The sequence below is a fragment of the Gellertiella hungarica genome, from assembly GCF_014197145.1.
In the GTDB taxonomy this organism is placed as follows: Bacteria; Pseudomonadota; Alphaproteobacteria; order Rhizobiales; family Rhizobiaceae; genus Gellertiella; species Gellertiella hungarica.
The window spans coordinates 1-57,671 of the sequence record NZ_JACIEZ010000012.1 but is presented as its reverse complement, the minus strand read 5'-3'; the positions used below and the strand labels follow the sequence as shown (position 1 = coordinate 57,671).

Sequence of the window (57,671 nt, the reverse complement as noted above, 5' to 3'; positions counted from 1 at the left end):
TCTTCCTGCCGCATGTCGAACTGGCCGGCTTGGAACCGGATCACCAGTTTCCCTTCGAGACGCGTCTGGGTTAGGTAGATCCGTCCGTCATTGTTGATCGCGTCCAGAAAGCGCTGCACGTATGCTTCCTCGTCCTGGCCCGCCGGAACCACCGGACGGAAGCTGAAGAGCGAGAGGAACGGCTCCGACGTGATCTCGAAGCGCTCGTCCGTCTTCAGCCTGCGATAAAGTTCCTCCGCCCAGGCAATGTGGTTGCGGATCATCTGCCGCAGTCCTTCGAGGCCATGGTGTCGCAGCAGGAACCACAGCTTGAGGGCCCGGAAGCGGCGCCCAAGGGGAACCGACCATTCCGAATAATTGATGAAACCGTCCTTGCCCGAGGTCTTCAGATATTCCGGCTGGATCGCGAGCGTGCGTACCAGCGAGTCCGGATCGCGGATGAACTGCACCGAGCAATCGAACTGCGCGCCCAGCCACTTGTGGGGATTGAAGACGACGGAATCGGCCGTTTCGACCCCTCTCCAGAACGACCGCAGCTCCGGGCAGATCATTGCCGCACCCGCCCAGGCCGCATCGACGTGGACATAGAGGCCATGGCCGTGGGCGACCCTGACCACCGCCTCGGTGTCATCATGGGCACCGATGCTCGTGCCGCCCGTGCAGGCAATCACCCCAGCCGGCAAATAGCCGGATTCCAGATCCTTGCGGATTGCCGCATCCAGCGCTACCGGATCCATGCCGCGGCTCTTTCCCGTCACCGGTATGCGCACGAGATTGGCTTCGCCGACACCCGATACCCAGATGGCGCGGTCGATGGAGGTGTGGACATGGCTGGAGGCATAGATCCGGATCCGCGGCTGGCCGGAGAGCCCCTCGCGGTTTCCTGCCCAGCCAAGGGCTCTTTCCCGCATGACGAGAACCGCATTCAGCGTGGCGGAGGAGGCAGAATCCTGAATGGAACCGGTGAATTCGGCGGGAAGTCCGAGCGCGTCGCGGAGCCAGCCGATCATCGCGGTTTCCAGCTCGGTCGCTGCCGGCGAGGTCTGCCAGAGCATGCATTGCGCCGCCATCGCCGTGACCAGATATTCCGCCACCACGGAGGCCGGTGCGGCATTGGCCGGGAAATAGGCGAAGAAGCGCGGATGCTGCCAGTGCGTCATGCCCGGCAGGATGATCCTTTCGAAGTCGGCAAAGATAGCCTCCATCGCCTCGCCAGCCTCGGGCGCATGCGGAGCGATCTGTGCGGCAATCTCGCCAGGCGATGTCTGCGCCCGGACAGGAAGATCACGCAGCTTCTCGCGATATTCCACCCCCCAGCGCGCCGCCTTTTCCGACCATTCCAGAAATTCCCGAGAATCCACGATCTTGCTCCCATAATGCCGATTCACGGGCGGCACCCTAGCCGATCTCGTGACGCAGGGGTATTGCGGGCGACCGCTTTGTCGCATGGAAGACGCCAGCGAAGCGGGCCTTTACTTGCAATGGGCCCGGGACGGCCTATCTGCCTTGCCAGACGCCATCAGGAGAAAGACCCATGACCGAAACCAATCATCGCGAGACGGGCGAGCCCATCGATCCGATCTTCCTCGAGCGCTGGTCTCCCCGTGCCTATTCGGGCGAGACGTTGCCGACGGCGGATCTGATGACCATCCTCGATGCGGCCCGCTGGGCGCCCTCGGCCTCCAACAACCAGCCATGGCGTTTCGTCTACGGCGTGAGGGGCACGGCCGCTTTCGACCGGCTGGCGGGGCTTCTCGTCGATGCGAACCGTCGCTGGGCGGAAAAGGCCGGCGCTCTGGTCTTCGTGGTTTCGGTTAACCGCACCGGCGCGCCCGGCGACGAAAATCGTCGGCCGATCCCGACCCACTCCTTCGATGCCGGGGCGGCATGGATGGCACTCGCCCTTCAGGCCCGGATGCTGGGCTACTTTGCCCATGGCATGGCGGGCGTGAAGCAGGAGGAGATTCCGGCGGAGCTGAATTTCACCGAGGACATGAAGATGGAGGCCGCTATTGCCATCGGTCGCATGGGCGATGTGGATGCGCTTCCCGAGGATCTGAAGGCGCGGGAAAAGCCGAGCCACCGGCGCGCGCTTGCAGAACTGGCCTTCGAGGGCCAGTTCTGAGCGGCGCCCGGTACGCCGGGATCAGATGTCCAGGTTTGCGACGCTGAGCGCGTTTTCCTGAATGAATTCGCGGCGAGGCTCCACCTCGTCGCCCATCAGGCGGGCAAACAGCCCGTCGGCATCGGTTGCATCCGATACCTTGACCTGCAGCAGCGAGCGCACGTTCGGATCGAGCGTCGTTTCCCAGAGCTGTTCGGCATTCATCTCGCCGAGACCCTTGTAGCGCTGCATCGAGATGCCCTTGCGCCCGCTGGCGAAGACCGCATCGAGAAGCGCGCGGGGGCCGGAGATTTCCGTCTGGCCTTCCTTGCGCACCAGAACCGGGGGCGCTGCATAGATTTCCTTGAGCCGCGATGTCATCTGGTCGATGTAGCGCGCATCGGAGGAGCCGATGAGCGCCATGTCCAGATAGGCGACTTCCTTCACGCCGCGCACCATGCGGGAGAAGCGGAGCCCGCCTTCTTCGGTGACTTCACCCTCCCAGCCGCGCTCGGTTTCCTCGGCGATCAGGTCCAGACGCGTCGCGACCTCGGCCGCGGTTTCGGCTGCACGCTCGCGGTTGCTGGTGAGCTCGGCGTTGAGGGCGCCGCAGATGGCTGCCTGCTCGATGATCGGCCGGCTGTAGCGGGAATGGAGCCCGTCGATCAGCGCACGAAGCCTCAAGGCATCGTTGATGACCTCGCGGAGGTCCTGGCCGGTGCGAACCTCGCCGGAACCGAGCTTCAGGGCCGCATCCTCGAGACCCTGGCTGATCAGATATTCCTCGAAGGCCTTCTCGTCCTTGAGGTACTGTACGGACTTGCCGCGGGTTACCTTGTAGAGCGGCGGCTGGGCGATGTAGAGGTGGCCTGCCTCGATCAGCTGCGGCATCTGCCGGAAGAAGAAGGTGAGCAGAAGCGTTCGGATATGGGCACCGTCCACGTCGGCATCGGTCATGATGATGATCTTGTGGTAGCGCAGCTTCTCGATGTTGAACTCGTCCTTGCCGATCGAGGTGCCGAGCGCCGTGATCAGCGTGCCGATTTCCTGGCTCGAGAGCATCTTGTCGAAGCGGGCCCGCTCCACGTTGAGGATCTTGCCGCGCAGCGGCAGGATGGCCTGGCTTTCCCGCGAGCGGCCCTGCTTTGCCGAGCCGCCTGCCGAGTCGCCCTCGACCAGGAAGAGCTCGGATTTCGACGGATCGCGTTCGGAGCAGTCGGCGAGCTTGCCGGGCAGCGAGGCGATGTCGAGAGCGCCCTTGCGGCGGGTGAGCTCGCGGGCCTTGCGCGCGGCCTCGCGTGCCGCTGCCGCCTCGACCACCTTGCCGACCAGGATCTTCGCTTCGGAGGGATGTTCTTCAAGCCAGGTGCTGAGCGCCTCGTTCACCAGGCTTTCCACAACGGGGCGGACTTCCGAGGAGACGAGCTTGTCCTTGGTCTGGGACGAGAACTTGGGATCGGGAACCTTGACCGAGAGAACGGCCGTGAGGCCCTCACGGCAGTCTTCGCCCGTCAGCGAGACCTTCTCCTTCTTGGTCAGGCCTGAGCTTTCGCCGTAGGAAACGATCTGGCGGGTCAGCGCGGCCCGGAAGCCTGCCATGTGCGTGCCGCCATCCCGCTGGGGAATGTTGTTGGTGAAGCAGAGCACGTTCTCGTGGTAGCTGTCGTTCCACCACATGGATACTTCGACGGCTATGCCATCCTTTTCTCCGCGGATCGAGACCGGCTTGTCGACGAGCGGTTTCTTGGCGCGGTCGAGATAGGCGACGAAGGCGTCGAGACCGCCATCATAGAGCAGTTCGGTCTGGCGGATGTCGGAATGACGCTTGTCGGTCAGGACGATCCGCACTCCTGAATTCAGGAAGGCAAGCTCGCGCAGGCGATGCTCGAGGGTGGAGAAATCGAATTCCGTCTTGGTGAAGGTTTCGGAGCTGGGCAGGAAGGTCACCTCGGTACCCGTATAGCTGCCGGCCTCCCCCGTCACGGCCAGAGGCGCGTCGGCGACGCCATGAGTAAAGCTGATTTCATGCCAGTTGCCGTCGCGGGCGATCTTCAGCTTCAGCATGACCGAGAGGGCGTTCACCACCGACACGCCCACGCCGTGGAGACCACCCGAAACCTTGTAGGAGTTCTGGTCGAACTTGCCGCCCGCGTGGAGCTGGGTCATGATCACTTCGGCCGCCGACACGCCCTCGGTCGGATGCAGGCCCACGGGAATGCCGCGGCCATTGTCGGTCACCGTGCAGGAGCCGTCCGCATTCAGCGTCACCGTTACCAGGTCCGCATGACCGGCAAGCGCCTCGTCGATCGCGTTGTCGACCACCTCGTAGACCATGTGGTGCAGACCCGAACCGTCATCCGTATCGCCGATATACATGCCGGGACGCTTGCGGACGGCATCAAGTCCCTTGAGAACCTTGATGGAGTCTGCGCCATATTCGGCTGCGGCCGGGTTGTTTTCCGTTGCGTCGGTCATTCCAGGTCTTTCCAAATTGAAGGGAAAACGCGCCCGAATCAGCGCGAATAGTCCGCCCTGAATATAGGGATTTTGGCGGCCCTTCCCAAGCTTATGGCTTCGAAATGCGGCATAAAACCGGGGATTAACGGTGGTTTTCCGCCGCTTCAGGCCCGTTTCTCGAGGATGGCCTCGAGCCGGGCGATGTCTTCCGGCGAAAGCGTGCGCAAACGGGCGGACAGGCGGTTGGCAAAGGCCGTGTATTCCGGCGGAAGACCCGACGTATCGAGCACCACGCGCGGGTCGGACGAGCGGGCAAGCGAGAACAGCGCCTCGGCCTCGTCCCAGATGATGTTGAAGTAACCGGCGACCCGCTGGAGAAAGTCGAAGCTCGGCGTTCCCTTGTGGCCGTGTTCGAGGGCGGAGAGATAGGCGGGAGAGACGCCGATGGCGCGCGCCATCTCCTTCTGGGAAACCCCCTTGCGGCGGCGAAGCGACCGCATGGCCTCGCCGAAGGGCGTCACGACCGCTCTCCCCGGGCACGCGAGAGACGCACATAGAGCGCGCCCTCCCCGCCGTGATGCTGGGCGGCCGGTTCGTGGGAGGAAATGAGGTAGCGGAACTCCGGCTTGGAGAACCAGAGCGGGACCGCTCGTTTCAAGGCGCCTTCGCTGCCCATCGAGCGCCCCTTGCCCGTAATCACGAGCACATGGCGCAGGCCCCGTTCATGCGCATGCACGAGGAAATCGAGCAGCAGCCCGTGCGCTTCGCTCTGGATCATGCCGTGAAGGTCGATCCTGGCCTCGAGCGGCAGACGACCGCGGACGAGCTTGCGCTTCACGGGTTTTTCCAGCGGATGATGGGCGCGCGAGACCGGTGTTTTCGGCTGTTCCTGCGCATCGGCGGCGAAGGCTGCGGTGGAGACGGGGGCCGTCACCGGTATTGCCGGTTCCGGCATTTCCAGATCAGCAAAGGCAAGAAGGTCTTCCATGCGGCCCGGCATGGGACGGGTGGTCTTTGCCACCTTGCCCCAGAGGATCCGCTCCTCCGTCTTGAGCTCCCGGTCGCGCGGCATCAGGCAAACCTTTCCGCTGCGGCTCGGGGAACGAGCAGATGAAAATGCGCCTGATTGCGCACCGTTCCCGCCTGTTCGCCGGCTTCGGGACCCCATCCGGTGAAGATGTCTCCGCGGGCGGGACCGACGATGGCGGTGCCCGTGTCGAGGGCCAGCATCAGACGCGCGAAAGGTTTGCCGCCATCGAGATGGGTGAGCGCAGGGGCATGCACGAAGAAGGGAAAACCGAAAGTGTGGATCAGCCGGTCGACGGCCAGCGAACGGCCGGCCACCAGCGGGACCTTGGCGGCTGCAATCGGCCCGAGATCCGGATCGGCAAGATCGGATTCGCGGAAAAAGATGTAGGAGCGGTTATGCCAGTAGACTTCGTCCGCCCGATCGGGGTTGTCCGCAAGCCATGCCCTGATGGCCTGCATGGAAATGGCTTCGGGCGCGATTTCGCCCCGGTCGAGGAGCAGCTTGCCGATGGGCGAGAACGGATGCCCGGCCTTTGCCGCATAGGTGATCCGGCGCATGGAACCATCCGGATAGCACAGGCGTGCCGCACCCTGAACATGGGCGAAGAAGACATCCGCCTTCGACCGCGCCCAGGCAATCTCCAGGCCACGACCGTCGAGATGGCCCTCGTCGATGGCTCTTCTGTCCGCATAGGCGGAGATGCTGCCATCCGGGTTTCGCAGCCCGAAGGCGTAGGAGGGGTCGAGAGACGCGGGCCTGCTGGTGTCGTCGAGATCGACGAGATCCTCCGGCCGCCGGTAGAAGGGAAAGCGATAGATCTCGTCGGGGCTTGCCGCGACCGCAACCTCCGGCTCGTAAAAGGCGGTGACGAACCCCTCGGGCCTGCCTCCCGGCAGGATGGCGAAGGGAACGAAATGCCGTTCGAAGAAGGCCCGGGCTTCGGCTGCCGTTTCACGGGGCGCGGGCCGTGCGGCCTCCAGGGCAGGCAGAAGATCGGCGCTGGTCAATCCGAGAGAACCCGTCCGGTAGGGTTTCACCTCCGTCACATGGCGCAGGCAATCCTGAAGCGCCGGAAACAGGGGCCGTGGATCGTCGCTCTCCCAGCCCGGAAGGTCGCGGAAGGCAACCGGCCTGAATTCGAAACCCTCCGCCATCGGCTCAATGCTCGGATTCGGTGGCGATCACGGTCCAGTTCGGATCGCGCGAGCGCATGTCACGCGAGAGCGTCCAGATGTCGCTGACTTCCGCCACCTGTTCCTCGTCGCCATCGATGACCTGGCCGCTGCGATCGAGTGTCGCGGAGATGAACTGACCCCCTATCGACAGGGTGATCTGCACATCGCTGCCCTTGATGTCGATGCGCGAGAGATCCATGCGGGAAATTCCCACGAAGGTGAACTTCACCTTCTCGCCGCGCGACTCCCGGTCGGCTATGGCGCTCTGGAAGCTTTCGAAGACCTCCGGCGAGAGAAGGCCGCGCAGCGTCTTGCGGTCACCTTCCGCAAAGGCGGTGACGATCATTTCATAGGCCATGCGCGCACCCTGGAAGAAGCCCTTCGGATCGAAGGCCGGATCCACCTTCATGAGCTCGCGCAGGTCGTTGTTCGCCTCCGTGCCGGGCTTGGCATACAGATCCGCCTGGTTGAGCCGGTCTTCATTGTCGGAAAACTCGCGGCGCGGCAGCGTGATCACCTTGCCGGTATCCACCGGCTCGGGCCGCGCCTGCTCGCGCGGGCTCATGGGTTCGAAGGGCGGTTTTTCGTGACCCGTCCGCCGACCCAGCACGCTACGGAGCTGCAGAAAGATGAGGACTGCAGCTACAAGGAAAAACAGAGTGATGAAATCGTTCGAGCCCATTTTAACCGTGATGTCGTTGTTCTCTTCGGGTTGCAATTCCCATATAGTCCGCATTGGGCAATCATTCAAATGGCAAGGGCATCACGCCGGCTCCGGCAAAGGCGGCGCCACGGCCCGTCGGAGATATTTCAAATGCGTATTTTTCCTCTATTGCTGATCGGTGCGCCTCTGGCGGAAATCGTGACCTTCGGTCTCGTGGTTCAAAGCATCGGTTTCTGGAAGGCATTTCTGCTCGTCCTCCTCACTTCCGCAGCCGGTCTCCTCATCGTGCGGCAGCAGGGCTTCGGCCTGGTTTCGAAAATCTCCGGCATGGCGCGGGACGGACGCATTCCGGCAACCGGTCTCAGCGCGGATCTGATGACGCTCGTCGCCGGCCTGCTTCTGCTGATTCCGGGCTTCCTCACCGATATTCTCGGCTTGCTGCTGCTCATCCCCTTCGTGCGCGCCGCGCTTGCGCGGATGACCGGCGTGCGAAGCCGCGTCTATACCGGGCCCGGCGAGACCTATACCGAAACCTATGATTTCCGCGGCGACGCCCGGACAGGCCGAACCGTCGACCTGGACGAAGGAGAGTTCAGGCGGGACGGTCAGCCGCGGGAAGACGGAGAAACCCAGGGGCGCCTGCCGCGGGATTAGGCGCGATCCGCCCCGCCTGCGCCAGGGTTGTAAGCCCCCGGGCGAAATGCTAATGGGCGCTACTCCGAACACGTGACAGGAACATTCTTTCATGGCCAACGAAACTTCCAATGGCGCAAGCCCGAGCCTGACGATCCTCGCCCAGTACATGAAGGACCTGTCTTTCGAGGTTCCCGGTGCTCCGCGCTCGCTTCAGGCACGCGACCGCGCGCCCGACATCAACATCAATGTGAACGTCAACGCCAATCCGCTCTCCGAGTCGGACTTCGACGTCGTCCTGTCGCTCAATGCCGAAGCCAAGGATGGCGACAAGATCCTGTTCCATTGCGAGCTGGTCTATGGTGGCGTTTTCCGCATCACCGGCTTCCCGCAGGAGCACATGCTGCCGATCCTGTTCATCGAATGCCCGCGCCTGATTTTCCCCTTCGCGCGGCAGATCATCGCCGATGCAACCCGCAACGGCGGCTTCCCGCCGCTGATGATCGACCCGATCGACTTTGCGCAGATGTTTACCCAGCGCATGGCCGAGGAACAGCAGCGTTCGCAGACCGCAAACTGACGACGCCCCGCAGGCTCGACAAAAAGAAAGCCCGGTTCTTGGCCGGGCTTTTTCGTATCTGCAGATCCGCTCATTCCGCCGCGTATTTGCTCCAGATGGCCTTGGCGCCCATCTTGGCCACCATGGCCTCATGGGCGGCGGCCTCCTCGGGCGTCAGCCGCGGCGCAAGCGGACGCGGCCGGACCAGAACGTCGAGGGTGACGGTCGTGTCCTCCTCGACGACCACAGCCGAAGCCTCTTCCACGCTGCCAAGCACGAGTGCCGTCTGCCGGCCCCCGATCATCTCGATATAGACTTCCGCCAGAAGCTCGGAATCGAGCAGCGCCCCGTGCTTCGTGCGATGGGAATTGTCGATACCATAGCGCCGGCAGAGCGCGTCGAGCGAATTCGGACCCATCGGGTTCTTGCGTCGGGCAAGCTGCAGCGTGTCGATCACCCGATCGTTCTCGACCGGCGGCAGGCCGAGGCGGGCAAATTCCGCGTTGATGAAGCCCATGTCGAAATTCGCGTTGTGGGCGACCCACATGGCGCCGTCGAAGAAGGAGACAATTTCCTGCACCACATCCCGGAAAACGGGCTTGTCCAGCAGGAACTCGTCGGAAATCCCGTGGACCGCGAGCGCGTCCGGATGAACCTTGGTTCCTTCCGGATTGATGTAGATGTGGATGGTGCGCCCGGTCGGGAAATGGTTGACCAGCTCTACCCCGCCGATTTCGATGATGCGGTCCGTCTTGTTGTCGAGGCCCGTGGTTTCCGTATCGAAGATGATTTCCCGCATGTCAGGCACTCCCTGTCTTCAGTTCCGCGATGATGTCGAGCACCTGGCGGCGGGCATGCTCGATGCCTTCTCCGGTATCTATCACATAATCGGCTCTCTTACGTTTTTCCGCATCGGGCATCTGCCGCGACAGGATTAGCTCGAACTTCTCCGGTGTCATGCCGGGCCGGGCAAGAACACGGCGGCGCTGCTCGTCGGCGCTGCAGGATACGACGGCAATCCGGTCGACGCGCCCTTCCCCGCCGACTTCGAAGAGAAGCGGGATGTCGAGGACGACGAGCGCCGCCCCTGCCTTCCGGTTCTCTTCGACGAAACGACGCTCCCTTTCCTGGACGAGCGGATGGACGATGGCCTCGAGCGTCCGGAAGTGAGCCGGATTCTCCGCCAGCATCCGCGAAAGGATCTGCCGGTCCACGGCACCATCCTGTACCGATCCCGGGAATGCTGCCTCCACCGGTCGAACCGCCTCCCCCCGATAGAGCTCGTGAACCACCTGATCCGCGTCGTTGACCGGAACACCCGCTTCCGCGAACAGTCTGGCCGTGGTGGATTTGCCCATGCCGATGGAGCCAGTGAGACCGAGCAGGATCATGAATGCGCTTCCATGTCGGCGATGATCAGATTACGCAGCGTCTCGTCCACCTCGGGACGACGGCCGAACCAGATCTCGAAACCGGGAACGGCCTGGTGCAGCAGCATGCCGAGCCCATCCACGACGGGCCGTCCCTGGCGCATCGCCTGGCGCAGGATGGGCGTCACGAGCGGGACATAGACGATGTCGGTCACGATGCCGCCTGATGCAAGGGGCGAGAAGTCGATGTCGGGCGCCGGCTCTCCGTCCATGCCCAGAGAGGTCGTGTTGACGAAAAGGGAGGCCTCGTCCATCACCTCGCGGAGGGCATCCATCGGATGGGCGTGGACCCGCTCGCCGAAGCGGTCACGCATTTCCTGGGCCCGTGCCAGCGTCCGGTTGACCACATGCACCTCGTCGAAGCCGCGGTCGCGCAAAGCCTGGATGACGGCCCTGGCCGCCCCCCCGGCACCGAGGATAACCGCCCGGCGGGCGGTGCCCGCGGCGGGCGCATCCCAGCCCGGGTGTCTCTGGTCGAGATTGGCGATGAAGCCGCGGCCGTCTGTATTCGTTGCATGCACCCGGCCGCCCTCCACCCAGAGCGTGTTGGCCGCGCCAAGTTCTTCGGCGAGCGCATCCGGTGCGTCGCTCAGCCGGTAGGCGGCTTCCTTGTGGGGAATCGTGACATTGCCGCCCACATAGCCGGATTCTCCAGACCGGAGCGATTGCAGGAAAGCGAGGAAATTCTCTGGTTCCACCGGATGGGCGCTGTAGGTTCCGTCGATGCCGAACTGCTTCAGCCAGTAGCCGTGAATCATGGGCGACCGCGAATGCTTCACGGGGAAGCCGGTGACGAAGGCTTTCTTGGTTAATGTTTCACGTGAATCACGCATCGATTTCCCCGAGTTCGCGCAATTTGTTAAGAAGCGGCAGCATCGGCAGGCCGAGGATCGTGAAGTAATCGCCCTGGATCCCGGAAAAGAGCTGTATACCCTCTCCCTCGAGCTGATAGGCGCCGACACTGGAAAGGGCGCGTTCCCCGACCCGTGACAGATGCCTGGCGATGAAATCATCCGTCAGCACCCGCACGCCCAGTTCCGCATGGGCGACATCGTACCAGAGAAGATTGCCATCGCGCACCAGGCAGACCGCACTGTTCAGCCGGTGAGTGCGGCCGGAGAAGGACTTGAGGTGCTCGGCGGCCTCCGCCATGTCGCGCGGCTTGTGATAGACCCGGCTTCCGAGAGACAGCGTCTGGTCTGACCCGATCACGAGGGCGCCCGGATGGCGGGACGAAACATCCGTCGCCTTTGCGATTGCCAGCGCCACCGCGACTTCATCCGGGCTGCGGCCGGCCGCTTCCAGCGGTGCCTCGATTGCGCGTTCGTCGATGCGGGCGGCCTCATGGCTGAAGGCAAGTCCCGCATTCTGCATCAGCTGCCGGCGGAAGGGGCTGGCCGAGGCCAGTATCAGGGTGCTCGTCATGGCGTCATCCTCTCCAGTACCGCAGGCGTTAACGCAACTTCGGCCGCAGGGCAACGATGGCTGCCGCCGTCTCCTCGATGGAACGGCGGGTGACGTCGATCATCGGCCAGTTGTTTCTCGCGCAGATGGAGCGGGCATATTTCAGCTCCTCGGTTATGGTGGCACGGTCTGTATACTGCCCGCCATGAAAATCGCCGGTGGTTCCGAGAACCCGGTTTTCGCGAACCTGGGAGATCCGGTCCGACGTGGCCGTGAGACAGACGATCAGCGGCTTCGTCGCCTTCACGAGCGCCTCCGGCAGGGGCACGCCCGGGACAAGCGGCAGGTTGGCGGTCCGGATGCCGCGATTGGCAAGATAGATGCTCGTCGGCGTCTTCGAGGTACGGCTGATGCCGACGATCACCACGTCCGCCTCGTCATAATCGTCGGGCAACTGGCCGTCGTCGTGATCCATGGTGAAGTTGAGGGCTTCGATCCGGGCGAAGTAATCCGCGTTCATGCGGTGCTGGGCCCCCACCCGGCGCCTGGAGGGTGCGCCGAGATAGGCCTGGAAGATATCCATGACCGGCTCGATGACATTCACCGAGGGCACGCCCATTTCCCGGCATGTCTTGTCGATTACGCCGGCGAGCTCCCTGTCCACAACGGTGTAGAGGACGATCCCCGGTGTCTGGTCGATGGCGGCGAGTACCGGGAGCAGCTGCTTGCGATTCCGAATCAGCGGATAGACATGCTCGATGGCGTGACTGCCCGGAAATTGCGCTGATGCAGCGCGTCCGGCGGAGATCAGCGTCTCTCCCGTCGAGTCAGAAATCAGGTGCAGATGAAAGAAGTTTTTTCTGTTCTCCACGCTATCTTCCGGCCTCTGTTGATAGAACGGGAGAGACAGAGGTAATGCGCCGGCTCCGGTCGAGGCAAGTGGAAAACCTCCGTCTTTTCCACATCGGGCCTCGCCGGGAAGCATTCACGGAGGGCCTGTGGGCTTTGGGGACAAGCTTTGACCGGGTTGCTGATATGCAGTGTCGAGTCACAGGTTTTCCACAGAACACCTTATACGTTAGCCTCTGGAATCCTTGAGAATTCCGACTGCTCAACAACGGACTTCTTTCGTTCGCGTTTCATTCTTTCACAGCTCGTTTTCGTGTCTGCGGCAAATGGCATCGACGGTGTATTGTTTTTAATCCTTGATACCCACCGACTCTAAGAAATAGAAACAATTCAATATCTCTTTGTTTTTTTATGGGAGTTCCCCCTTGTCTGTCACCGAACGGAAAATCCTCCAGGTCCTGGAAGGAAAGACGCTGACGCCTCCTCCCCTCTGGCTGATGCGGCAGGCAGGACGGTATCTCCCGGAGTATCGGGCGACACGGGCAAAGGCAGGCTCCTTCCTCGATCTCTGCTATAGCCCCGAGCATGCGGTGGAAGTGACGCTGCAGCCGATCCGCCGCTATGGTTTCGACGCGGCCATCCTCTTTTCCGATATTCTCGTCATTCCCGACGCGCTGAAGCGCAATGTGCGCTTTACCGAGGGACATGGCCCGGAGATGGACCCGATCGACGAGGCAGGCATTGCAGCCCTGAAGGAAGACGGGATGTGGGGTCATCTCGCCCCGGTCTTCGAGACTGTGCGGCGGCTGAGGGCCGAACTTCCTGCCGAAACGACACTGCTCGGCTTCTGTGGTGCGCCCTGGACGGTGGCGACCTACATGATCGCGGGGCATGGAACGCCAGACCAGGCCCCTGCCCGGCTCTTCGCCTACCGGCATCCCGAGGCCTTCCGCCAGTTGCTCGGCTTCCTCGCCGATGTCTCGTCGGAATATCTCATCCGGCAGATCGATGCGGGCGCGGATGCCGTGCAGATCTTCGACAGCTGGGCGGGCGTGCTCGGCGAAGCGGAATTCGAAGCCTTTGCCGTCGAGCCGGTGAAGCGGATGATCGACAATGTACGGGCGGCCCGGCCGGGCGCCAGGATCATCGCCTTTGCCAAGGGTGCGGGCTACATGCTCAAGTCCTACCGCCAGAAGACCGGCGCGGATGCCATCGGCCTCGACTGGTCGGTCCCGCTTTCCTTCGCAGCCGAACTGCAGAAGGATGGCCCGGTGCAGGGAAATCTCGATCCCATGCGGGTGGTTGCCGGCGGCGAGGCGCTGGAAACGGGCATTGCCGCCATCCTCGACAGGCTCGGGCACGGTCCCCTGATCTTCAATCTCGGACACGGCATCACGCCGCAGGCCAATCCGGACACCGTCACGCGTCTCGTCGAGCAGGTGCGCCGGTTCAGGGGGTGATGGCATGGAGAAGCAGACCGATGCGAGACCGGGGCGCAGTGCACAGCTGAGGGCGGGTGTCGCTCTTGTCTTCTTTGCCGGGATCGGGGCGTTGCTGCTTCTCGGCGATCCTGCCCGGGTCTATCTCTGGGTGAAGGCGCTGCATGTCATTGCCGTGATCTCATGGATGGCCGGGATGCTCTACCTGCCCCGGCTCTTCATCTACCACACGGATGCACCGGTCGGATCCGTCCAGTCCGAGACCTTCAAGGTCATGGAGCAGCGGCTTCTGAAGGTCATCATGGGTCCCGCCATGGCGCTGTCCTGGATCTTCGGGCTCTACCTCGCCTGGACGGTCCATCATTTCGAGGGCGGATGGCTGCATGCGAAATTGCTGGCCGTGGTCGGGCTCAGCGCCGCGCATGGCTTCTTTGCCCGTTCGGCGCAGGCATTCGCCCGGGACGAAAACCGGCGGACCGCGCGCTTCTGGCGCCTCATTAACGAGGTTCCGACGGTGCTGATGATCCTGATCGTCATTCTGGTGATCGTTCAGCCGTTCTGAAACCGGCATGAGAAAGCGCGCTGGCGGTGTTTCGCGCTTTCTCGCCGCACCCCCTTGCGGTGGCGGAAGCTTGTCGCTATTTTCCCGCCATCTCTTCTTCGCGGCATGTATGCATTCCGTCGTCTGAGGCCTTTGATCCACAGACCGAATTCGTGAAACACGCCTTCCCCCACATTACCCAATCTATGGTCTGTTCATGGCTGAAATGAAGCTACAGGAACTCAAGAACAAGACTCCGACCGATCTCCTGGCCTTTGCCGAATCGCTTGAAGTCGAGAATGCGAGCACCATGCGCAAGCAGGAGCTGATGTTCGCAATTCTGAAAATGCTGGCGAGCCAGGATGTCGAAATCATCGGCGAAGGCGTCGTGGAAGTCCTCCAGGACGGTTTCGGCTTCCTGCGTTCCGCCAATGCCAACTACCTGCCGGGCCCAGACGACATCTACATTTCCCCCTCCCAGATCCGCCGCTTCTCGCTGAAGACCGGCGATACCGTGGAAGGCCCCATTCGCGGGCCGAAGGAAGGCGAGCGCTATTTCGCGCTTCTCAAGGTCAACACCATCAATTTCGACGATCCCGAGAAGATCCGGCACAAGGTCCATTTCGACAACCTGACGCCGCTCTATCCCAACGAGCGCTTCAAGATGGAACTGGACGTGCCCACGTCCAAGGATCTCTCATCCCGCGTGATCGATCTCGTGGCACCGCTCGGCAAGGGCCAGCGCGGCCTGATCGTGGCACCGCCCCGCACGGGTAAGACCGTTCTGCTGCAGAACATCGCCCATTCGATCACGGCCAACCATCCCGAATGCTACCTGATCGTTCTGCTGATCGACGAACGCCCGGAGGAAGTCACCGACATGCAGCGCTCGGTGCGCGGCGAAGTGGTGTCCTCCACCTTCGACGAACCAGCGGTGCGCCACGTGCAGGTGGCCGAAATGGTCATCGAAAAGGCGAAGCGTCTCGTGGAACATGGCCGCGACGTGGTCATTCTGCTGGATTCGATCACCCGCCTCGGCCGCGCCTACAACACCGTGGTTCCCTCTTCCGGCAAGGTGCTGACCGGCGGTGTGGATGCGAACGCGCTGCAGCGCCCGAAACGCTTCTTCGGTGCCGCCCGAAACATCGAGGAAGGCGGATCCCTGACGATCATCGCGACCGCGCTGATTGATACCGGAAGCCGCATGGACGAAGTTATCTTCGAAGAATTCAAGGGCACCGGCAACTCCGAAATCGTGCTTGACCGCAAGGTGGCAGACAAGCGCATCTTCCCGGCCATGGACATTCTCAAGTCCGGCACGCGAAAGGAGGATCTCCTCGTTCCACGCCAGGACCTGCAGAAGATTTTCGTTCTTCGCCGCATCCTTGCGCCGATGGGCACCACGGATGCGATCGAGTTTCTCATCGACAAGCTCAAGCAGACGAAGAACAATGCAGACTTCTTCGACTCGATGAACACCTGACCTTTAGCCGGATTCAGGAACATCAGCGGGCCCTCAGGGGCCCGTTTGCATTCCGGCAGCCTGGAGAGCATCCATGGAGAAAACCATCTACGCCCTCTCGAGCGGCTCGGTTCCGTCAGGAGTCGCGGTCGTCCGTGTATCGGGGCCTGCAACCCGGGATATCCTGAAAAGTCTTGTCGGTTCCGTACCTCCTCCCCGGCAGGCGGCGCTCAGAACGATTCGGGACCGAAACCGACAGGTGATTGACCGGGGGCTCGTGCTCTTCTTTGCCGCGCCGGCGTCCTTTACCGGTGCCGATTGCGCGGAGTTTCAGGTACATGGCGGCAAGGCGGTCGTGTCCCGCCTTCTCGCAGTGCTCGAAGAGTTTCCGGAGACACGCGCCGCCGAGGCGGGCGAGTTTACCCGGATGGCCCTTTCCAATGGAAAGCTCGATCTTCTGGAAGTGGAAGGTCTCTCCGACCTGCTGGTGGCAGAGACCGAGATGCAGCGCCGCCTCGCCCTCGAACAGGCACAGGGCCATCTGACGTCGATGTATGACAGCTGGGCCAGGCGTCTTACTCACGCACGGGCGATGATCGAGGCAGAGCTCGATTTTGCGGATGAGGATGATGTTCCCGGCTCGGTGTCGTCCACCGTATGGGTCGACATGGAGCATCTCTGCCAGGAGATCCGCCATCATCTTGATGGGGCACGGGTCGGCGAGATCATCCGCAATGGCCTGAAGGTGGTGCTGATCGGCGAGCCGAATGCCGGCAAGTCTAGTCTGCTCAACCACCTGGCGGGTCGGGATGTCGCGATCGTCACCCCCGTCCCCGGCACAACGCGCGACATCCTCTCTGTCGACCTGGATATCGGCGGTTTTGCCGTTACTGTCCTCGATACGGCGGGGATGCGCGAGACGGGTGACGAGATAGAACAGGAAGGCATAAGGCGAGCCCGCGCAGCGGCGAGAGATGCCGACGTGGTTCTTCACCTGTCACCCATGGATGGGAGTGCACAGCCGGGAGAAATACCCGAAGCACGCCGGATTATCCGCGTCGGGACGAAGGCCGACCTTGCGGCCGACGCGGCTTCAGGCGGCCACGACCTCTGCATATCGGTGAAGACGGGGTCCGGCATCGAGGCGCTTCTCGATCATCTTGTGAAGGATCTGAGCACGATGTCGGAGGCCTTTTCCCTTGCTATTCCATCGAGAATCCGGCATGTGAGCCTCCTGAGGGAGACCCTGGAAGCGATAGAGCTGGCGCTCGCCACTCCGGACTCCCATCTCGATCTGCGTGCAGAGTATCTGCGCGTTGCCGGCGTATCGCTCGGGCGGATTACCGGCCATGTGGATACGGAAGGGCTTCTGGACATCATTTTCTCGAGCTTCTGCATCGGAAAGTGATGATTCACGTGAAACACTTCCGATTCGATTCCGAAACAAGCGTTTCACGTGAAACAATCTTCGGTGAAGGTTAATGAATCGATTCGATGTCATCGTCATTGGAGGCGGTCACGCCGGCTGTGAGGCGGCTGCGGCTGCCGCGCGTCTGGGCGCCCGGACTGCCCTCGTTACACACCGTGCCGACACGATCGGCGTGATGTCCTGCAATCCCGCCATTGGCGGATTGGGAAAGGGGCATCTTGTCCGGGAGGTCGATGCCTTTGACGGTCTGATGGGACGTGTCGCCGATGAATCCGGGATCCAGTTCCGGATGCTCAATCGGCGGAAGGGTCATGCCGTGCGCGGACCGCGCACGCAGGCGGACCGGAAACTGTATCGCGAGGCCATGCAGAGGGCGATCTCGGCCGTTGAGGGCCTTGAAGTGGTCGAGGGCGATGCTCACGACCTCATCATGGACGAACACCTGGTGTCCGGCCTGCGGTTGTCCGATGGACGGCAGCTTTCTGCCCCGGCCGTGGTTGTTACCACCGGGACATTCCTCAATGGATTGATTCACATTGGAAACGAACGACAGGCCGCCGGGCGCATGGGCGAGCCGCCCTCTACCGGGCTATCGGGAAGCTTGCGCGCTCTGGGGCTGGCGCTCGGCCGCCTGAAGACCGGGACTCCGGCCCGTCTCGACGGCAATACCATCAACTGGTCCGCGCTCGACATGCAGGATGCGGACGAGGATCCGGTCCCCTTCTCCTTCATGACCGACAGGATCACCGTATCGCAGATCAAGTGCGGCATCACCCGGACCAACCCGGCAACTCATCAGATCATCCAGGACAACATTCATCGGTCCGCCATGTATTCCGGGCAGATCGAAGGGGTGGGCCCGCGTTACTGCCCCTCCATCGAAGACAAGATCGTGCGCTTCGGCGAGCGCGACGGCCATCAGATCTTTCTGGAGCCTGAGGGACTTGATGACCCGACCGTCTATCCCAACGGCATCTCCACATCCCTTCCGGCCGATGTGCAGGAAGCCTTCATCAGAACCATTCCCGGGCTCGAAAACGTGCGCATCCTGCAGCCGGGCTATGCGATCGAATATGATCATGTGGATCCGCGCGAACTCGATCAGACCCTGGCCGTGAAGAAGGCCAGCGGACTCTATCTGGCAGGTCAGATCAACGGGACTACGGGTTACGAGGAAGCGGCAGCGCAGGGCCTGGTGGCCGGTCTCAACGCCGCATGCCACGCCCAGGGACGCGCGCCCTTCATCTTCAGCCGTACGCAGTCCTATATCGGCGTCATGATCGATGATCTGACGAGCCGGGGGATTACCGAACCTTATCGCATGTTTACATCCCGCGCGGAGTACCGGCTCTCGTTGCGGGCCGATAACGCCGATCAGCGCCTGACGCCGCTTGCAATCGCGCTCGGTTGCGTCGGGGCCGAAAGAAGACAGCGGTTTGAGGCCTATCAGGCCGATCTCGATTACGCGCGCATCCTGCTCAAAGCGCATGACATCACGCCCAACGAAGCCCGCAAGCATGGGATAGCGCTGAATCTCGACGGCCAGCGACGTTCGGCTTACGACCTGCTCGCGCACCCCGGCCAGAGTTTCGAGACACTCGCCGCCGCCTTCCCCTTCATGGATGCGATACCCGCCAATGTTCGGAAAGCGATGGAGATCGAGGCGGGATACGCCGTCTACCTGCACCGCCAGGAGGCGGATATCCAGATGGTGCGTCGGGAAGAGGCTGCTGTCATCCCGCCGGATTTCGATTTCGAAACCGTGTCCGGTCTGTCGAATGAGCTCAAGCTCAAGCTCTCGCGCGAACGGCCGGCCAACATCGCGCAAGCCGCGCGCATCGATGGAATGACCCCTGCCGCTCTCTCGCTCCTGCTTGCACTCATCCGGCGCGCGCATATGTCCGCGGCCTGATTCAATCGAAAAGAGTCTTTTGATGCAACTAAACGGTCAACGTGTTTCACGTGAAACACAGGAGCGCCTGCAGCTGTTCGAGCAGCTGTTCCGCAAATGGGCAAGGACAATCAACCTTGTTGCGCCCTCCACCAAGGAGCAGTTCTGGGAGAGGCATATCGCCGATAGTGCGCAGATCTTCCAGCTCGCGCCCCGCCCGCTCACATGGGCGGATCTCGGAAGCGGCGGCGGCTTTCCGGGCATCATCACCGCAATCTTTCTCGCAGAGCTCGGCGATGGCTGGGTGCATCTCGTGGAAAGCAACCAGAAAAAGGCGGCATTTCTGCGCACGGCCCTGCTGGAGACGGGGGCTCGCGGCACGATCCATCCCAAGCGGATCGAAGATGTCTGGGCTGAGTTCCCGCGGGTCGACGCCATCAGCGCCCGCGCCATTGCGGAACTCGACCTGTTATGCAGCTTCAGCGCTCCCTGGATGGCCGCGAATCCCGATACCGTTGCCTATTTCCATAAAGGACGGGATTACCGGGCCGAAATCGCGAAAGCGCGTGGCAGATGGGAATTTGATCTGGTAGAACACAAGAGCAGCGTTGAAGCGGATTCCGTCATTCTCGAGCTGCATTCTGTTCGGAGCAAGTCATAGAAACACGGGTGGCTTTATGCGCACGGAAAAGAACCGGATCATCACCATTGCCAATCAGAAGGGCGGCGTCGGGAAAACCACGACAGCCATCAATCTGGCAACGGCGCTGGCGGCCATTGGCGAGAAGGTCCTGATCATCGATCTCGATCCGCAGGGAAATGCGAGCACCGGGCTGGGCATCGACCGGCGCAATCGTGTGCACTCGTCCTATGACGTGCTGATCGGAGCATCCACGGTTGGCGAAACGGCCGTTCAGACCGCCGTTCCGAACCTCTTCATCATCCCCTCCACCATGGACCTGCTCGGTCTCGAGATGGAAATCGCCAGCCAGCCCGATCGTGTCTTCCGGCTGAAGCGTTCGCTTCAGGGGGCTGAAGCGCAGGCCTTCAGCTACATCCTGGTGGATTGCCCGCCCTCCTTTAACCTGCTGACCATGAATGCCATGGCTGCCGCCCACTCGGTGCTAGTTCCCCTTCAGTGCGAATTCTTTGCGCTCGAGGGGCTCAGCCAACTGCTCGAAACGGTCGATCAGGTCCGGCGTACCGTCAATCCGACGCTCGACATCCAGGGCATCGTGCTGACCATGTTCGACTCACGCAACAATCTGGCGCAGCAGGTCGTCAGCGATGTGCGTACCCATCTCGGAGACAAGGTATATCATACGCTGATCCCCCGGAACGTCCGGGTCTCCGAGGCGCCTTCCTACGGAAAGCCAGCCATTCTCTACGATCTGAAATGTGCAGGCAGCCAGGCCTATCTCCAGCTCGCTTCGGAAGTCATTCAGCGCGAGCGCCAGCGGAAAGCCGCTTAAGCTATTGAATAGTAAGGAGTAATTCGATGAACGACGATCTCTCGAAGCGCCGCCTGGGACGAGGTCTGGCCGCTCTCATCGGCGAGATGGATCAGCCGCTGCAGGCGGATACGGCCCGGCCCGGCGTGAATCCTGATCGTCTCGTTCCCATCGAGTATATCTCGCGCAACCCGCGCAACCCGCGCCGCTATTTCGATGAGGCGGAGCTGCAGGACCTCGCCTCCTCGATCCGGCAGCACGGAATTGTCCAGCCCGTGGTCGTACGCACGCTTGGGCCGAACCAGTACGAAATCATCGCGGGCGAGCGGCGCTGGCGGGCGGCCCAGCTTGCCGGTTTCGTCGAGGTCCCTGTCATCGTCCGTGACGTCGATGATCGAACCGCTCTCGAGATTGCCATCGTCGAGAACGTCCAGCGTGCCGATCTCAATCCTCTGGAAGAGGCCCTGGGCTATGAGCAGCTGATTTCGGAACATGGCTATACGCAGAACGATCTGGGAGAGATCATCGGCAAGAGCCGCAGCCATGTGGCCAACAGCCTGCGTCTTCTGAAACTGCCGGAACCGGTCAAGGATATGCTGGCCGATGGCTCGCTTTCCGCAGGCCATGCGCGCGCACTCGTTTCGACATCCGATCCGGCCGCGCTTGCCCGGACCATCGTTCACAAGGGTCTTTCGGTTCGCGATGCGGAAAAGCTTGCCCAGAACGACATCAAGGGCCTGTCTTCGCCCGCAGCCAAGAGCGGGAAGACCGAAAAGGATTCCGACACGCTCGCGCTCGAACGTACGCTCACCGATGCGCTCGGGCTCGAAGTCAGCATCGCCCACAAGGGCAATGCCGGCAGCATCAAGATTTCCTACCGCACGCTGGAACAGCTCGAAGACATCTGCCGGCTTCTGGAACGCCGCTGATTCGATTCGCGGCCGTTACGATCGGGCCGGCGCGCGGGCGGACTGGAGGGTGATCGACAGCAGGATCTGCAGCGCGATGCTTTCTTCCAGCTGAGGGCGCTGCCGGCATTGCAGCACGGCCATGTGCAGGCGATTCATTTCACGGGCAAGAGCCGGCGCGGACCAGGTCCGCAAGGCCCGTTCGATGATCGGTTTGCGCTTGAAATGCACGCCGCGGCCGAGCGTCTGCATCACCTGTGCGGGCTGAAGGCGCTTCTCGTCCATCTCCATCCGCATCTGGTCGAGCAGTTGAAACTGGCGCAGGCAGCCCTGCAGCACCAAGAAGATCGGCGTCTTGGACTGGGCGATCTTCTCTGCAGCATGTAGAAACTGGTCGCGGTCGCCGCTGAGCACCGCATCCACGGCCTCGTCCGTCGAGATGGCACTGGCATCGCCGATGATATCCCGCACATGCTGTTCGTCGATGGCATCCTCGCCCTTGCAGTAGAGGGCGAGCTTGCGGATCTCGTTGCGTGAGGCAATCCGGTCCCCGCCCAGGCTTTCAAGAAGCAGTCCCCGCGCATCCGGCGTGATGCGCAGGCCGCTCGATGACAACTCGCTGTCGATGAGGGCATTGAGCGCCTTGGTATCGTCCGCGTAGCAGGCTATGCTTCCGACCCGCGGGCTGGCATCGGCAATCTTGCGCAATCCCGTGCCCTTCTTGAGGTCGCCGGCTTCGACGATCAGCATGCTGTCCGCCGGCGGCTCTTCCGACAGGATCGACAGGGCGTCGACCAGCCCCTTCTCGTTGCCGCCTCCCCTCACCCACACCAGCCGGCTGCCGCCGAAGAGGCCGAGAGAATTCATCTCTTCTACGATGCGTCCGGGCTGGGCGGAAAGATCCGAGGCGTCGAGACGCACGACCGAGAAATCATCCTTGAGATCGACGCCGGACAGCGCTGCGAGTTCCGCGGCCCGCTCGGAAACAAGCCCCCGGTCCGGTCCGAAGATCACGAACAGCCGGTAAGGCAGGGGCTTCCGCCTGAGAAGCCCCTCGAATTCGTGGTTCTTGATTTCGGCCATGGCTCAGCGCGAGAGGGCGGTGGCGATGTCCGCCCGCACCAGCTCGGCCAGTTCCTTTGCCGCACGGTCCTCTGCGTCCAGAACCGCCCGCGTATTGGCAAATTCCTGGATGGAATAATCCACCAGAGCCACGGCGGACCGCCTGCCCGACTTGAGTATCTGGCTGTCGCTGTTGCGGGTAATGCTGTAGGTGGCCGAAACGGTCACCTTGGCCGCCCTTGCGGTATCGGAGGAATCGATCAGCAGCAGCTTCGAAACGCTGCTCGAAACCTTGAGGTCCACGTCGTAATCCGCCGTTGCAGGCTCGCCCGCCCCGCCAGATGTCAGGAAGATCAGGCGGTTCCTGACCTCCTGCCCCACGCGCGTGCTGGCTTCGGAGAAGGAAATGGAGCCGAGCCGGGCTGCGGTTGCGCCTTCGCTGTCATAGAGAGGGCGCACCTGGCAGGCGGAAAGCAGGCTTGCACCGGCCAGGGCCAGGGCGACCAGCGCCGCGCGCCGGAGGGGCTTTTTCGGTTCAGACGACAATGTTCACGATCCTTTGCGGAACGACGATGACTTTCTTCGGTGCCTTGCCCTCGAGGGCCTGCTGCACCGGTGCGAGCGCCAGAACGGCCGAAGTGACGGCATTCTGGTCAGCGTCGCGGGCAATTGTCAATTCGGCCCTTTTCTTGCCGTTGATCTGCACCGGAAGCGTGATCTCGTTTTCGGAGACCAGGGCTTCCAGGTAGGCAGGCCATCCGGTGGTGGCGACAAGGCCTTCATTGCCGAGGATCGACCAGCATTCCTCCGCAAGATGGGGCGTCATCGGCGCGACGAGCTGGACGAGGATATTGGCTGCCTCCCGCAGCGCGGCGCGGGTGGCTTCATCGGCCTTGCCCGCAGCGGCTGCCGTCAGCGGAGCGGCGAGGCTGTTCACCAGCTCGTAGATCCGCGCCACGGCCTTGTTGAAGGCCAGCTTGTCATAATCGTTCTGCACCGCCTTCAGCGTCTTGTGCGCGGCCTGCGAGATCGCCATCGCCTCGCCGTCCAGAGCGGGCTTCGCGGCCACGCCCGACAGCTGGGGGGCAGCCTCGGAGATCAGGCGCCAGACGCGCTGAACGAAGCGGTGCGCCCCTTCGACGCCGGCTTCCGACCAGATCACGTCGCGGTCCGGCGGGCTGTCGGACAGCACGAAGAAGCGGGCCGTGTCTGCCCCGTAGGAGCCGATGATGTCATCCGGATCCACCACGTTCTTCTTCGACTTCGACATCTTCTCGATGGAGCCGATCTTCACTTCTTCGCCGGATTCGAGCAGGAAGGCGCGGCGCTGGCCGTCCGTTTCCTCGATCCTGAGGTCGGCAGGGGCGATCCACTCGCGGCTCAGGCCCTCCCCGCGGCTATAGGTCTCATGCACCACCATGCCCTGGGTGAAGAGGCCCTTGAAGGGTTCCTTCAGGTCCAGATGGCCGGTCGCCTGCATGGCGCGGGTGAAGAAGCGCGAATAGAGGAGATGCAGGATCGCGTGTTCGATGCCGCCGATATACTGGTCGACCGGCAGCCAGCTGTTGGCGGCTGAAGGATCGGTCGGGTTCTTCTCCCAGGGTGCCGTGAAGCGGGCGAAGTACCAGCTGGAATCGACGAAGGTGTCCATCGTGTCGGTTTCGCGCCGCGCGTCCTTGCCGCAGCAGGGGCAGGATACATGCCGCCACGTGGGGTGACGGTCGAGCGGGTTGCCCGGCTTGTCGAAATCGATGTCGTCAGGCAGCTTGACCGGCAGGTCCTTCTTCGGAACCGGAACCACGCCACAGACCTCGCAATGGATGACCGGGATCGGGCAGCCCCAGTAGCGCTGGCGCGAGATGCCCCAGTCGCGCAGGCGGAAGTTCACCTTGCGCTCGCCCTGCGGTGCGCCGCGCAGCGTCTGTGCGGAAATGCGCCTTGCCACCTCCTCGAAGGCTTCTTCGGTGGAGAGGCCGTCGAGATAGCGGGAATTGATCATCACCCCATCGCCGTCATAGGCCACGTCGCCCACCGCAAAGCTTGCGGCATCGCCGTCGCGCGGCATCACGACCGGCACCACCGGCAGGTCGTACTTGCGGGCGAAATCGAGATCGCGCTGGTCGCCCGAGGGGCAGCCGAAGATGGCGCCGGTGCCATAGTCCATCAGCACGAAGTTCGCGACATAGACCGGCAGTTCCCATGCGGGATCCAGTGGATGGCGCACCTTGACGCCGGTGTCGATACCCTTCTTCTCGGCGGTTTCCAGCGCGGCAAGCGAGGTTCCGGCGCGGCGGCACTCCTCGCAGAACTGGCGAACGGCCTCGTTCTTTTCCGATACGGCCTTCGCCAGCGGATGATCGGCGGCGATCGCCAGGAAGGAGGCGCCGAAGAGGGTGTCCGGGCGGGTCGTGTAGACCGTCACCTCGTCATGGCCGGAGGCGGCGGCGTCAGCCACCACGTCCCAGCGGATGGTCATGCCTTCCGAGCGGCCGATCCAGTTCCTCTGCATCAGCCGGACCTTTTCCGGCCACTGGTCGAGCGTTTCGAGCGAATCCAGCAGATCCTGGCTGAAATCGGTGATCTTGAAGAACCACTGGGTCAGCTCGCGCTGTTCCACGAGCGCGCCGGAACGCCAGCCGCGGCCGTCGATGACCTGTTCGTTGGCCAGAACCGTCATGTCTTCCGGGTCCCAGTTGACCTTGGAGTTCTTGCGGTAGACGAGGCCCTTCTCCAGGAAGTCCAGGAACAGGTGCTGCTGGCGATGGTAGTAATCCACGTCGCAGGTGGCGAACTCGCGCGACCAGTCCAGCGAAAGGCCCATGCTCTTCAGCTGGCCGCGCATGGTGGCGATGTTCTCGTAGGTCCAGGCCTTGGGGTGAACCTTGTTCTTCATCGCCGCGTTTTCGGCCGGCATGCCGAAGGCGTCCCAGCCCATCGGATGCAGCACGTTATAGCCGCGGGCGCGCTTGTAGCGTGCCACCACATCGCCCATGGCGTAGTTGCGCACATGGCCCATGTGGATGCGCCCCGACGGATAGGGGAACATCTCGAGCACGTAATATTTCTCGCGCGGATCGTTGTTGTCGGTTTCGAAGACCTTGTTCTCGGTCCATTTCGCCTGCCACCGGGGCTCGGCGTCGCGCGGATTGTAACGTTCGTTGGCCATGTCGAGAAAATTCCAGAAAATCAGGGAAGAATTGGCGCTGACCTTCACCATGAAACCGTTCGAGCGTCAAGTTTCTGGCGGCCAAGAGCGGCAAAGTTTGGGCCGGGGCAGAGGGGCCGGCAGAATGCAGCCTTGGCAAGGCGGCCCGGGCGGTTTACTTCAGTCGCGTTGTTCAATCAGCCAATGGGGCCCGGGATGACCATCGAGCAGAGACTGGAAGACGTCAGGCAGAAGATCGCGGCGGCGGAAAAGGCCGCAGGCCGGGCGCCGGGATCGGTGTCGCTCGTGGCCGTCTCCAAGACCTTCGAGGCCGACGACATCCGCCCCGTGATCGCCGCCGGCCAGCGGGTCTTCGGCGAGAACCGCGTTCAGGAAAGTCAGGGCAAGTGGCCGGCGCTCAAGGCGGAAACTCCGGGCATCGAGCTTCATCTCATCGGTCCCTTGCAATCGAACAAGGCGGCCGATGCGGTCGCGCTCTTCGACGTGATCGAGACCGTGGACCGGGAAAAGATCGCCCGGGCGCTGGCCGCGGAGATGAAGGCACAGGGCCGGAACGTCCCCGTCTATGTGCAGGTCAACACCGGGCTGGAACCGCAAAAAGCCGGCATCGCACCGGACGACGCCGTTTCCTTTGCCGGATTCTGCCGTGACGAGCTGGGGCTCCATGTCCTCGGCTTCATGTGCATTCCCCCCGCAGAGGAAAACCCCGGGCCGCATTTCGCGCTGCTCGCCAGGCTTGCGGCTGAGGCCGGGCTGGCGAAGCTCTCCATGGGCATGTCCGGCGATTTCGAAACGGCGGTCGCCTTCGGTGCGACGAGCGTGCGCGTGGGATCGGCGATCTTCGGCGCCCGCTGACCTCAGGGGCTCGTGCGGGTCCGCAGCACGACCACCAGGAAGAGCAGCATGGAGATCACCCCGAGCACGGCGCCGGCTTTTGCCAATGCATCGCCGGTGCCATTGATCGCCATGATGACACCCGGGAACATCAGGATGGTGGCGAGATGCATGGCCCCGACCTGCAGTACCGGGAGCAGTCCCCGGGCTGCCTGCGGGAAAAGCTGGTAATAGGCGCCGAAGAGCGCGATGGATACCCAGCCGAGCAGATTGAGATGGGCATGCGCCGGTGCATAGAGGTGATTGCCGCTGGCGGACATCCAGATGCCGAAGCCCATGCCGACCAGCGCATAGATGGCTGCACCCGCCCAGGATGTGCGTACGATACTCGTCATGATTTTCCCTCCCCCGCGCCAGACGAGGCGCGCCGTGGCCGACGTTCGGCGCCTGGCTGTCTTTTGTCAAACCGGGAAGATTCGGGAGGCTTTGCCACCTGCGACTGCGCTCCCGCGCACCTTATCGTGCTTTAGTATGGGTTTTCCTGCGCTTCGTTTCCCCGATAAATTCCGCGCGGACTGAGGGGGGGACGGGCTGCCTGTCGCGCCTTCGGCCGGGAGGCCGGCCACCCCCGCAAACGACAACCGGTCGCAGCCATCGGGAGGAAACAATGCAAAGCCGTTACCACGAGACCTACGCTCAATGGAGCGCCGATCCGGAAGCCTTCTGGCGGAAGGAGGCGGAAAAGATCCGCTGGTTCCGCAAGCCGGACGCGATCTTCGACGGTTCCGCCGGCGTTTACGGGCGGTGGTTTCCCGATGCCGAGACCAATACCTGCTACAACTGTCTCGACCGCCACGTGGAAGCCGGACGCGGCGACCAGAAGGCGGTGATCTACGACAGCCCGATGACCGGCGCGAAGCAGTCCTTCACCTATGCGGAGGTGCTGAAGGAGGTGGAGGCCGTGGCCACCGCCATCGCCGCGCTCGGGATCGGCAAGGGCGACCGCGTCATCATCTACATGCCGATGATCCCCCAGGCCGTCTTCTCCATGCTGGCCTGTTCCCGCCTCGGCGCGGTGCATTCGGTGGTCTTCGGCGGCTTTGCCGCCCACGAGCTTGCCACCCGCATCGACGATTGCGCGGCCAAGCTCGTGATTACCGCCAGCTGCGGTCTCGAGCCCGGCCGCACGGTCGCCTACAAGCCGCTGCTCGACCACGCGATCGACATGGCGCAGCACAAGCCGGCCCATTGCCTCGTCTACCAGCGCGACCAGCTGCACGCGCCGCTCCACGCCGGACGCGACGTGGATTTCGAAACGGCGGTCGATGCCGAGCGGCAGAAGGGCACCCGCGTGCCCTGCGTTCCCGTTCTCGCCACCGATCCGCTCTATGTGCTCTATACCTCCGGTACCACGGGCCAGCCGAAAGGCGTCGTCCGTGACAATGGCGGCCACATGGTCGCCCTCCAGTGGACGATGAGGAACCTCTACGGCGTCAATCCCGGCGAGGTGTTCTGGGCCGCTTCCGACATCGGCTGGGTGGTCGGCCACTCCTACATCGTCTACGGCCCGCTTCTCACGGGCAACACGACCATCATCTTCGAAGGCAAGCCCGTCGGCACCCCGGATGCGGGCACCTTCTGGCGCGTGGTTTCCGAACACGACGTCAAGGCGCTGTTCACCGCACCCACCGCCTTCCGCGCCATCCGCCGCGACGATCCGGACGGCGAATTCGTCGCGAAATACGATCTGTCCCGCTTCCGCACCCTCTTCCTCGCCGGCGAGCGTGCCGATCCGGAGACGATCAAATGGGCGGAAAGGATGCTGAACGTCCCCGTGATCGATCACTGGTGGCAGACGGAAACCGGCTGGCCCATGGCCTGCAACCCCATCGGCCTCGGCCAGCTGCCGGTGAAATACGGCTCGCCCTCCGTTGCCGTTCCGGGTTACAAGATCGAGGTGCTGGACGACGAGGGCCATCCGGTCGGGCCGGATACGCTCGGCAACGTGGTTGTCAAGCTGCCGCTTCCGCCGGGCTGCCTCGTCTCCTTCTGGAATGCCGACGAGCGCTTCCGCTCCTCCTGCCTTGCCGAGTTCCCCGGCTATTACAAGACGGCGGATGCCGGCTACATGGACAAGGACGGCTATCTCTTCATCATGGCGCGCACGGATGACATCATCAATTGCGCCGGCCATCGCCTCTCGACGGGCGCCATGGAAGAGGTCTGCGCCATGCATCCCGATGTCGCCGAATGCGCCGTCATCGGCATTGCGGACGAGCTCAAGGGGCAGATCCCCTGCGGCTTCCTGGTGCTGAAGAACAAGGTCACGCGCGATGCGGCGCTGATCAAGAAGGAAATCGTCAACCTGGTGCGCGACGAGATCGGCCCGGTGGCCGCCTTCAAGACCGTCATGATCGTCGAACGGCTGCCCAAGACCCGCTCCGGCAAGATCCTGCGCGGCACCATGCAGAAGATCGCCGACGGCCTCCCCTGGAAGATGCCCGCCACCATCGACGATCCCGCCATCCTCGACGAGATCACCGAACATCTGAAGGCGCACGGCCACGGGTGAGGCCTGAAGGGTATATGGCGTTTGGCCTTGCGGGGTGTTGCGATTGGCGCACGCCCGTTTGCCTCGCGCGGCGTTGAGTGTGCCGATGCGCACCCCCCTCTGTCCCTGCCGGGACATCTCCCCCTCAAGGGGGGAGATCGACATTGCGGTTTTTGGTTTCCCCAGACAACAAACGTCTGATTTGCTGAAACGGTGGCTGGGGACTGCCAAGATAACGGCATCCCGATCTCCCCCCTTGAGGGGGAGATGCCCGGCAGGGCAGAGGGGGGTGCCGTACGTCAAACACGACGGTTGCAGGGCAGAGGGGGTGCCCATCCGCAAACTCCTCGCCACGCCAGGCAGAAGCTACACTCCGGCAAACTCCGCCCAGCAAAAAACCCCGCCGTTTTCACGTGCGGGGTTTTGCATGTTCCGGGGTGCGGAGCCGGTCTCAGTAGAGATCGTCCTCGTCCTCGTCGGCCGGACGGTCCGACTTCAGCGACTTCAGCTTGGCGAAGACGGCATCGGCGTCGATTTCCTTCTCCTCTTCCTGGCCGTAGTCGAAGCCGCCCTTTTCGGTTTCGTAGGCCGGCTGCAGCGTCGCGCCGAGTTCGGCGGCGGTGGGCAGCGGACGGCTCTTGGCGGCCTTTTCCACTTCCATGTCGAGATCGATCTGGCTGCAGAGGCCGAGCGTCACCGGGTCCATGGCGGTCAGGTTGGCGGAGTTCCAGTGGCTGCGGTCGCGGATCTGCTCGATCGTCGACTTGGTGGTGCCGACCAGGCGCGAGATCTGCGCATCCTTGAGTTCCGGATGGTTGCGCACCAGCCAGAGAATGGCGTTCGGGCGGTCCTGGCGCTTGGAAACCGGGGTGTAGCGCGGACCCTTGCGCTTGGATTCCGGCACGCGGACCTTCGGCTCGGAAAGCTTCAGCTTGTAGTCGGGATTTGCCTCGCCGCGGGCGATTTCGTCGCGCGAGAGCTGGCCGGTGGAAATCGGGTCGAGGCCCTTGATGCCCTGGGCGGCTTCGCCATCGGCGATGGCCTTCACTTCGAGCGGGTGGAGCCTGCAGAACTGAGCGATCTGGTCAAACGAGAGCGCCGTGTTGTCAACCAGCCAGATGGCGGTCGCCTTCGGCATGAGCAACTGTTGAGCCATGGATATAGTCCTTCTGTCCGTCCGCGCCGGGGTCGCGGGCCGTGGTATCACTACCAGATTTCCGGGAAATGCGGAGGTGTATAACCGCAAACAGGCTCAAATGCAATTGGCAGTGCAATGCAAAGGATGCATAACAGATCCGGTTTCAGAATTGCGGGACCCTGTATTTCGGGTACCTTTGTCTAATTGCCGGGGCAGATCGACATGCTATGGTCCCCCCGACGATCGCGATCCGGGGGGTGAGCACATGGAACCGGTGCCCGGTCGCCCTGCCGTGCCAAGAGGAGGAGTACATGGCGTCGAAGACGTATCCAGTCCTGAAGTCTGCCAAAGCCCAGGCCCTGATCGATAACGAGAAGTACCTGAAGTGGTACGAGGAGAGCATCGAGGACCCGGAAAAGTTCTGGGGCAAGCACGGCAAGCGCATCGACTGGTTCAAGCCCTATACCAAGGTGAAGAACACCTCCTTCAAGGGCAAGGCACAGATCAAGTGGTTCGAGGACGGTCTGACGAACGTTTCCTACAATTGCATCGACCGCCACCTGAAGACCCATGGCAACCAGACCGCCATCATCTGGGAAGGCGACAACCCCTACATCGACAAGAAGATCACCTATAACGAGCTCTACGAGCATGTCTGCCGCCTGGCGAACGTGCTGAAGAAGATGGGCGTCAAGAAGGGCGATCGCGTCACCATCTACATGCCGATGATCCCGGAAGCGGCCTATGCGATGCTCGCCTGCGCCCGCATCGGCGCCATCCATTCCATCGTCTTCGGCGGCTTCTCGCCGGAAGCGCTGGCCGGCCGCATCGTCGATTGTGAATCCACCTTCGTGATTACCTGCGACGAGGGCGTGCGCGGCGGCAAGCCGGTGCCCCTCAAGGAAAACACCGATATCGCGATCGATCTGGCGGCCAAGCAGTTCGTCATCGTGCACAACGTGCTCGTCGTTCGCCGCACGGGCGGCAAGATCGGCTGGGCGCCGGGCCGCGACCACTGGTACCACCAGGAAATGGCGACCGTTAAGCCCCATTGCGAGCCGGTGAAGATGAAGGCCGAAGACCCGCTCTTCATCCTCTATACATCCGGTTCCACCGGCAAGCCCAAGGGCGTGATGCACACGACCGGCGGCTATCTCGTCTATGCCTCGATGACCCACGAATATGTCTTCGACTATCACGAGGGCGATATCTACTGGTGCACGGCGGATGTGGGCTGGGTGACCGGCCATTCCTACATCGTCTACGGGCCGCTCGCCAATTGCGCGACCACGGTCATGTTCGAGGGCATCCCGACCTTCCCGGATCAGGGGCGCTTCTGGGAAGTGATCGACAAGCACAAGGTCAACATCTTCTACACCGCGCCCACCGCCATCCGTTCGCTGATGGGTGCAGGCGACGAATTCGTCAAGCGCTCCTCGCGCTCGACGCTGCGCCTGCTCGGCTCCGTCGGCGAGCCGATCAATCCCGAAGCCTGGGAATGGTATTACAATGTCGTCGGGGAGCAGAAATGCCCGATCGTCGATACCTGGTGGCAGACGGAAACGGGCGGCATCATGATCACGCCGCTGCCGGGCGCCACGGACCTGAAGCCGGGTTCGGCCACCCGTCCCTTCTTCGGCGTCAAGCCGGAGCTGGTCGACAACGAGGGCAATGTTCTCGAAGGCGCGACCGACGGCAATCTCTGCATCACCGACAGCTGGCCGGGCCAGGCCCGCTCGGTCTACGGCGATCACGACCGCTTCATCCAGACCTACTTCTCCACCTACAAGGGCAAGTATTTCACCGGTGACGGCTGCCGCCGCGACGAGGACGGCTATTACTGGATCACCGGCCGCGTGGATGACGTGCTGAACGTTTCCGGTCACCGCCTCGGTACGGCCGAAGTGGAATCGGCGCTTGTCTCGCACCATCTGGTCTCGGAAGCCGCCGTCGTCGGCTATCCGCATGGCATCAAGGGTCAGGGCATCTACTGCTATGTGACGCTGATGGCCGGCCACGAGCCGACCGACCAGCTGCGCCAGGAACTGGTCAAGCATGTCCGCTCGGAAATCGGTCCGATCGCCTCGCCGGACAAGATCCAGTTCGCGCCCGGCCTGCCGAAGACCCGCTCGGGCAAGATCATGCGCCGCATCCTGCGCAAGATCGCCGAGGACGATTTCGGCTCGCTCGGCGACACCTCGACACTCGCCGATCCCTCCGTTGTCGACGATTTGATCGCCAACCGGCAGAACAAGGGCTGACACCGAACATGGCCCGTAATGCGACGGAGCTCCCGGCCTGAGGAAGGCCGGGATCGACTACATTAGGGTGTCGTTGACATAGGTGGGATTTTCCCGCTATTGTTGACCCAATCCAGTCCTGCTGGAGGGACAAGCTTGGAAGCTTGGGCGGCCCTTTCTGGGCCGTTTATTTTTTATGGCCGCCATATTCTGCCAAAACCATGAGGGGAGCTGTCGTCGGTACGGCGATAGTATTTTCGTTCTTCCAGTATGCGGACGATATCTGCGGCCATTCCCGCTAAAGGCGGACCTGAACCATATAAATGCTTTAGATGTGCCAGACAGCAACTCGCCAAGAGATCTGCAAACTGAAGGCCGATGTTTTCACTGGATTTCGGCTTGATCTTTATTTCCCGAGACGTCAGGCATTTCTGTAACCGATGTCCGGGAATGTGATCTGTGCCGTTTTCGAAGAAGTTCCGGTAGAGAGCCTTCAATTCACGATCAAGCCGTGAATTCGTTGCCTCTGCTTCAACGTCTCCCTGGCCACGGTTTCGGAGAAAGTAGAAGTAGCGCTCAACGGCATTGCCCACGAGAAGATCGTATACGCTACCCTGCCATTCAGGATGCCGGGCATAGAATTCCACTTTGTCAATTCCGACTGCAATAACCGAGAACTGCGCTCTTCTGAACATCGACAGACAATCTGCTTCCCAGCGCGCTCGTTTTGCGGGGTCATTCAGACAACCGAATATGCTCTCCCGGCCCGCACTTTTCATTTTCCGGAGGTGAAGGATAGGCAGACTGCCGTCTTCAAGTCGACCGAAATGACGCTCCCGAAGGCGGTCGAATCCCGGTCGGAACACATTTTCCAGGTAGTCATTCGCAAAAATGACACCCACTACCCCCGCATATCTTTGCTGCGGATGGTTAGAGGTAGAGTTGTGCACGTTTCCCGTATCGTCAACGAACATGCGGTAACGGGTCATATATCACCTGCGAGAAAGGCCGCAGGCAGTATTCTATTTTAGGCAAATAAAATAAACATTAACCTGGCTTGGCCGACGCAAGAGACGCCCTCACAGATCGCAGCCGATCTCCGCCTCGATGGCCTGCACCTCTGCCCGGCTGGAGCAGACGGTTTCGCAGGGGATGCCGTCTCCGTCGCGGTCGGCGCCGTAATAGCCGCCGCACCAGAGCTCCACCGCCTCGTAGCAGGAGCTCGCCGACTTGCAGGTCATTCTCACGGGAACGACCGGCAGGATTGCCTTTTCCCAGCGCGTTCCACGTGGAACATCGGCTGCGAGCGAGGCTCCCGCAAAAACAACCAGAGCAAGCATCGCCGTAAACATCCGCTTCATGAGTGCCTTCCCCCGTTTATGGGGGCAGAATATCAAGCGGCAAAAGCGTGTCTATATATCTGCTGAACGGTAAGGTTGTGTCAGAAGTCGATGGCGCGGCCATTGATCTCCCAGTCGCCGAAGCGCGAGGGATCGGCCCCGCCGCGGCCGCCATATTCCGTGGGCAGGCTCGCCTCCTTTTCGGCCTGGCGGCGGGCTTCGGCCTCCCGAAGGGCCCGTTCGGCGGCCGGCGAAAGAACCTTCGGTTTTTCGGCTGCCTGCTCCTGAACGGCAGATGGGGGATTGTTGTCATTTTCGGCGGGGGACATGGCTGCGCTCTTTCCGTTGAAATCGGTCCCGATATCACCAATCTATAGGGTATCGAGCGGCAATGAAAACCCCTTGCCGCCCATGGCGAAAGGAGCCACCCGCAGATGAACCTTGTCCGCACTGCCATGCTGCTGGCCTTCATGACCGCGCTGTTCATGGGTGTCGGCTACCTCATCGGCGGCCAGAGCGGCATGATGATTGCCCTTCTGGTGGCCGCCGGCATGAACTTCTTCTCCTGGTGGAATTCGGACCGCATGGTGCTCTCGGCCTATCATGCGCAGGAGATCAGCGAGGAGAATGCGCCGGAATTCTTCCGCATGATCCGGGATCTTTCGGCAAATGCGGGCCTGCCCATGCCGAAGGTCTATCTCTATGACAGCCCGCAGCCGAACGCCTTTGCCACGGGCCGCAATCCCGAAAACGCGGCCGTTGCCGCATCGACCGGGCTGCTCCAGATGCTGAAGCCCGAGGAAGTGGCCGGCGTCATGGCCCACGAGCTCGCCCATATCCAGAACCGCGACACGCTGACGATGACGATCACGGCGACTCTTGCGGGTGCGATCTCGATGCTCGGCAATTTCGCCTTTCTCTTCGGCGGCAACCGGGACGGCGAGAACCGCAGTCCCCTCGGCGGCATCGGCATCCTGGTTGCGATGATCGTGGCGCCGCTTGCCGCCATGCTGGTGCAGATGGCGATCAGCCGGACGCGGGAATATTCCGCCGACCGGCGCGGTGCCGAGATTTGCGGCAATCCGCTCTGGCTGGCCTCGGCGCTCGGCAAGATCGCCCGCGGCGCGGAGCATATCCCCAATGCGGATGCGGAGCGCAATCCGGCCACCGCCCACATGTTCATCATCAATCCGCTTTCGGGCGAGCGGATGGACAACCTCTTCTCCACCCATCCGGACACGGGAAACCGCATTGCCGCCCTCGAGCGGCTGGCGGCCGAGATGGGAAGCGGCTCGACGCAGCGCCCTCAGGCTGCTAATCCCACCCGCAAAGCGCGCTCCGTGCCCAACACGGCATGGGGACGCGGAGACAGCCAACCGCCCAAAGGACCCTGGTCTTGACCACTGAAAAGAACCGCCCCTCCCGCCGTCCGCCAGGCCGGATGAAATCCGGCTCCGGCGCGCCGAAGGGGGAGCGGTCCTCGCCGCCGCCTGCCAAGCCCGGTTTCGAGGCGCGGGCGGCAGCGGCCAAGATCCTTGCCGCCGTCGTCGATCGCAAGGTGTCGCTGGACGGCATGCTCGATCCCCAGAACGGCAACCCCGCCTACCGGGCCCTTTCCGATCAGGACAGGGCGCTCGTGCGGGCGATGCTCAACGCGACGCTCCGTCACCTGCCGCGCATCGAGGCGGCGCTCGACGCCATGCTCGACAACCCGCTGCCGGAAGGCGCGCGTGCGCTTCAGCATGTGCTGGTTCTCGGGGCCGCGCAGATCCTCTATCTCGACATTCCCGATCACTCCGCCGTCGATCTTGCCGTGGAACAGGCCCATGCCGATCCGCGCAACCGGCGCTTTGCCGGTCTGGTCAATGCGGTGCTGCGGCGCTTCGGGCGCCAGCGCGACAGGATCCTCGCACAGTCCGCTGCCGTGCCGGCCATGCCGGCCTGGTTCTTCGAGCGGCTCACCGAGGTCTATGGCGCCGATGAGGCCGCGCGCATTGCCGAGGCGCAGCTGACGCCGGCGGCCATCGATCTGACCGTCAGGTCGGATCCGCAAGGCTGGGCGGAAAAGCTTGGCGGGGTGGTGCTGCCGACCGGCAGCGTCAGGCTCCGGCCCTTCGACCGGCCGATCACCGCGCTCGAGGGTTTCGAGGCGGGGGAGTGGTGGGTGCAGGATGCCGCCGCCAGCCTGCCCGCACGGCTTTTCGGCGATCTCGAAGGCCGGCGCGTGGTGGATCTCTGCGCCGCACCGGGCGGCAAGACCGCCCAGCTCGCCGCGGCGGGGGCGAGCGTCACCGCGCTCGACCAGTCGGGAAACCGGCTGAAGCGCCTCGCTGCCAATCTCGACCGCCTGAAGCTCTCCGCCGAACTCGTCGAGGCCAACATGCTCGACTACCGGCCGGAAGAGCCTTTCGATGCGGCCCTGCTCGATGCGCCCTGTTCGTCCACCGGAACCACCCGACGCCACCCCGACGTGCTCTGGACCAAGGGTCCTGACGACATAGAAAACCTCGCCGCCCTGCAGGCGCGCATGCTGCGCCATGCCTGCGATCTCGTGCGACCGGGCGGGCTCGTCGTCTTCTCCAACTGCTCGCTCGACCCGAAGGAGGGCGAGGAGATGGTGGCGGCGCTTCTTGCCGAGCGCACGGACATGGAGCGCGTCCCGGTCTCCCCCGATCGCTGGCCGGGGCTGGAGGAAGCGGTCTCCCCCGAGGGCGCGCTGCGCACGACGCCCGCCATGATCCCCCCGCGCGACGGCGTTGCCGGCGGTCTCGACGGCTTCTATGCGGTGGTCCTAAAGCGTCGCGAAAGCTAGCCGGCGCAAGAATGAGAGTTCGATTCGTCTCTACCGCGTCTTGAAATGACGGGGCGCGCCACGCATTGTCGCGCGATGCGGGAATCAACTGTGAAGACATGAAGATACTGGCGGGCGGACAACTATACCGGGCATACCTGAGCGAAGCACGCCGCCGCGTCCATCGCAGCGTCGCGCTCACGCGCCTCAGGCTGTTCCGCGCCTCGGTGCGCGCGCCCGAACGGCTGATCGTCGCGCCGACGGATCTCAGGCCCATCGATGCCTTCGTGGCGGAGGAAATTCTCGAAGGCCGGTTTCCGCTGGCCGGCCGGGTTCTCGACACGAACGGCACCTCTCCCTTCTTCCTGGAGCTGCCCTCCCGCCCCTTCGCCATGCGGCTCCACGCCTTCAGCTGGATCCGGCATCTGCGGGCGCTCCGTTCGCCGGAAGCCTCCGCCGCGGCCCGCACCATCGTCAACCAGTGGCTCTCCACCCATGGGCGGGTGATCGACGGCATCGCCTGGGAACCGGAGACGGTGGCCTCGCGGCTCATTGCCTGGCTCAGCCACTCGCCGGTGCTGCTGAATGGTGCGGACACGGTCTTCTACCGGCGCTTTTCCCGCAGCCTCGTCTATCAGGGCCGCTATCTCGAGCGCCTCTGCGGCAGCGCGATCGAGCCGGAAACGCGCTTCCGCATCCGCATCGCGCTTGCCATGCTGACGCTTGCCGTGCCCTCGCGCGCCGGACAGATCCGCAAGGCGGCAGCCCGGCTCGACCAGGAGATCGAGGCGCAGATCCTCGCCGATGGCGGGCACGTCTCGCGCAATCCGCGCGCAGCCCTCGACCTGCTGCTCGATCTCCTGCCGCTTCGCCAGACCTACATGAACCTCGGCCACGACATGCCGCAGCGGCTGATCTCGGGCATCGACCGGATGTATCCGGCGCTGCGTTTCTTCCGGCATCAGGGCGGCGATCTCGCGCTGTTCAACGGCGCCACCGCGACGCTTGCCAACGAGCTGATGGCGGTCCTGCGCTATGACGAGACCTCCGGCCAGACCTTCAAGGCCCTGCCCCACATGGGCTACCAGCGCATGGCCTCGGGGCAGACTGTCGTCATCGTCGACAGCGGCATGGCCCAGGATCTCGAAACCTCGCGCACCGCCCATGCGGGCACGCTTTCCTTCGAGATGTCCGCCGGCAAGAACCGCTTCATCGTCAATGCCGGTTCGCCGCGCTTTGCCGGCAACCACTACCGGCAGATGGCACGGGCAAGTGCCGCCCATTCGACGGTGATCCTGAACGAGACCTCCTCGAGCCGGCTTTCGCAGTCGTCCTATCTGGGGCCCGTGATGGCCGAAGGGCCGAAGCATGTCACGGTGCGGCGCGAGGAGAGCGCCGAGGGCGAGGACCGCCTCGACATGAGCCATGACGGTTACGCCGGCCTCTTCGGTCTGGTGCATCACCGCCATCTGCGCCTGTCGCAGGGCGGCACGCGGCTTGGCGGGCGGGATTTCTTCACCCGTCCGGGCGGAGAAACGCCGGGTGCGGGCGAAACGGCCACCGCCATTGCCCGCTTCCATGTCCATCCCGCCATCGATCTCATCCAGGCGGGCCGCGACAGCGTCCTCCTGAAGGCGCCGGACGGGGAAAGCTGGCTCTTCTCCGTCGACGGACACGAGGCGGTGATTTCCGAGGACATCTTCTTTGCCGACGCCTCGGGCATCCGGGCCTCCGAGCAGATCGAGGTGCGGTTTTCCCTGGCAGAGCATGCGGAAATCGACTGGCAGTTCATCAGACAGAGATAGGCCGGTTTCCTCTTGGTCTCGCCTGTGCTAGGCGGACGCTCGGACGCATCAGCAACGCCGCATGGGAGGCAGAGCCGTGGCATCGCCACCGCGCCTTCCCCGGGCAGCAGCGGTTTCAGCGCGCACGCAGCAGGAGAGAGCCATGGCCATCGCATCGAAGAAGATCCCCGCCCCCGACAAGGTGAAGGTCCGCACGGCCTTGCTCTCCGTCTCGGACAAGACCGGCATCGTGGAGCTCGCCCGCGCGCTTCACGAAATGGGCGTGCGGCTCCTGTCCACCGGCGGCACCCACAAGGCGATTGCCGCCGAGGGCATTCCGGTCACGGACGTTTCCGATGTCACGGGCTTCCCGGAGATCATGGATGGCCGGGTCAAGACGCTGCATCCCCTGGTGCATGGCGGCCTTCTGGCGATCCGCGACGATCAGGAACACCAGGCGGCCATGGCGGAGCATGGCATCGGTGCCATCGATCTTCTGGCCATCAACCTCTATCCCTTCGAGGAGGTGCGGGCCAAGGGCGAGGATTACCCGACCACGGTCGAGAACATCGATATCGGCGGACCGGCCATGCTGCGCGCGGCGGCCAAGAACCACGCCTATGTCACCGTGCTCACCGATCCTTCCGATTATCCGGCGCTGCTGCAGAGCCTGCGCTTCGATGACGGCTGCACCTCGTATGAATACCGCAAGTCCCAGGCCGCCAAGGCCTTTGCCCGCACCGCGGCCTACGATGCGGCGATTTCCAACTGGTTTGCCGAGGCGCTCGGCATCGAAATCCCGCGCTACCGCGTCATCGGCGGCGTGCTGAAGGAAAAGATGCGCTATGGCGAAAACCCGCATCAGAGCGCGGGCTTCTACGTCACCGGCGAAAACCGCAAAGGCGTCGCCACCGCCACCCTCCTCCAGGGCAAGCAGCTGTCCTACAACAACATCAACGATACGGATGCCGCCTTCGAGCTGGTTTCCGGCTTCCTGCCGGAAAACGGTCCGGCCTGCGCCATCATCAAGCATGCCAATCCCTGTGGCGTGGCCGTCGGAAGCTCGCTCGTCGAGGCCTACAAGCGGGCGCTTGCCTGCGACCCCACCTCCGCCTTCGGCGGCATCATCGCGCTCAACCGGATGCTGGATGCGGAAGCGGCCGAGGAAATCATCAAGCTGTTCACCGAGGTCATCATCGCACCGGAAGCCTCGCCCGAGGCCTGCGCCATCGTCGCCCGGAAGCCCAATCTCCGCCTGCTCGTCACCGGCGGCCTGCCGGACCCGCGCGAACGCGGCCTTTCCGCCAAGACGGTCGCCGGCGGCCTTCTCGTCCAGACCCGTGACAACGGCATCGTCGAGGATCTCGACCTGCGCGTCGTGACCAAGCGCGCGCCGACGCCGTCCGAGCTCGAGGACATGAAGTTCGCCTTCAAGGTCGCCAAGCACGTGAAGTCCAACGCCGTCGTCTATGCCAAGGACGGCACCACGGTCGGCATCGGCGCCGGGCAGATGAGCCGCGTCGATTCCGCCCGCATCGCCGCCATCAAGGCCGAGGAAGCCGCCCGCCTCATGGGGCTCGACAAGCCGCTCACCGTCGGCTCCGCCGTCGCCTCCGAAGCCTTCCTGCCCTTCCCGGACAGCCTGCTCTCCATGGTGGAAGCCGGCGCTACCGCCGTCATCCAGCCCGGCGGCTCCATGCGCGACGACGAGGTCATCCGCACCGCCGACGAACACGGCATCGCCATGGTCTTCACCGGCATGCGCCACTTCCTGCATTGAGGGGATGGGGTGGGGGCACGGCTCCTTGCCTCGCACTATGTCGAGTTTGCCGTGCTGCACCCCCCTCTGCCCTGCCGGGCATCTCCCCCCTTGAGGGGGAGATGTCGGCGAAGCCGACAGAGGGGGGTGCGGCACGGCAAAGAAAACGCCGCGCGAGGCACCCATAATCTCCCCCCTCGCGGCGAGCGAAGCTCGTCCGCCTGGGGAGATGCCCCGGCAGGGGCAGAGGGGGGTGCGGTACCGCAAACCCAACGCCGTGCGGCGGTGCGAATCGACACAGCGTCACCGCCGGTCATCGGCGGGGTAGGGCGTGGCGATCAGCAGGACCAGTCCCGAGACGAGGAAGAAGAGCAGTGTTGCCATGCCGAAGCGGGCGGAATCGCTCCAGTAGGTGACGAGCGAGAAGGCGAGCGTGGCCATGAAGCTCGTCGCCCGGCCGGAAAGCGCGTAGATGCCGAAATAGCGGCCCGCCTCCTCGGGGCTGACGCTGCGGGCGAGGTAGGAGCGGGAGGAGGCCTGGACGGGTCCGAAGGAAATGCCGATCAGGAGTCCGTAGAGGATATAGGCCTTTTCCGCTGCGGTGCCGAAGACGCCGCCGCTGTCCGCCGTCGAAAGGGGGAGGAGGCCGAAGAGCGTATAGCCCGGGCCGGTCGAGATGACGCCGAGCGTCGCGACGATGAGAAGCACCAGGCAGAGGAGCACCACCCGCTTGGAGCCGGCGCGCAGGTCTACCCAGCCGGCGATCATGTTGCCGAAGATGGCGACCACGTTCAGCATGATGCCGTAGAGGCCGATCTCCATGGTCGCCCAGCCGAACATCCCGGCGGCGAAGGTGCCGCCCAGGATGAGCAGCCCGTTGACCCCGTCCTGATAGAGCATGCGGGCCACCAGGAAGCGCAGGATGCCTGCGCGGTGGCGCAGTTCGCGCAGCGTGTGCCCGAGCTCGGAGAGGCCGGCCGAAACCGCCCTGCCGATCGGCAGACCCTGCTTCGCATCCGGCGTGAAGAGGAACATCGGCAGGATGAAGACGAGATACCAGGCGGCCGAAAGCGGGCCGGTGATGCGCGCATCCTCCCCGGTCCCGGGATCGAGCCCGAAGAGCGGATCGGCACCGAGCAGGGTCTTGCCGGTATCCGGGTTGCCAGCCAGGAATCCGACGACGAAGATCAGCACGATCATGCCGCCGAGATAGCCGAGACCCCAGGCGATGTTGGAAAGCTTGCCTACCTCGTCCTTCGGAACGAGGCGCGGCATCATGGAATCGTTGAAGACGATGGAGAATTCCGCCGCGATCGAGGCAAGGATCATGGCGACGACGGGCACGAGCAGCGGCGAGCCGGGGGCGGCCTGCCAGAGGGCGCAGAGGCTGAGGATCTTGATCACCGCAAAGAAGGCGACCACGGCTTTCGCGCGCCGGACTGGTCGGCGATCGAGCCGAGAATGGGGGAGAAGATGGCAATGACGACGGAGGAGATCGTCGCCATGTTGCTCCACATGGCCTGCGCCCCGACCGGATCGTCGGTGAGGCGGGCGACGAAATAGGGCCCGAAGATGAAGGTGGTGACCACGGTGAAGAAGGGCTGTGCCGCCCAGTCGAACAGCATCCAGCCCCAGATGCCCCGCCGCGGTACGGCCCCGCTCTCCGGCGCCCTCGTCATCGCTTCCGTCACGTCATGCCCCCGCACCGCGTCTCGATGCGGGGGACTGTCTCATTTCACTCAGGCCAAGGCAAGGTCGCTCAGCATGCCGGCGGCAACCGTCAGCTTGGCGACGGTGGGCTCTCCGCTGTCGGTCACCGTCTTCAGTTCGGAGGAAAGCCGGGTAATCCGGTTCCGGTCCGCCTGCAGCCAGGCATCCAGCGGCGCCTTGTCCTTGCGGTGCTGGGTCAGCGCCGAGATGACGATCTGCTGCCGCGCGGCGGCGATCTGGTCGCGGGCGCGGGACAGCGCCATGCCCTCATAGGCGTCCGCCGGCGTGACATGGGCGGCTGCGGACAGCAGCCTGCCCACGTGGAAACGCTGCGAAACGGCCATGTAGGCCTCCGAGGCGCGGGCGAGCGAATCGCCGGTGCGCTCGCAGATCTGCATGATCTCGGGCACGATCAGCAGGGCGCGCAGCTCCGCCACTTCCGCGGCGAGCGCCGGGGGAATGCCGGCCGAGACGAAGGCCGTTTCGGTCTCCGCGATCTCGGCAGTCAGGTCCGCCGGCATGATCGAGCGCAGGATGGGTTTCAGCGATTTCACCGCCTGGGCCAGCTTCTGGCCGGCTTCCTCCATCGAGCTGCCCTGCATGCCGTTGCGCAGCAGAAGCCGGGTAAGTCCCGCAAAGATCGCGCCGATCTCGGCGTAGAAGCCGTTCTGCGCCTCCCCGCCGATCTGGTTGTCCAGCCGGTCGGCCTCGGTCCAGAGGCGGGCGAAATCGAAGCCCTCGCGGGCCAGCATCGCCGCGCGCACCACCTCGGCAGGCGAGACACCGGCGCTTTCGCTGAGATTGACGACGAAGCCGGGGCCGCCGCGGTTGATCACCTCGTTGGCCAGCACCGTCGCGATGATCTCGCGGCGCAGCCGGTGGCCGGCGATGTCGCGCGCATAGGTGCGCTGCATCTTGGCGGGGAAGTAGCGGGTCAGCACGCCGTTGAAGACCGGTTCGTCCGGCACGTCGCTGGCGGTCAGCTGGTCGAAGAGCACCAGCTTGGCATAGGAGAGCAGCACGCCGATCTCCGGCCGGGTCAGGGGCTTGTTGCCGGCATAGCGTTCGGCAAAGGCCGCGTCGTCGGGCAGCGTTTCCACCTTGCGGTTCAGCTGGCCCGCGGCCTCCAGCACGTCCATCAGCCGCCCGAGCTCGCGGCCATTGGCGGTGCCCTTGCGCGAGGTCAGCGAAATCGCCAGCGATTGCAGGTAGTTGTTGCGCAGCACCAGGCTTGCGACCTCGTCGGTCATGGAGGCGAGAAGCTGGTTGCGCTTGGCCCGCGTCAGCCGCTCGTCGCGCATGGCCGAGGCGAGCGCGATCTTGATGTTGACCTCGACGTCGGAGGAGTTGACGCCCGCGGAATTGTCGATGGCGTCGGAATTGCAGCGCCCGCCGGCCAGGCTGTAGGCAATGCGGCCGCGCTGGGTAACGCCGAGATTGGCGCCCTCGCCGATCACCTTCGCGCCCACTTCCGTGCCGAGAATGCGGATCGGATCGTTGGCGCGGTCGCCCACTTCCGCATCCGTCTCGCCCGGGCCCTTGATGTAGGTGCCGATGCCGCCGAACCAGAGCAGGTCCACCTTCGCCTTCAGGATCGCGGTCATGATCTCGAAGGGGGTGGCCGTGGTCTTGCCGATGCCGATCGCGGCGGCGGCCTCGTTCGTCAGCTTCACGGACTTTTCCGAACGGGAAACGATCATCGCCCCCTTTGACAGAACGTTGCGGTTATAGTCCTGCCAGCTGGAGCGCGGCAGGTTGAACAGCCGCTGGCGCTCGGCAAAGCTGCGCGCCATGTCCGGGTCCGGATCGATGAAGATGTCGCGATGGTCGAAGGCGGCGATCAGCCGGATCTTCGGCGAGAGCAGCATGCCGTTGCCGAAGACGTCGCCCGACATGTCGCCGACGCCCGCCACGGTGAAGGGCGTGGTCTGGATGTCGATGTCCATTTCCCGGAAATGGCGCTTCACCGCCTCCCAGGCACCGCGCGCGGTGATGCCCATCTTCTTGTGGTCGTAGCCGGCGGAGCCGCCGGATGCGAAGGCATCGTCCAGCCAGAAGCCGGCTTCCTGGGCCAGCGCATTGGCGGTGTCGGAGAAGGTCGCGGTGCCCTTGTCGGCCGCGACGACGAAATAGGGGTCGTCGCCGTCGAGACGCACCGTGTCCTTCGGCGGCACGACGTCCTGCCCCTCGATGTTGTCGGTGATCGACAGCAGCGTGCGGATATAGGTCTTGTAGGCATTGGTGCCGGCGGCGAAGATCTCGTCGCGGGTGCCGCTGGCGGGCAGCAGCTTCGGGAAGAAGCCGCCCTTGGCGCCCACGGGCACGATCACCGAATTCTTCACCTGCTGCGCCTTCACGAGGCCGAGCACCTCGGTGCGGTAGTCCTGGGCGCGGTCGGACCAGCGCAGGCCCCCGCGGGCCACCTTGCCGAAGCGCAGGTGGACGCCTTCCACCTCCACGCCATAGACGAAGATCTCGCGGAAGGGGCGCGGTTCCGGCAGCCCGTCCAGCAGGTGCGGATCGAGCTTGAAGGCCAGCATCGGGTTGGGCGTTCCGTCCGCCCGGCGCTGGAAGTAGTTGGTCCGGAGCGTCGCCTGGATGAGGTTGACGTAGCGGCGGAGAATCCGGTCCTCGTCGAGGCTCGGCACGGCGGCCAGTGCCGTCTCGATCTCCTCCAGATGCTCGGCGGTGCGCCTTGCCCTGTTCTTGTCGGTCAGCTTCGGATCGAACCGGTCGCGGAACAGCCGGAAGCAGGCGGCGGCGATGCCGGGATATTTAGCCAGAGTCTCGGCAATGTAATCCTGCGAATAGGCAATGCCTGCCTGGCGCAGGTAGCGCGCGAGCGCCCGCAGCACCATCGCCTCGCGGGCGGTCAGGCCTGCCAGGAGCACCAGCCGGTTGAAGGTGTCGTTGTCGATGCGGCCGTGGAAGGCATCGAGGAAGGCTTCGGTGAGGGCTGCCCCATGGGCCGCGAGATCCATCGGTTCGCCGCTCTTCGGCTCCAGTTCCATCACATGCAGCACCACGAGCCCCTCGGTCCGGTCCGGGCCCGTGCATTCGATGTCGAAGGTGCGTTCGCTGATGACGTTGAAGCCGAGATGCTCGAGCAGCGGCACGCGCCGCGAGAGCGCCAGATCCGTCTTCGCATGGTAGAGCCGGAGCGAGAGCAGCTTCGGATCGTCGGGCCGGGTCTTGAAGACGATGCTGACGGGCGTGCCGCGGAAGCAGGCAACGATGTGGTCGAGGTCTGCCACCGTCTCTTCCGGCGTGAAGGCCTCCTCGAAGGCCTGGCTTACCGCGATGCGCGGGGCATCCTCGCCGGCGAGCTGCTCGAAGCGCTCCGTCCAGCGCGCGGTGATCTCGCGGATCGCCTGTTCCAGCCGGGCCTGCGGGATGCGCGGCGTCTTGCCGCCGCTTCTGCCGATGATGAAGTGAACGCGGGCCACGCCGCCTTCGGGAAAGGCCGGGTAATAGGCCGAGACGCGCCCGTCATAGACGGTCTTCAGATACTGGCCGATGCGCTCGCGCACGGCGGAATTGTATTCCTCGCGGGGAACATAGACGAGCACCGAGACGAAGCGGTCGAAATGGTCGATGCGCGGCAGGACGCGCACGCGCGGACGGTCGGAGAGATCGTTGATCTGTTCGCAGAAGCTTGCCAGAAGGCCCGGCTCGATCTGGAAGAGATCGTCGCGCGGGTAGGATTCCAGCGTGTTCTGCAGGAGGCGGCCGGAATGGCTCGCGGGATCGAAGCCGAAATGGTCGACGACCTTCTCCACCTTTCGCCGCAGCAGCGGGATCTGCGAGGCGGGGCCGGTATAGGCCGTCGAGGTGAAGAGGCCCACCACGCGCAGCTCGCCGATCACGTTGCCGTTCTCGTCGAAACGCTTGATGCCGACATAATCCATGTAGGCGCGGCGGTGGACGACGGATTTGACGTTCGCCTTGGTCACGATGATGAATTCCGGCCCCTGCAGGAATTCGAGGATTTCGGGCGTGGTCGTCACCGCATCCTTGCCCTGGCGCAGCACCAGCACGTCCGGATCGGAGAGGATGCCGAGGCCCCTGCCCTTGCCGCGCTCGACCTTCGCTTTCGCGCCCTTGCCGGAATAGATGTATTCGCGCATGCCGAGGAAGGTGAAGTTGTCGCGCCTGAGCCAGTCGAGGAAGGCGAGCGTCTCGTCGCGCTCGGCCTTGCGGCGGCCGGGCTGGTAGGCCTGCAGTTCCGCCATGACGCTGTCGAGCAGCGAGAGCATCGGCTTCCAGTCGGCAATGGCGCCATGGACCTGCGAGAGCACCGTTTCCACGCGCTTCACCAGTTCCGCGCCCTGGCCGGGCGTCACCGGGGCGAGATGGAGCTGGATATGGCTCACCGCCCTGCCCTTCTCGCCGTTGCGGTCCGGATCGAAGGCGGAAAGGGTGCCGTCCTCCTGCTTCACCACGATCGGGTGGACGGCCAGGAAGATGTCGCGGTGGGTGGAGGTCACCTCGCCCATCACGCTGTCATAGAGGAAGGGCATGTTCCGGTCTGTCACGCTGAGCACCGAGACGGGAATGCCGCCGGGCTCCACCGTGTCGACAGGCGTGATGGTCACGCGGGCGTTTTCCCCGTCCCATCCGTCGAGTTCGGAGGCGGCATGAATGGCGGCCCGGGCCAGCATGTCCGCGGAGAAGGCTTCCAGGTCGTCGTTGCTGGCATGACCGAACAGGATGCCGGGATCCAGATGACGGCTCTCTGCCGCAAGCGCCAGCTTGCGGGCGCTGTCGATGAGCTTGTCACGTTTCGGATGGTTACGGGCTCCCATGGGTCTCCTCCTTACCGGGAATCAGTGTGGCAGGCGCGATTTCGGGGGGGAATCACGCGCGCCGTTGGACCATAGCGGGCAGTTCGCGCTTTTTTTGACCAAATTTCCAATTTTTTGCGTGTCAAAGCCCATATTTCCGCTAATTTCTTAAAAAATAGCGGTCGTTTTTGAGAATTTGTTTAAAGCTGACGCAAAATGCGCCTCTCTTTCGCGTTGACAGGCGAGGGGAAATGGACGCATCTCACGGCGGTGTCTCTGAGGCGGGAGCGGGCAATGAAGGGTGCGGCGGACAAGGGTGCGGTCATCGCCATCTCCAGCCACGTGGTGCGCGGCTCGGTGGGCAACCGGGCGGCCGTCTTTGCGCTGGAGATGCTCGGCCATCCGGTCTGGTCGCTGCCGACGGTGGTCCTGCCCTGGCATCCGGGCCACGGCCCCTCCACCCGCATGGTCTTCGGCGCCGAGGAATTCGACCGCGCGATCGACGATCTCCTGCGCGCACCCTGGCGGGGCGAGGTCCGGGCGGTGCTGTCAGGCTATCTCGCCAATGCCGCCCAGGCGGCCTCCATTGCCCGGCTGGTCGAGGGCCTGCGGGGGGAAAATCCTGGTCTCTTCTATGCCTGCGATCCCGTGATCGGCGATCTCGGCGGCCTTTACGTGGCGGAAGACACCGCCATTGCCATTCGCGACCGGCTGGTTCCGCTGGCATCGCTGGCCACGCCCAACCGGTATGAACTCGCCTGGATGGCGGGATCCGCCCTCGACAGCAATGCCGCGATCATGGAGGCGGCGCTCGCCCTCGGTCCGCCGCGCATGCTGGTCACCTCGGCCGTGCCGATGATGGCGGGCGGCACGGGCAATCTCTACCTCTCCGGCAAGACGGCGCTGCTCGCCGAGAACCGGCTGGTGGAGAATGCGCCGAACGGCCTGGGCGATCTGCTCGCGGCGCTTTTTCTCGCCCGTCTCCTGGAGGGGATGGAGGAGGAGCGGGCCCTGCAGCTGGCAACCGCCTCCGTCTTCGAGATCCTCGCCCGCACCGCCAAGACCGGCGGCGACGAGCTGGCGCTCGAGACCCATGCCGCCAGCCTTTCCACGCCCATGGCCATGGTGCAGATGCGCAAGCTTTTCCATCCGGCGCAGAAGAAGCGCAGCTGACCGCTTCGCCCGGGGTGGCGAAAAGGGTCGTTAATTCGTCGGATGACGGCGGTCCCAAGGTTGATCTTGGCGGGTGCAGCCTGTAGCTTCCGCCGCATGCATACGTTCCCCGACTATCTCATCGACGGCTACCGCAACTTCATGACCGGACGCTACAGCAGCGAACGGGAGCGGTACCGGGTCCTGGCGGACAACGGGCAGCAGCCGAAGACGCTGGTGATCGCCTGCTGCGATTCCCGGGCCGCGCCGGAAATGATCTTCGATTCCGGTCCCGGCGAACTCTTCGTGGTGCGCAACGTCGCCAACATGGTGCCCCCCTACGAGCCCGACGGCACCTATCACTCCACCTCAGCGGCGCTGGAATTCGCCGTCCAGTCGCTGCGGGTCAAGGATATCGTGGTGATGGGCCATGGCCGCTGCGGCGGCATCCGCGCCGCACTCGATCCCAATGCGGAGCCGCTTTCGCCCGGCGATTTCATCGGCAAGTGGATGGGGCTGGTCAGCGCCGCTGCCGAACAGATCCAGATGAACGACGTGATGACCCCCGGCGAGCGCCAGACGGCGCTCGAGCGCGTCTCGATCCGCAATTCCATCAGCAACCTGCGCACCTTCCCCTGCGTCCGCATCCTCGAGGAGCGCGGCAAGATCAACCTGCATGGCGCCTGGTTCGACATCTCGACCGGGGAGCTCTGGGTGATGGACGGCAAGACCGGCGATTTCCAGCGGCCGCAAGTCTGAGTTTTTTCGGCCTGCAGATACGGGAAGAGCCGGCTTTGCCGGCTCTTTCGTTTCGTCAGCTCGGGGCAGGCGGGCTTACTCGCCGTCGATCTGCTGGCCGATATAGGCAATGGCCTGCTGGTAGACGCTTGCGGCATTCCAGCCCTGCAGCGCGCCGAAATTGGGCTCGCCCGGCTGATAGCCGGCACCGGCGCTCCAGCCATGGCCGCGCAGGAAGTTTGCGGTGGAGGCCAGCGCATCGGCGCGCGACCGAACGAGGTCGATGTGCCCGTCGCCATCGCCGTCCACGCCGTATTTCACCACGTTGAGCGGCAGGAACTGCGTCTGGCCGATCTCGCCATGGGCCGCGCCCCGGGCATCGGGGCTCAGGTTGCCCTCGGCAACCAGCTTCAGCGCCGCATAGAGCTGCTCGGTGAAATAGGCCGAACGCCGGCAGTCATAGGCCAGCGTTGCCACGGCCGAGAGCGTGTGCTCCTTGCCCATGTAGCTGCCGAAGCCGGTTTCCATGCCCCAAATCGCGATCAGCGGGCCAGCCGGAACGCCGAAACGGCTTTCGATGCGGGCAAAGAGGGCCGCATTGGCGCGCTTGACGCCCTTGCCGCGCGAGATGATGGTCTGCCCGCCGCGCTTCTTCATGAACTGGTCGAAGGAGAGCTTGAAGCTCTTCTGGCCGCGGTCGGCGCGGATCGTGCCCTTGTTGTAGGCCACGTTGGCAAAGGCGCGGTCGAGAACCGAGGCACTGACGCCGTTGGCCGCCGCTTCCTGCTTGAATTCTTCCACCCAGGCGGGAAAGGCACCGCCGGTATTGCTGCAGGACGCAGCGAAGGCCGCTCCCGGTCCGAAGGCCATCAGGCCTGCTGCGATCAAAACTGCCCTGATCTTGCCGTTGCGCATTCCCATCCCCGTCATAGGTCTCCGTTCGGCTGGGGGCGCCATGCCCGGGGCCCGGCCCCGCGCCGGTCCGATCCAACTGCCGGAATTCAAAAAGCTTCGCAAAGTCCCGAAGGATTGCGAAGCTTTTAATCAAAACTGTTTACCAAATGGTAATCATGCTGCCTGCTTGCGCGACTTGATCAACCCGCGATTGATCAGAAGCTCGGCGATCTGCACCGCATTCAGCGCGGCCCCCTTGCGGAGGTTGTCGGAAACGACCCACATGTTGAGACCGTTCTCCACGGTCGCGTCCTCGCGGATGCGGGAAATGTAGGTGGCGTCTTCGCCGGCGCTTTCGTAAGGCGTGATGTAGCCGCCGTTCTCGCGCTTGTCGATCACCTGGCAACCCGGGGCCTCACGCAGGATGTCGCGGGCCTTGTCGGCGGTGATTTCGCTCTCGAACTCGATGTTGACCGACTCCGAGTGGCCGATGAAGACCGGCACGCGCACGGCCGTGCAGGTCACCTTGATCTTCGGGTCGAGCATCTTCTTGGTCTCGGCGAGAACCTTCCACTCTTCCTTCGTGTAGCCGTCTTCCATGAACACGTCGATGTGCGGGATGACGTTGAAGGCGATGCGCTTGGTGAACTTCTTGTTCTCGATCGGGTCCGCGACGAAGACGGCGCGGGTCTGGTTGAACAGCTCGTCCATGCCGTCCTTGCCGGCGCCGGAGACCGACTGGTAGGTCGAGACGACGACGCGCTTGATCTTCGCATAATCATGCAGCGGCTTCAGCGCGACGACGAGCTGCGCGGTCGAGCAGTTCGGGTTGGCGATGATGTTCTTCTTGGAAAAGCCCTCGATCGCGTCGGGGTTCACTTCCGGAACGATCAGCGGCACGTCGGCGTCGTAGCGCCAGGCAGACGAGTTGTCGATCACGACGCAGCCCTGCTGGCCGATCTTCGGCGACCACTTCTTGGAAACGTCGCCGCCGGCGGACATCAGGCAGATGTCGGTATCGGAGAAGTCGTAGTTCTCGAGGTTCTTCACCTTCAGCACCTTGTCGCCGAAGGAGACTTCCGTGCCCTGGGAGCGGGCGGAAGCCAGCGCCACGACCTCATCGGCCGGGAAACCGCGCTCTGCGAGGATGTTCAGCATTTCGCGACCGACATTGCCGGTGGCGCCTGCGACTGCGACTTTGAAACCCATTGTCTTGCTCTCTTTCTGTCTCTCCTCTTGGGTTGGGAGGGGAAAGCCGCGAGGGGGCGCCTCGGCGTTTTCCTTGTCCCCAGCCGGGCCGGGGAGAGAGCGGCAGGCCAGAGACGTCAGACGGTTTTCGTCGTCGTTTTGGCCGTGGTTTTGGAAGATACGGAAACAAATCGGTTCCCGCCGGCGAAGTGCGCCGGGTGATGTCTCTCAGCAAGGATCAGCAATGAGAACGGCATCTCGGGAAATTTCCTTTGTCTGCCGCAGGTCTTTACGACATTTTTCAATCGAGTCAAGCGGCTTTGCGGAGGGAGCGGCCACCGGTGCAGACCGCTTCGCTGCGGCTCAGCCCTCGCCGGGCTTTCCGCAGAGCAGTGCAAAACCGCAATCGAAGAACGCCTTCTTGGCCTCGTCGCGGCGCTTGTTGCCGGGCTCGGCCTCGGCGGGATCCTTGGCCGGAATCACGAATCCGAAGGGGCCGCCCTCGACGCCGCCGCGCTCGCGCCAGTAGTCGTCGTAGTCCGTCAGCATCCGGGAGCGACGGCGCTTTGCCCGGTAGTTGATCGGGTGGCTGTCATTGTCGATGGCGAGCATCTCGCCGGCGCCCAGCGAGCGGGCGATGCCGGCCGCCACCAGCAGCATGGCATCCTTCGGCCTCAGGCCGCCCAGATCGCGCGTTGCGGTGACGAGCGCCGTCTTCGGGATCTCGCGGCCCGGTCCCTGCAGGCCGCCGATGGCCACCGTCGGCTGGCCCCGGGCATCGCGCGCCAGGATGAAGGTGATCCGGCACAGCAGCACCCCGGTGGCCGCGCTTTCGAACCCGCCCGTCCATTCGCCCTCGTGGCGGGTGCCGCACTGGTCCGAACGCCGCAGCCAGACGATGTAGGCATCCTTCTTGCCCGCGATGCGCCCGAGCTCCACGCTCTCGCCCGCGAAGAAGGCCTTCCAGCGGTCGAGCGGCAGGCGCCCGGCGGCAAGCCGGTAGTGCTCCTCGAGCAGCGCCTCGCGGCCCTCGAGCGAATGGTTGAGGGTGAAATAGGCGCCGAAGGCCTTGCGCACCAGCTCGAGCGGCGGCGCGCCGAGCCCCAGCCTGCGCGAAAAATCCTCGATGAAGGCGATCCAGCGTGTGGTCAGCCGGTATTGCCAGAAGGAGCGGAAGAAGAAGACGACCGTATGCTTCCACGGATTGTGCCGGAACACGTCGCCCGTATAGGCGAGGATCCTGCCGGGTCCGGCGGGACGGAGGGGAGTGTCGAGGCTATCCGGCATGGCGTGCATTCTGGAGGTCGTGATCGTGCCGGTGGCGATCCAGCCGGTTTTTCAAGGCTTTCTCGCTAAGCCATCGCGCCAGTCGGGTCAAGTCTCGCGCCCTTTGCCCGAGGGGCGCGCCAAGGGGCTTCTGTGCGGGTGCAAAATTCGCGCCATGTGCCTGTTTGCACTGCAAAATATACGACTAAAGTCATAAACCAAAAGCATCTCTGACTCTCATACCTGTTTTCTGTCAGTCTTTTGTTAAGCGTGCCACTCCCGCAAGGGACAGCTTTCTGGAGGAGCTGAGCGGGCCGCCTTTTCGCCCCTTGGGCTTCTGCGGAGGACAGATTAATGGCTTACACAGCTGCCGCGGGTTCTCAGACCCGCCCCATGACAGCCGAAGAGAAGAAGGTGATCTTCGCCTCTTCGCTCGGCACCGTCTTCGAATGGTATGACTTCTATCTCTACGGTTCACTGGCGACCTTCATCGGCGCGGCCTTCTTTGCCGAGTTCCCGGAAGCGACCCGCAACATCTTCACGCTGCTGGCCTTTGCCGCGGGCTTCCTCGTGCGTCCGTTCGGCGCGCTGGTGTTCGGCCGCCTGGGCGATCTCGTCGGCCGCAAGTACACCTTCCTCGTGACGATCCTGATCATGGGTCTGTCCACCTTCCTCGTCGGTCTCCTGCCCGGTTCCGCCTCGATCGGCATCTGGGCGCCGGTGCTGCTCATCGTGCTGCGCCTGCTGCAGGGCCTGGCGCTCGGCGGTGAGTATGGCGGTGCGGCCACCTATGTTGCCGAACACGCTCCCGATGGCCGCCGCGGCTTCTACACGTCCTGGATCCAGACCACCGCGACGCTCGGTCTCTTCCTGTCGCTCCTGATCATCCTCGGCATCCAGCTTGCCCTCGGTAAGACCGCCTTCGCCGACTGGGGCTGGCGCATTCCCTTCCTCGTCTCCTCGATCCTGCTCGGCATCTCCGTCTGGATCCGCATGAAGATGAACGAATCCCCCGCCTTCAAGAAGATGAAGGAAGAGGGCAAGCAGTCGAAGGCCCCGATTTCCGAAGCCTTCGGCCAGTGGAAGAATGCCAAGATCGCGATCCTCGCCCTCTTCGGCGCCGTCGCCGGCCAGGCCGTCGTCTGGTACTCGGGCCAGTTCTATGCGCTCTTCTTCCTCACCAACGTGCTGAAGGTCGATGCACAGACGGCCAACATCCTCGTTGCCATCGCCCTTGCCATCGGCACGATGTTCTTCGTCGTCTTCGGCTGGCTGTCGGACAAGATCGGCCGCAAGCCCATCATTCTGGCCGGCATGATCCTGGCGGCGCTGACCTACTGCCCAATCTTCAAGGGCCTGACCACCTACGGCAACCCGGCTCTTGCCAATGCCCAGGCCACCATCCAGGCCACCGTGACCGCCAAGCCGGGCGACTGCAACTTCCAGTTCAACCCGACCGGTACGGCCAAGTTCACCACTTCCTGCGACATCGCCACCGCCTTCCTGACCAAGAACTCCGTGCCCTACAGCGTCGTCACCGATGCCGCTGCCGCGGATGCCGTGGTCAAGCTCGGCGATGCCACGATCACCAGCTTCGACGCCGTCGCTGCCGGCGAGGAAGCCAAGGCCAAGACCGCTGCCTTCGAAAAGCAGATCAACCTGGCCCTTCAGGCCGCCGGCTATCCGCTGGTCCGCGATCCGGCCAAGGTCGCCGAATCCAAGCTCGCCGGCTTCGTCGAGAAGAACCCCGAGCTGAAGCTCGACCTCGCCGCCATCCAGGCGACCGAGAAGACCATGGTTCCCACCGCAGCCGCGATCAAGGACAAGATCGTGACCGCCGAGGAAGCCGGTTCGGCAACCGAGATCCCGGTCTACACCATCCCCGGCGCCGGCGCCTTCAAGATGGTCTCCGATCCCGCCCAGGTGAACTCGACCATGATCGTCGTGCTCCTCACGGTGCTGATGCTCTACGTCACCATGGTCTACGGTCCGATCGCCGCCATGCTCGTCGAGATGTTCCCGACCCGCATCCGCTACACCGGCATGTCGCTGCCCTACCACATCGGCAACGGCTGGTTCGGCGGTCTGCTTCCGGCCACGGCCTTCGCGATGAGCGCCGCCAAGGGCGACATCTACTACGGCCTCTGGTACCCGGTCGTCATCGCTGCGGTCTGCGCCGTCATCGGCCTGATCTTCCTCAAGGAAACCCGGAACAACGACATCAACGCGTGATCCCGGATTTCATCGACAAGGCCGGGTAGCCCCTCGCTTCCCGGCCTCTGACCCGGCACCTCAGGTGCCGGGTTTTTTCTTGTCTGCGGCCCCTGGCCGCGGGCACCTCAGGTGCCGGGTTTTTTCCTGTCTGCGGCCCCTGGCCGCGGGCACCCCAAGTGCCGGGCTTCGGGGGGTCGGCCCCCGGATCGGGCGGCCGTGGCGCGGGTTATTGCGCGCGTGCTCCCGGCAGGCCCGTGCGGAACAGGATGCCGTAGCGGGCAAAGACGATCGCCATCATCAGCGCGAACCAGGCGCCCAGCGAAAAGCCGCCGATCACGTCGCTCGGGTAGTGGGCGACCACCAGCGTGCGGGTGGTGGCGAGGAAGAAGCCCAGCAGCAGGAAGGGCACGCGGAAGGCCGGAAACAGGATCGCCAGCGCCATGGCAAGCGCCCCGTCCGTGGTGGAATGGCCGGAGGGGAAGCTTTCGAAGGCATAATCGTGGGCGAAGGGCTGGAAGCCCATGGTGCCCATCTCGTCCATGTGCATGGGCCGGGCGCGGCCGATCGCGCACTTGGCAAGGTTGGCGATGAGGCCCGAGCCTGCCACCGAGACGAAGACGTAGAGCGAGGCATGGACCAGCCGGATCGCCCTGAACCGGTGCATGCGGGCACCGAGCCTGCGGCCGAGGAAATGCGAGCCGATGCCGATCACCGCGGCCGAGACGAGGATCCAGCCGGACTTTCCGGCATCGGTGATGTCGGCGGCGAAGTCGCGCAGCCATTCCGGGCCGGTGCGGGCCCATTCGATGGCGGGGCGGTCGAAGAAGAAGGCGGCCAGGGTGATCAGGAAAAGGGTGGCGACGGTCCAGCGCTTCCAGGAAATCTTCGGATGATGCGGCGCGTAGCGCCGGTATCGCTGGTCGAGTTTCCGGCGCCAGGCCGGAGAAGTCTTTTGCAGTCTGTCGTCCTGTTTCGGCAAGATGGCCTCCATCGGGGGGCCACGCGAAAGGAACGGGTGGCCCGGTGGGGGAAGACGCGCCCTGCCGGGCAATTCTTCCCCCAGACCGCGCCGTTTCGCTTCTTATTTGGAAATCCGGGCGAATTCCGCAAGGATGGCATCGCCCATTTCCGCGGTTCCCACCTTGCGGCAGCCTTCGGCCATGATGTCGCCGGTGCGGATGCCCTGGTCGAGTACGTTGGCGATCGCCTTTTCCAGGTCGTCGGCTTCCTTCACCATGTTGAAGGAGTAGCGCAGGCACATGGCGAAGGAGGCGATCATGGCGATCGGGTTGGCGATGCCCTGGCCGGCAATGTCAGGTGCGGAGCCATGGACCGGCTCGTAGAGCGCCTTGCGCTTGCCGGTCTTGGCATCCGGCGCGCCGAGCGAGGCCGACGGCAGCATGCCGAGCGAACCGGTCAGCATGGCGGCCACGTCGGACAGCATGTCGCCGAAGAGGTTGTCGGTGACGATCACGTCGAACTGCTTCGGCTGGCGAACGAGCTGCATGCCGCCGGCATCGGCCAGCATGTGCTCCAGCTGCACGTCCTGATATTTCGCCTTGTGGGTTTCGGTAACCACCTGGTTCCACAGCACGCCCGACTTCATGACGTTGCGCTTTTCCATGGAGCAGACGCGGTTGTTGCGGGTGCGCGCGAGCTCGAAGGCGACGGAGGCGATGCGCTCGATCTCGTAGGTGTCGTAGACCTGGGTATCGATGCCGCGCTTCTGGCCGTTGCCGAGATCGATGATCTCCTTCGGCTCGCCGAAATAGACGCCGCCCGTCAGTTCGCGCACGATCAGGATGTCGAGGCCTTCCACCAGTTCCGGCTTCAGCGAGGAGGCATTGGCCAGCGCCGGATAGCAGATCGCGGGCCGGAGGTTGGCAAACAGCTTCAGGTCCTTGCGCAGGCGCAGCAGGCCCGCTTCCGGACGCACCTCGTAGGGCACCGCATCCCACTTCGGCCCGCCGACGGCGCCGAACAGCACCGCATCCGCGTTCATCGCCTTGTCCATGTCCGCTTCCGAGATCGCCGCGCCATGGGCGTCATAGGCCGATCCGCCGACCAGACCTTCTTCGGTCACGAAGCCGGCGCCCTTGGTCTCGTTCATGTAGGCGATGATCTTGCGGACCTCGGCCATGGCCTCGGGGCCGATGCCGTCACCGGGAAGCAGGAAAAGCGAACGCGTCGTCATGGGGAAATCCCTCGTGGATGATTGGAGCATTGGGCCGGTTTCTTAAACCCCGGGGCAGGCCTGTCAAGCGCGGAAAGGCCCCGAAAAGTCCTGAAAACCCGTGATATCGGGCTCAATCCGCCCCTGCCCGCCCGCACTGCGCCGCCCGCGCCGCACCGCCCCGCCCGCACCGCCCCGCCCGCGCCGCCCCGGCCCGCCCGCGTTGCTTCGCCTCGGCGAGCGCGCCCTCGAAACGCGCGACGAGCTCCCGCCACGGTCTCGATCTCTAGGCCTCCTTCGCCGCCTTCCGTTCGGCGCGGTCCCGCCGGATCCGGTCCGCCATCAGTTCCCGCCCCGGCAGGCTCCCCTTCCGGCCCTGCGCCAGGACCTCCTCTATCCGGGCCAGCCCCTGCTGCAGTCTTGCCCACTTTTCGCCCGGATACCGCCACAGGCACTCCGTCATCAGCTCGATCGGCATGTCTTCCGGCCACAGACTTTTCTCCGGCCGCGTCGCCAGCGGTCCCTGGCATTGCCGCTTCCTGCGGCATTGCCGCACCGGACATATGTCAAACAGCCTGTCCGCCTCGGCCGCCTCCCGATACCCCACCTCCATGGCCTCCAGCCTTTTCAGTTCGCTCTCGGGCACCCAGGCCACCAGCTGCTCCCAGTGCACATGCCTTCCGTTCATCTCTCATCTCCCTTTCTGTCTTCCGGTCGGGTTTTGTATTGGGTTGAGTTTGCCGCACCGCACCTCCCCTTTGCCCGCAAGGCGTTGCGTTTGCCGTGCCGCACCCCCCTCTGCCCCTGCCGGGGCATCTCCCCCTCAAGGGGGAGATCGGAGGTCGAGTTTGCCGATGTGCACCCCCCTCTGTCCCTGCCGGGACATCTCCCCCTCAAGGGGGGAGATCGACCGTGGGTTTTATGGTTTCGCCAGACAACAAGCGTCTCATTTTGCAGAAACGGTGGCTGGGGACTTCCATCATAAACCCCATCCCGATCTCCCCCCTTGAGGGGGAGATGCCCGGCAGGGCAGAGGGGGGTGCGGTGCGGCAAACGCGGCGCTCAATCTCCCCCCTTGAGGGGGAGATGCCCCGGCAGGGGCAGAGGGGGGTGCGTATCGGCAAACTCGACAGTTCGCAGGGCAGAGGGGTGTGCGTTACGTCACACGCGGCGCTGCACGCCACCCAATCCCAGCCCCCCCTCCCGCTCGTCACGGAAGGGGGCGCCGTCATTCCCATTCCAATTCCCATGCGTCATCCTTCCCGCGCCCTTGGAAAGGCCGGGGGATGCATCATGTCCTTCCCTCGGGACACGAGGGGGTGGCCGGGGCGCGGGTGCACCTCGTATGAATAAGTATATGGCGCAATCCGCGCCCCGTTTCGGCTTTTGCCAACGCAACTTCGGTCTCTCTGCGCCCATCGCGCTCCTTCCGGGGTTTTCGCATGCCCCCGGCGGGGACTC

47 protein-coding genes and 1 pseudogene (1 of these 48 running past the window's edge) are annotated in these 57,671 nt (G+C 63.8%); 21 read left to right on the top strand and 27 right to left on the bottom strand.

The features are described 5' to 3' along the window. On the bottom strand, nt 1–1,361 hold the 5' portion of the coding sequence (locus GGR23_RS20135; protein WP_183368142.1) for a pyridoxal-dependent decarboxylase. 52 nt of this gene lie to the left of the window's left edge; 1,361 of the gene's 1,413 nt are visible here — the first part of the coding sequence; its start codon is at nt 1,359–1,361; the stop codon falls past the left edge of the window. Nucleotides 1,362–1,534: 173 nt separating this feature from the next. Between GGR23_RS20135 and GGR23_RS20130 the strand changes: the two genes are divergently transcribed. Continuing rightward, on the top strand, nt 1,535–2,125 hold the full coding sequence (locus tag GGR23_RS20130; protein ID WP_183368140.1) for a nitroreductase family protein: 591 nt from the start codon (nt 1,535–1,537) through the stop codon (nt 2,123–2,125). A 21-nt stretch (nt 2,126–2,146) separates the two neighbouring features. Here GGR23_RS20130 and gyrB read toward each other — a convergent pair whose 3' ends face one another. The 5 genes from gyrB to GGR23_RS20105 all read right to left on the bottom strand — a co-directional run bounded on the left by gyrB (nt 2,147) and on the right by GGR23_RS20105 (nt 7,448). Beyond that, on the bottom strand, nt 2,147–4,579 hold the full coding sequence (gene gyrB, locus GGR23_RS20125) for a DNA topoisomerase (ATP-hydrolyzing) subunit B (protein WP_183368138.1): 2,433 nt from the start codon (nt 4,577–4,579) through the stop codon (nt 2,147–2,149). A gap of 146 nt (nt 4,580–4,725) precedes the next feature. After that, nucleotides 4,726–5,082, bottom strand: coding sequence for a helix-turn-helix domain-containing protein (locus GGR23_RS20120; RefSeq protein WP_183368136.1), 357 nt, complete (start codon nt 5,080–5,082; stop codon nt 4,726–4,728). Beyond that, nucleotides 5,079–5,633 (bottom strand): Smr/MutS family protein, encoded by a 555-nt coding sequence (locus GGR23_RS20115; protein WP_183368134.1) that lies wholly within the window; start codon nt 5,631–5,633, stop codon nt 5,079–5,081. Before GGR23_RS20115 ends, GGR23_RS20120 begins: the two co-directional genes overlap by 4 nt. Then, the gene (mltA, locus tag GGR23_RS20110) at nt 5,633–6,745 is read right to left on the bottom strand and encodes a murein transglycosylase A (RefSeq protein WP_183368132.1); all 1,113 of its coding nucleotides are present in this window, start codon (nt 6,743–6,745) and stop codon (nt 5,633–5,635) included. Before mltA ends, GGR23_RS20115 begins: the two co-directional genes overlap by 1 nt. 4 nt (nt 6,746–6,749) lie before the next feature. Then, nucleotides 6,750–7,448, bottom strand: a complete 699-nt coding sequence (locus tag GGR23_RS20105; RefSeq protein ID WP_183368190.1) for a Tim44/TimA family putative adaptor protein — start codon at nt 7,446–7,448, stop codon at nt 6,750–6,752. Between the two features lie 132 nt (nt 7,449–7,580). Between GGR23_RS20105 and GGR23_RS20100 the strand changes: the two genes are divergently transcribed. Together GGR23_RS20100 and secB are read left to right on the top strand one after the other, a co-directional pair. After that, complete coding sequence (locus GGR23_RS20100) at nt 7,581–8,084, top strand: FxsA family protein (RefSeq protein WP_183368130.1); 504 nt, start codon at nt 7,581–7,583, stop codon at nt 8,082–8,084. Nucleotides 8,085–8,175: 91 nt separating this feature from the next. Beyond that, nucleotides 8,176–8,643 (top strand): protein-export chaperone SecB, encoded by a 468-nt coding sequence (gene secB / locus GGR23_RS20095; protein WP_183368129.1) that lies wholly within the window; start codon nt 8,176–8,178, stop codon nt 8,641–8,643. A gap of 70 nt (nt 8,644–8,713) precedes the next feature. Here the strand turns inward: secB and dnaQ are convergent, their stop codons facing one another. The 5 genes from dnaQ to GGR23_RS20070 are packed head-to-tail and all read right to left on the bottom strand — an operon-like array spanning nt 8,714 to nt 12,327. Continuing rightward, nucleotides 8,714–9,421 carry a DNA polymerase III subunit epsilon gene (dnaQ, locus tag GGR23_RS20090; protein ID WP_183368128.1) on the bottom strand — a complete coding sequence of 236 codons (708 nt, stop codon included), beginning with the start codon at nt 9,419–9,421 and terminating at the stop codon, nt 8,714–8,716. Nucleotide 9,422: 1 nt separating this feature from the next. Next, nucleotides 9,423–10,013, bottom strand: a complete 591-nt coding sequence (gene coaE, locus GGR23_RS20085; RefSeq protein WP_183368126.1) for a dephospho-CoA kinase — start codon at nt 10,011–10,013, stop codon at nt 9,423–9,425. After that, nucleotides 10,010–10,885, bottom strand: a complete 876-nt coding sequence (locus tag GGR23_RS20080; protein ID WP_183368125.1) for a shikimate dehydrogenase — start codon at nt 10,883–10,885, stop codon at nt 10,010–10,012. The genes coaE and GGR23_RS20080 overlap by 4 nt, the downstream gene beginning before the upstream one ends. After that, nucleotides 10,878–11,477 carry a Maf-like protein gene (locus GGR23_RS20075; RefSeq protein ID WP_183368123.1) on the bottom strand — a complete coding sequence of 200 codons (600 nt, stop codon included), beginning with the start codon at nt 11,475–11,477 and terminating at the stop codon, nt 10,878–10,880. The genes GGR23_RS20080 and GGR23_RS20075 overlap by 8 nt, the downstream gene beginning before the upstream one ends. 28 nt (nt 11,478–11,505) lie before the next feature. Beyond that, the gene (locus tag GGR23_RS20070) at nt 11,506–12,327 is read right to left on the bottom strand and encodes a pyruvate, phosphate dikinase/phosphoenolpyruvate synthase regulator (RefSeq protein WP_183368121.1); all 822 of its coding nucleotides are present in this window, start codon (nt 12,325–12,327) and stop codon (nt 11,506–11,508) included. 403 nt (nt 12,328–12,730) lie between these two features. On the opposite strand from GGR23_RS20070, the gene hemE reads away from it, so the two are divergent. The 8 genes from hemE to GGR23_RS20030 all read left to right on the top strand — a co-directional run bounded on the left by hemE (nt 12,731) and on the right by GGR23_RS20030 (nt 21,447). Then, nucleotides 12,731–13,765 (top strand): uroporphyrinogen decarboxylase, encoded by a 1,035-nt coding sequence (gene hemE / locus GGR23_RS20065; RefSeq protein WP_183368119.1) that lies wholly within the window; start codon nt 12,731–12,733, stop codon nt 13,763–13,765. Between the two features lie 4 nt (nt 13,766–13,769). Then, on the top strand, nt 13,770–14,306 hold the full coding sequence (gene hemJ, locus GGR23_RS20060) for a protoporphyrinogen oxidase HemJ (protein WP_183368117.1): 537 nt from the start codon (nt 13,770–13,772) through the stop codon (nt 14,304–14,306). 196 nt (nt 14,307–14,502) lie between these two features. Beyond that, nucleotides 14,503–15,768: a transcription termination factor Rho gene (gene rho / locus GGR23_RS20055; protein WP_183368115.1), complete on the top strand. Its 1,266-nt coding sequence runs from the start codon at nt 14,503–14,505 to the stop codon at nt 15,766–15,768. A gap of 73 nt (nt 15,769–15,841) precedes the next feature. Then, entirely contained in the window at nt 15,842–17,155 is a 1,314-nt protein-coding gene (gene mnmE, locus GGR23_RS20050) for a tRNA uridine-5-carboxymethylaminomethyl(34) synthesis GTPase MnmE (RefSeq protein ID WP_183368113.1), read from the top strand. Nucleotides 17,156–17,228: 73 nt separating this feature from the next. Then, nucleotides 17,229–19,088: a tRNA uridine-5-carboxymethylaminomethyl(34) synthesis enzyme MnmG gene (gene mnmG, locus GGR23_RS20045; protein ID WP_183368111.1), complete on the top strand. Its 1,860-nt coding sequence runs from the start codon at nt 17,229–17,231 to the stop codon at nt 19,086–19,088. Between the two features lie 22 nt (nt 19,089–19,110). After that, complete coding sequence (gene rsmG, locus GGR23_RS20040) at nt 19,111–19,728, top strand: 16S rRNA (guanine(527)-N(7))-methyltransferase RsmG (protein WP_183368109.1); 618 nt, start codon at nt 19,111–19,113, stop codon at nt 19,726–19,728. A 16-nt stretch (nt 19,729–19,744) separates the two neighbouring features. Further along, on the top strand, nt 19,745–20,539 hold the full coding sequence (locus GGR23_RS20035) for a ParA family protein (RefSeq protein ID WP_183368107.1): 795 nt from the start codon (nt 19,745–19,747) through the stop codon (nt 20,537–20,539). Between the two features lie 26 nt (nt 20,540–20,565). After that, nucleotides 20,566–21,447 carry a ParB/RepB/Spo0J family partition protein gene (locus GGR23_RS20030; RefSeq protein ID WP_183368105.1) on the top strand — a complete coding sequence of 294 codons (882 nt, stop codon included), beginning with the start codon at nt 20,566–20,568 and terminating at the stop codon, nt 21,445–21,447. A gap of 15 nt (nt 21,448–21,462) precedes the next feature. Here the strand turns inward: GGR23_RS20030 and holA are convergent, their stop codons facing one another. The 3 genes from holA to leuS are packed head-to-tail and all read right to left on the bottom strand — an operon-like array spanning nt 21,463 to nt 25,654. Next, nucleotides 21,463–22,509: a DNA polymerase III subunit delta gene (gene holA, locus GGR23_RS20025; protein WP_183368103.1), complete on the bottom strand. Its 1,047-nt coding sequence runs from the start codon at nt 22,507–22,509 to the stop codon at nt 21,463–21,465. Nucleotides 22,510–22,512: 3 nt separating this feature from the next. Next, nucleotides 22,513–23,034: an LPS assembly lipoprotein LptE gene (gene lptE / locus GGR23_RS20020; RefSeq protein ID WP_183368102.1), complete on the bottom strand. Its 522-nt coding sequence runs from the start codon at nt 23,032–23,034 to the stop codon at nt 22,513–22,515. Then, nucleotides 23,024–25,654, bottom strand: a complete 2,631-nt coding sequence (leuS, locus tag GGR23_RS20015) for a leucine--tRNA ligase (RefSeq protein WP_183368100.1) — start codon at nt 25,652–25,654, stop codon at nt 23,024–23,026. Before leuS ends, lptE begins: the two co-directional genes overlap by 11 nt. Nucleotides 25,655–25,849: 195 nt before the next feature. Between leuS and GGR23_RS20010 the strand changes: the two genes are divergently transcribed. Then, nucleotides 25,850–26,509 carry a YggS family pyridoxal phosphate-dependent enzyme gene (locus GGR23_RS20010; RefSeq protein WP_183368098.1) on the top strand — a complete coding sequence of 220 codons (660 nt, stop codon included), beginning with the start codon at nt 25,850–25,852 and terminating at the stop codon, nt 26,507–26,509. A 2-nt stretch (nt 26,510–26,511) separates the two neighbouring features. Here the strand turns inward: GGR23_RS20010 and GGR23_RS20005 are convergent, their stop codons facing one another. Further along, nucleotides 26,512–26,883 carry a hypothetical protein gene (locus GGR23_RS20005; protein WP_183368097.1) on the bottom strand — a complete coding sequence of 124 codons (372 nt, stop codon included), beginning with the start codon at nt 26,881–26,883 and terminating at the stop codon, nt 26,512–26,514. 272 nt (nt 26,884–27,155) lie between these two features. On the opposite strand from GGR23_RS20005, the gene GGR23_RS20000 reads away from it, so the two are divergent. After that, complete coding sequence (locus tag GGR23_RS20000; RefSeq protein ID WP_183368095.1) at nt 27,156–29,060, top strand: propionyl-CoA synthetase; 1,905 nt, start codon at nt 27,156–27,158, stop codon at nt 29,058–29,060. Between the two features lie 430 nt (nt 29,061–29,490). On the opposite strand, the gene GGR23_RS19995 is transcribed toward GGR23_RS20000, so the two are convergent. Continuing rightward, the gene (locus GGR23_RS19995; protein ID WP_183368093.1) at nt 29,491–30,195 is read right to left on the bottom strand and encodes a DUF1013 domain-containing protein; all 705 of its coding nucleotides are present in this window, start codon (nt 30,193–30,195) and stop codon (nt 29,491–29,493) included. Between the two features lie 293 nt (nt 30,196–30,488). Between GGR23_RS19995 and acs the strand changes: the two genes are divergently transcribed. Next, nucleotides 30,489–32,438, top strand: coding sequence for an acetate--CoA ligase (gene acs / locus GGR23_RS19990; RefSeq protein WP_183368091.1), 1,950 nt, complete (start codon nt 30,489–30,491; stop codon nt 32,436–32,438). 173 nt (nt 32,439–32,611) lie between these two features. On the opposite strand, the gene GGR23_RS19985 is transcribed toward acs, so the two are convergent. The 3 genes from GGR23_RS19985 to GGR23_RS19975 form a co-directional block, all read right to left on the bottom strand. Continuing rightward, complete coding sequence (locus tag GGR23_RS19985; RefSeq protein ID WP_183368090.1) at nt 32,612–33,406, bottom strand: DUF3800 domain-containing protein; 795 nt, start codon at nt 33,404–33,406, stop codon at nt 32,612–32,614. A 90-nt stretch (nt 33,407–33,496) separates the two neighbouring features. Continuing rightward, complete coding sequence (locus GGR23_RS19980) at nt 33,497–33,778, bottom strand: excalibur calcium-binding domain-containing protein (protein WP_183368193.1); 282 nt, start codon at nt 33,776–33,778, stop codon at nt 33,497–33,499. 80 nt (nt 33,779–33,858) lie between these two features. Then, nucleotides 33,859–34,086: a DUF1674 domain-containing protein gene (locus tag GGR23_RS19975; protein ID WP_183368089.1), complete on the bottom strand. Its 228-nt coding sequence runs from the start codon at nt 34,084–34,086 to the stop codon at nt 33,859–33,861. Between the two features lie 105 nt (nt 34,087–34,191). Between GGR23_RS19975 and htpX the strand changes: the two genes are divergently transcribed. The 4 genes from htpX to purH all read left to right on the top strand — a co-directional run bounded on the left by htpX (nt 34,192) and on the right by purH (nt 40,112). After that, the gene (htpX, locus tag GGR23_RS19970; RefSeq protein WP_183368088.1) at nt 34,192–35,157 is read left to right on the top strand and encodes a zinc metalloprotease HtpX; all 966 of its coding nucleotides are present in this window, start codon (nt 34,192–34,194) and stop codon (nt 35,155–35,157) included. 41 nt (nt 35,158–35,198) lie between these two features. Next, nucleotides 35,199–36,569, top strand: coding sequence for an RsmB/NOP family class I SAM-dependent RNA methyltransferase (locus GGR23_RS19965; protein WP_183368189.1), 1,371 nt, complete (start codon nt 35,199–35,201; stop codon nt 36,567–36,569). Between the two features lie 104 nt (nt 36,570–36,673). Next, the gene (locus GGR23_RS19960; RefSeq protein WP_382341438.1) at nt 36,674–38,353 is read left to right on the top strand and encodes a heparinase II/III family protein; all 1,680 of its coding nucleotides are present in this window, start codon (nt 36,674–36,676) and stop codon (nt 38,351–38,353) included. Between the two features lie 142 nt (nt 38,354–38,495). Then, nucleotides 38,496–40,112 carry a bifunctional phosphoribosylaminoimidazolecarboxamide formyltransferase/IMP cyclohydrolase gene (gene purH, locus GGR23_RS19955; RefSeq protein ID WP_183368086.1) on the top strand — a complete coding sequence of 539 codons (1,617 nt, stop codon included), beginning with the start codon at nt 38,496–38,498 and terminating at the stop codon, nt 40,110–40,112. 282 nt (nt 40,113–40,394) lie between these two features. Here the strand turns inward: purH and GGR23_RS19950 are convergent. After that, nucleotides 40,395–41,770 (bottom strand): annotated as a pseudogene (locus GGR23_RS19950) (MFS transporter). A gap of 60 nt (nt 41,771–41,830) precedes the next feature. Next, nucleotides 41,831–46,606: an NAD-glutamate dehydrogenase gene (locus GGR23_RS19945; protein ID WP_183368085.1), complete on the bottom strand. Its 4,776-nt coding sequence runs from the start codon at nt 46,604–46,606 to the stop codon at nt 41,831–41,833. Between the two features lie 273 nt (nt 46,607–46,879). Here GGR23_RS19945 and pdxY point away from each other — a divergent pair, with 273 nt between their 5' ends. Together pdxY and GGR23_RS19935 are read left to right on the top strand one after the other, a co-directional pair. Beyond that, on the top strand, nt 46,880–47,758 hold the full coding sequence (pdxY, locus tag GGR23_RS19940; RefSeq protein WP_183368084.1) for a pyridoxal kinase PdxY: 879 nt from the start codon (nt 46,880–46,882) through the stop codon (nt 47,756–47,758). Nucleotides 47,759–47,854: 96 nt separating this feature from the next. Then, nucleotides 47,855–48,496, top strand: a complete 642-nt coding sequence (locus GGR23_RS19935) for a carbonic anhydrase (protein ID WP_183368083.1) — start codon at nt 47,855–47,857, stop codon at nt 48,494–48,496. 75 nt (nt 48,497–48,571) lie between these two features. Here the strand turns inward: GGR23_RS19935 and GGR23_RS19930 are convergent, their stop codons facing one another. The 3 genes from GGR23_RS19930 to GGR23_RS19920 form a co-directional block, all read right to left on the bottom strand. Then, on the bottom strand, nt 48,572–49,390 hold the full coding sequence (locus GGR23_RS19930; protein WP_183368082.1) for a lytic murein transglycosylase: 819 nt from the start codon (nt 49,388–49,390) through the stop codon (nt 48,572–48,574). A 153-nt stretch (nt 49,391–49,543) separates the two neighbouring features. Continuing rightward, on the bottom strand, nt 49,544–50,578 hold the full coding sequence (locus GGR23_RS19925; RefSeq protein ID WP_183368081.1) for an aspartate-semialdehyde dehydrogenase: 1,035 nt from the start codon (nt 50,576–50,578) through the stop codon (nt 49,544–49,546). A gap of 342 nt (nt 50,579–50,920) precedes the next feature. Next, nucleotides 50,921–51,844: a DUF535 family protein gene (locus GGR23_RS19920; RefSeq protein ID WP_183368080.1), complete on the bottom strand. Its 924-nt coding sequence runs from the start codon at nt 51,842–51,844 to the stop codon at nt 50,921–50,923. A 333-nt stretch (nt 51,845–52,177) separates the two neighbouring features. Between GGR23_RS19920 and GGR23_RS19915 the strand changes: the two genes are divergently transcribed. Beyond that, nucleotides 52,178–54,055 (top strand): MFS transporter, encoded by a 1,878-nt coding sequence (locus tag GGR23_RS19915; RefSeq protein ID WP_183368079.1) that lies wholly within the window; start codon nt 52,178–52,180, stop codon nt 54,053–54,055. Between the two features lie 208 nt (nt 54,056–54,263). Here GGR23_RS19915 and GGR23_RS19910 read toward each other — a convergent pair whose 3' ends face one another. From GGR23_RS19910 to GGR23_RS19900, 3 genes are all read right to left on the bottom strand, one after another. Continuing rightward, nucleotides 54,264–55,016, bottom strand: a complete 753-nt coding sequence (locus GGR23_RS19910) for a phosphatase PAP2 family protein (protein ID WP_183368078.1) — start codon at nt 55,014–55,016, stop codon at nt 54,264–54,266. Between the two features lie 102 nt (nt 55,017–55,118). After that, nucleotides 55,119–56,231, bottom strand: a complete 1,113-nt coding sequence (gene leuB, locus GGR23_RS19905) for a 3-isopropylmalate dehydrogenase (protein ID WP_183368077.1) — start codon at nt 56,229–56,231, stop codon at nt 55,119–55,121. Between the two features lie 265 nt (nt 56,232–56,496). Then, nucleotides 56,497–56,898, bottom strand: coding sequence for a hypothetical protein (locus GGR23_RS19900; RefSeq protein WP_183368076.1), 402 nt, complete (start codon nt 56,896–56,898; stop codon nt 56,497–56,499). Nucleotides 56,899–57,671: the final 773 nt, after the last annotated feature.

Coding starts and splice junctions, on each gene's coding strand:
- GGR23_RS20130 (WP_183368140.1), top strand. CDS start 1,535: ATGACCGAAACCAATCATCGCGAGACGGGCGAGCCCATCGATCCGATC.
- gyrB (WP_183368138.1), bottom strand. CDS start 4,579: ATGACCGACGCAACGGAAAACAACCCGGCCGCAGCCGAATATGGCGCA.
- GGR23_RS20115 (WP_183368134.1), bottom strand. CDS start 5,633: ATGCCGCGCGACCGGGAGCTCAAGACGGAGGAGCGGATCCTCTGGGGC.
- mltA (WP_183368132.1), bottom strand. CDS start 6,745: ATGGCGGAGGGTTTCGAATTCAGGCCGGTTGCCTTCCGCGACCTTCCG.
- GGR23_RS20105 (WP_183368190.1), bottom strand. CDS start 7,448: ATGGGCTCGAACGATTTCATCACTCTGTTTTTCCTTGTAGCTGCAGTC.
- GGR23_RS20100 (WP_183368130.1), top strand. CDS start 7,581: ATGCGTATTTTTCCTCTATTGCTGATCGGTGCGCCTCTGGCGGAAATC.
- secB (WP_183368129.1), top strand. CDS start 8,176: ATGGCCAACGAAACTTCCAATGGCGCAAGCCCGAGCCTGACGATCCTC.
- dnaQ (WP_183368128.1), bottom strand. CDS start 9,421: ATGCGGGAAATCATCTTCGATACGGAAACCACGGGCCTCGACAACAAG.
- coaE (WP_183368126.1), bottom strand. CDS start 10,013: ATGATCCTGCTCGGTCTCACTGGCTCCATCGGCATGGGCAAATCCACC.
- GGR23_RS20080 (WP_183368125.1), bottom strand. CDS start 10,885: ATGCGTGATTCACGTGAAACATTAACCAAGAAAGCCTTCGTCACCGGC.
- GGR23_RS20075 (WP_183368123.1), bottom strand. CDS start 11,477: ATGACGAGCACCCTGATACTGGCCTCGGCCAGCCCCTTCCGCCGGCAG.
- hemJ (WP_183368117.1), top strand. CDS start 13,770: ATGGAGAAGCAGACCGATGCGAGACCGGGGCGCAGTGCACAGCTGAGG.
- rho (WP_183368115.1), top strand. CDS start 14,503: ATGGCTGAAATGAAGCTACAGGAACTCAAGAACAAGACTCCGACCGAT.
- mnmE (WP_183368113.1), top strand. CDS start 15,842: ATGGAGAAAACCATCTACGCCCTCTCGAGCGGCTCGGTTCCGTCAGGA.
- mnmG (WP_183368111.1), top strand. CDS start 17,229: ATGAATCGATTCGATGTCATCGTCATTGGAGGCGGTCACGCCGGCTGT.
- rsmG (WP_183368109.1), top strand. CDS start 19,111: ATGCAACTAAACGGTCAACGTGTTTCACGTGAAACACAGGAGCGCCTG.
- GGR23_RS20035 (WP_183368107.1), top strand. CDS start 19,745: ATGCGCACGGAAAAGAACCGGATCATCACCATTGCCAATCAGAAGGGC.
- GGR23_RS20030 (WP_183368105.1), top strand. CDS start 20,566: ATGAACGACGATCTCTCGAAGCGCCGCCTGGGACGAGGTCTGGCCGCT.
- holA (WP_183368103.1), bottom strand. CDS start 22,509: ATGGCCGAAATCAAGAACCACGAATTCGAGGGGCTTCTCAGGCGGAAG.
- leuS (WP_183368100.1), bottom strand. CDS start 25,654: ATGGCCAACGAACGTTACAATCCGCGCGACGCCGAGCCCCGGTGGCAG.
- GGR23_RS20010 (WP_183368098.1), top strand. CDS start 25,850: ATGACCATCGAGCAGAGACTGGAAGACGTCAGGCAGAAGATCGCGGCG.
- GGR23_RS20005 (WP_183368097.1), bottom strand. CDS start 26,883: ATGACGAGTATCGTACGCACATCCTGGGCGGGTGCAGCCATCTATGCG.
- GGR23_RS20000 (WP_183368095.1), top strand. CDS start 27,156: ATGCAAAGCCGTTACCACGAGACCTACGCTCAATGGAGCGCCGATCCG.
- GGR23_RS19995 (WP_183368093.1), bottom strand. CDS start 30,195: ATGGCTCAACAGTTGCTCATGCCGAAGGCGACCGCCATCTGGCTGGTT.
- acs (WP_183368091.1), top strand. CDS start 30,489: ATGGCGTCGAAGACGTATCCAGTCCTGAAGTCTGCCAAAGCCCAGGCC.
- GGR23_RS19985 (WP_183368090.1), bottom strand. CDS start 33,406: ATGACCCGTTACCGCATGTTCGTTGACGATACGGGAAACGTGCACAAC.
- GGR23_RS19980 (WP_183368193.1), bottom strand. CDS start 33,778: ATGAAGCGGATGTTTACGGCGATGCTTGCTCTGGTTGTTTTTGCGGGA.
- GGR23_RS19975 (WP_183368089.1), bottom strand. CDS start 34,086: ATGTCCCCCGCCGAAAATGACAACAATCCCCCATCTGCCGTTCAGGAG.
- htpX (WP_183368088.1), top strand. CDS start 34,192: ATGAACCTTGTCCGCACTGCCATGCTGCTGGCCTTCATGACCGCGCTG.
- GGR23_RS19965 (WP_183368189.1), top strand. CDS start 35,199: ATGAAATCCGGCTCCGGCGCGCCGAAGGGGGAGCGGTCCTCGCCGCCG.
- purH (WP_183368086.1), top strand. CDS start 38,496: ATGGCCATCGCATCGAAGAAGATCCCCGCCCCCGACAAGGTGAAGGTC.
- GGR23_RS19945 (WP_183368085.1), bottom strand. CDS start 46,606: ATGGGAGCCCGTAACCATCCGAAACGTGACAAGCTCATCGACAGCGCC.
- pdxY (WP_183368084.1), top strand. CDS start 46,880: ATGAAGGGTGCGGCGGACAAGGGTGCGGTCATCGCCATCTCCAGCCAC.
- GGR23_RS19935 (WP_183368083.1), top strand. CDS start 47,855: ATGCATACGTTCCCCGACTATCTCATCGACGGCTACCGCAACTTCATG.
- GGR23_RS19930 (WP_183368082.1), bottom strand. CDS start 49,390: ATGCGCAACGGCAAGATCAGGGCAGTTTTGATCGCAGCAGGCCTGATG.
- GGR23_RS19925 (WP_183368081.1), bottom strand. CDS start 50,578: ATGGGTTTCAAAGTCGCAGTCGCAGGCGCCACCGGCAATGTCGGTCGC.
- GGR23_RS19920 (WP_183368080.1), bottom strand. CDS start 51,844: ATGCCGGATAGCCTCGACACTCCCCTCCGTCCCGCCGGACCCGGCAGG.
- GGR23_RS19915 (WP_183368079.1), top strand. CDS start 52,178: ATGGCTTACACAGCTGCCGCGGGTTCTCAGACCCGCCCCATGACAGCC.
- leuB (WP_183368077.1), bottom strand. CDS start 56,231: ATGACGACGCGTTCGCTTTTCCTGCTTCCCGGTGACGGCATCGGCCCC.
- GGR23_RS19900 (WP_183368076.1), bottom strand. CDS start 56,898: ATGAACGGAAGGCATGTGCACTGGGAGCAGCTGGTGGCCTGGGTGCCC.